The following is a 43,036-nucleotide window of genomic DNA, read 5'->3' as shown; positions in this document are numbered from 1 at the left end:
TTTTGATAATCGGGTTTCAGTGAGCAGGTTTCTCGGCAGAAATTCTCAAAGCTCGACAAAACTTGAGAAACAGTTTTGCTCACTTTTCGATTCTGCTCACAACCTAAGCGCTCACTTTCGCACCTTGTTTTGATAATCGGGTTACGAAAAGCAGGTCGTTCGACAATAATACGCTAATCGCTAAAATCACAGAACGATTTTCGCTCATAGCTCGTTATTGCTCGCGACCTAACCGCTTTTCTTCACACCTTTTTCTACCATAATTGTTCTAATAAATTTGTTTGGTCACGGTCTGGACCTACTGAGAAGATTGAAATACGTACATTACATAATTCAGAAATGCGTTCTAAGTATTTACGTGCATTATCTGGTAATTCTTCCAATGTACGGCAACCAGTGATATCTTCTTTCCATCCTGGTAATTCTTCAAAGATTGGTTTACAACGACGTAATTGATCAAGGTTAGCTGGATATTCTGTAATTTCTTCTCCATCTAATTCATATGCAGTACAAATCTTCACTGTATCAAGACCTGTAAGCACGTCGATAGAGTTAATAGATAAGTCTGTAATACCGCTAACACGACGAGAGTGACGTAAGACAACTGAGTCAAACCAACCTACACGACGTGGACGTCCTGTTGTTGTACCGTATTCACGACCAACCTCTCTAATATGATGTCCATCTTCATCAAATAATTCTGTAGGGAATGGACCGTCACCTACACGAGAAGTATATGCTTTACATACACCAATCACTTTAGATACGAAAGTTGGGCCTACACCTGTACCAACTGTTACGTTACCTGCAACAGGGTTACTTGAAGTTACGAAAGGATATGTACCGTGGTCAATATCTAACATGACACCTTGTGCACCTTCAAATAAAACTTTTTCTTCAGCTACAAATGCATCGTCTAAGATTTTAGAAGTATCCGTAACAAATTCTTTTAGACGTTGACCTGCAGCATAGTATTCATCAAAGATTTCATCGAAACGTGGGCAAGTTTCATTAAACATACCTTTGAAATATGCATTTTTAACTTCAATGTTTTCTTTTAAACGTCTTTCGAATGTTTCTTTTTCTAATAAATCAGCCATGCGGATACCAATACGTTGTGCTTTATCAACATAAGCTGGTCCGATACCTTTTTTAGTCGTACCGATTTTATTATCGCCACGACGACGTTCTTCATATTCATCTTGTGCTAAGTGATATGGAAGAATGACTTGCGCACGGTTAGAAATACGTAAGTTTGAAGTAGATACACCACGTTCATTTAAAGCGTCTAACTCTTTTAATAATGCAACTGGATCTACAACAACACCATTACCAATCACTGCTAATTTATCTTTGTAAAAAATGCCTGATGGTACTAAATGTAACTTATAAGTTTCTCCACCAAATTGAATCGTATGACCTGCGTTATTACCTCCTGAAAAGCGCGCAATAACATCTGCTTGTTCCGCTAAGAAATCTGTAATTTTACCTTTACCTTCGTCTCCCCATTGTGTCCCAACAACTACGATTGATGACATGTGAGCACCTCCAAAGTTTTCTCAATTAACCATTAAGTATTCTATCAATACGAACCTTATAATGCAAATAAAAATCGAACATTAAATTTATGACATATCACATCATTACTTAAATATTATTCTATTCAATAAATCTTTTAAAACGTTGATATCAAGCGTATTAAAGTTCTTTTTACCAAAAATCATTATACATACTTAGGCTTAAAAATCATTGCCAAAACAAAATAAAAACCGTACATTTAATTTTTCATAACTTTGAATGTACGGTAAAAAATATTTTTATGACATGTCTGCATGTGCATAATCAATGTCTGTAAATTTATTATATTGTTTCATAAAGTGTAGCTTCACAGTCCCTGTCGGACCATTACGTTGTTTAGCGATAATGATTTCAATTTCGCCATTTTCATCATTTGATTGTGGTTCGAAACCTGCGTCATCATCCTCACCCTCGCCACGATTATAATAATCATCACGATATAAGAAGGCAACGATATCAGCATCTTGCTCGATAGAACCAGATTCACGAATATCACTCATCATTGGCCGTTTATCTTGACGTTGTTCCACACCACGAGATAACTGACTTAGTGCGATAACAGGACATTCTAATTCACGCGCAATCGCTTTTAATGTACGTGAAATCTCAGATACTTCTTGTTGTCTGTTATCAGAAGCACGAGAACCACTACCTTGAATTAACTGTAAGTAGTCAATCACAATCATATCTAAACCGTGCTCTTGTTTTAAACGACGGCATTTAGAACGTAAGTCTGTAATTCGAATACCAGGTGTATCGTCGATGAAAATTTTGGTACGTGATAATTTACCGACTGCAATTGTAAATCGATTCCAGTCTTCTTCTGTCATCGTACCTGTACGTAATCGGTTAGAGTCCACATTACCAGAACTACAAATCATACGTGTTGCTAATTGGTCTGCCCCCATCTCGAGTGAGAAAATACCAACAGTATAATTACCTTCATGTGTCGCTACCTTTTGCGCAATATTAAGAGCGAAGGCAGTCTTACCTACTGAAGGACGGGCTGCTAAAATAATTAAATCATTTCGGTTGAACCCAGCTGTCATTTGATCTAAATCGCGATAACCGGTAGGGATACCAGGTGTTTGACCACTATTTTGATCGAGTTCTTCAGCTGTTTCATAAACTTGCCCTAATACATCTCTAATATCCTTAAATCCATCACTTTGTCGATTAGATGATAGTTCAAGAATGCGTCGCTCTGCATCACTTAAAATCGCATCTAATTCGAGTTCATTATCATAACCATCATTTGCAATGCTATCCGCAGTTTGAATTAATCTGCGCTTCAATGCATGATTTGAAACGATATTTGTGTAGTACTGAATATTACGTGTCGTTGGTACATTATTTGAGAGTTCCGCTAAATATTGAGGACCACCAGCCTCACTTAATGTACCTTCTTTAGTTAATTGATCCATTAACGTTACGACATCAATTTCATCACCATCTTCATTCAGATTCATCATCGCTCTGAAGATGTGTTGGTGGGCACCTCTATAAAAGGACTCAGGAAGAAGCACTTCCTGAGTCGAATTAATCAATTGTGGATCTAAAATAATTGCACCTAAGACAGATTGTTCAGCTTCATTGTTATGTGGCATTTGTTTTTGCTCATACATATTATCCATTGATTCATACACCTCTAAATCTAATCCATCTAAAGTTTCTCAAACGCAGTGCAACATTGTTCAATTAAATTTTAATTCTAAGATAAATGGTCACTTGCTTAAGTTGTTTCGCTTTCCTGTGGGAAAGAGTCTGGGACATAAATAATATAATAATGCTATTTAGCAAATTCGCAGTAGTTGACTGAACTGAGAAGGCGCTTAAATCAAGCTTTTCTCAGTTCTAGTCACCTTTGCAGGGGTGGGCGGGGCCCCAACACAAAAAATCACGAAAGTGATTTTACAAGCTAAGCAAGTTGGGGTTACGACGAATTTAAAAGAATTCTGTCCCACTCCCGCTTTCTTTTCCACTAGGAGTCTCACAACTACGCTGCGTTATTTATCTTAGAATTATTTGTTTGAGTTACTTATCTTCCCAAATTATTATAATTAGCAATTAAAATTAAAAACTTGTTTTACTTTTTCAAGTTAAATAATAACTTTATTTTTAAAATTACGATTTTGAAGCATTCCACTTAAGATAAAATAGTAAATTCTTTTTAGAAAAAGAGAAATTTTGTGATTGGCTAACGAAGCGTAGTTGAAAGACTCCCGAGGGAACAGTACAAGTTGAAGACCTTAGAATTACCCACAGATTTATCTGTGAGGTAATTCTGGCTAAAACTGTACCCTGGAAAGCGTATCAACTTAAGCGTAGTTAAAAGCCAACCAACAAAATTTCTTTCCGCTAGGAAAGGAAAACTTATTTCTCTACTGTATGAACACGGATTGTGCCTTCAACTTCTTTATCTAATTTAACAGGTACATTTGTATAACCTAATGCATGGATACCTTGAGGTAAATCCATTTTACGCTTATCAATTTTAATATCATGTTGTGTTTTAAGTGCTTCAGCAATTTGTTTCGTACTTACAGAACCAAACAATTTGCCACCTTCACCAGTTTTAGCACTTACTTCAACTTCGATTTCTTCTAATTTAGCTTTTAATGCTTTAGCGTCATCGATTTCTTTTTGTCTGTCCGCTTCAGCACGTTTATTTTGTTGTTCTAATTGTTTTAAATTACCTGGAGTTGCTTCAACAGCATAGTTATTTTTAATTAAAAAGTTATTTGCATAACCTACTGGTACATCTTTAATTTCGCCTTTTTTACCTTTACCTTTAACGTCTTGTGTGAAAATTACTTTCATGCGTCTTCACTCCTACTCATTTGTTCTGTAATTGCTTGTTGTAATTGTTCAATCGCTTCTTCAATTGATAATCCTTTCAATTGCGTTGCAGCATTCGTTAAGTGACCGCCGCCACCTAATGCTTCCATCGTTAATTGAACATTAATAGAGCCTAATGAACGTGCTGAGATACCTATTAAGTTATCTTCACGTTTAGCCACAACATAAGAAGCCTCTATACCTTCTAAACTTAACAACTCATCCGCAGCTTGTGCAACTGTAACAGGATGATAAATTTTTTCGTTAGAACCATGTGCTATCGCTATACCATTATCTTGAACTTCAACTGTTCGAATAAGCTCTGAACGATTAATATACGTATCGACATCATCTTTTAAGAAATGTTGTGTTAATATCGTATCTGCGCCGTGAGCACGTAAATAGCTTGCAGCGTCAAACGTTCTAGAACCTGTACGTAATGTGAAGTTACGTGTATCAACGATAATACCTGCATACATGACTGTAGATTCTAAACGTGTTAAACGTTGTTCAGTTGGTTGATATTCTAATAACTCTGTCACAAGTTCTGCTGTCGAACTTGCGTAAGGTTCCATATAAACTAATAACGGGTTAGAAATAAAGCTTTCTCCTCGTCTATGATGGTCAATGACCACTTTACGGTTAGCTTTATTTAAAATGTTCTCATCTAATACCATCTCTGGTTTATGTGTATCCACAACAACGATCGTAGATTTAGATGTCATCATATCCCAAGCTTCATCTGATGTGACGAATCGCTCTTTCAATTCTGGTTTCTTATCGATTTCATCCATTACACGACGTAATGTTGGATCAATATCTTCCTCATTCAAGACTACGTAAGCTTCTAAGTTATTCATTAATGCGAATCTTGATACACCTATCGCTGCACCAATCGCATCTAAATCGGGACGTTTGTGTCCCATAATAATTACTTTGTCGCCTTCGGTTAAGATATCCTTTAATGCATGAGAAATAACACGCGCTCTTACACGCGTACGTTTTTCCATCGGGTCAGTCTTACCGCCATAGAATCGTACATTTCCGTTCATATTTTTAATTGCTACTTGGTCACCACCACGACCTAATGCTAAATCTAAACCAGATTGTGATAACTCACCAAGATCAATTAAGTTCTCAGTACCTTCACCGACACCGATACTCAATGTTAATTGGGCACGGTAACCAACACTTTTTTCGCGTAGTTGGCTAAGAATTTCAAAGTTCGATTCTTCAACTTCGGCTAATATTTTTTGATTTAAATACGCTACGAACTGGTCAGAATTATAACGTTTGAAGAAGATATTATATTCTGATGCCCAACGACTAATCACTCGTGTTACCATTGAGTTGATTTCAGAACGTTGTGTATCGTTCATATTTTGCGTGATTTCATCATAGTTATCTAAGAATAATGTTGCAATAATTGGTTTTGATTCTTCATATAGTTCATTGGTATGCACTTCATCTGTGATATCAAAGAAATATAGACAATTTTCCTCTTCAGAATGACGTACATGGTAATGATATTGGCCATGTTCGATTTCGACTTCTTGTACCTTTTCCAACTGCTTTAAAATATTCGGAAAAACTTCATTGACTGGTTCTGAGATGACATTTGTTTCTAAGTGTTCAGACATGTACTGGTTAATCCATTCAATATGATCATCAGCATCAAGAACGACCATGCCAATTGGCAATCGTTTAATTGCCCTATTGCTTCCAGCCGAGATATGACCACTTAAATTATCCACATAATTATCCATTTTCAACAAGGCCTGTCTTACTAATACAATGCCAATAATAATCATCACGACTAAAATAGCTGCTGCAATGGTCGCAACTAATGGTTTAAAGATAAACCATACTACGACAAGTGCAATTGAAGTAAGTACCATTAAAATAAATGGTATGAGTAATGCCTTCTTAGTGGATTGACGGTTCATTATTCCACCTCTATTCACTTTTTAAAGTCATTTTTTAATCATTCGTTTTAAATTAATTCCTAAATCAAGTACACCAAGTAATGCAATGATATGTGTTGCTGGTGTAATAATTGTCCCCACAACCATCAGCAATATCGTTACAACATTTGGAATACGTTTTGCTTTACCAAAGAAATGAATTAAACTCAATCCTTGGATATACATCAGTAATGATAACACAACTTCGAAATTTAATACGATGCTTTGGAAAGTACTTGGCCCTGTTGCGAACATTACGCATAATAAAACAACCATATAAACCCAAAGTAATGAACGGTTAAGTTGCCAAGCAAATAATGGTTTAAAAATTGGTGTAGCTACTTTAAATTTACGAAGAATTGGAAATGTAATAATTAAGTTAATTAAGACTAAAATAAAGACTATAACGATTATAAAACTTGGAAGCTGGACTGCCATTTGACGGAACCCTTCTTCTAGAATCGTTTTATAATCTGATTCTACGCCTGTCGTTACAACCGCATTGTGCATTGCATCTTTGAAAGGCTTAATTAATGTCGTAGCGCTAGGTATCTTTTTAAACGTTTGTAATAGCATAAATGCGACTAAAGTAAATATACTTAAATATGTTGTAGCTATAAATAAGATGCGTTCTTTAGAGGCACGTTCTTTCAATAATTGGCCAATAATAAAGCTAAGTATTAAAACTAAAATCATGGCACTTAATACAAATGTATTACCCAATAATGTGGTAAGAATAACTGTGATTAGCGCTCCAATTCCAAATGATGGAATAGATTTATTCCATAAAATAATACCTGGAATCGTAGCGAATAAACATAGAATCAGCCCTAGTATTGGTAATACATACGTAACTAAAGCAACCATAACAAGTGCAATTGTTCCTATAATTGTTGCTTTAGGATGTACTTTTGAAAACACATTCGCCACTCCTATACTTTTTTGACTATAACCTCTATTTTAACCTCTAAGCAAAATTAAAACAAATTGTGAAGATTGAGTAATATACGATTCCATCATTGCGTGTTTTCTTCTATATTCTAACTTACCCGCTTCATCTATTTTCGTTTGAAGTTCGTTACTTTAAGAAAATGATATAAGTTCGGTGCCCAGTCATTGAAATTTAATAAAAAGCCATCATGACCTACATTATCTGGAACGAAGAAATGGCGATGATATTTAAAACGCTCCCCTACTGCTCTCACTTGATCATCTGGATATAATAAATCATCCGTAAAGCCCATAGTTAAAACCTTTGTATCTAATGATTGATAAACGTCATCCACATTTGTACGTCCACGGTCAACATTATGACTATCTAATACATTTAACATTGTTAGATAACAGGATAAATCATAAGTTTCTTTAAATTTATTACCTTGATGCCGTTGATAGCTTACAACTTCGTCGGGTGAAAAGCGTTGATCATAACTTTTAGATGACCGATACGTTAGAAATCCTAATTGTCGGGCAATACTAAGGCCTTCTTTGCCACCAAGATGAATTGCCTCACGTGCAATTTCGTTGAACGCACGACTATACGATGATGTCTTATCCGTAGCTGCTAGAATAACCGCCTTATCCACTTGAAATTGATGGTTGTAGAGTAGTTCCATAACTTGCATACCACCTAAACTACCACCAATTAAAATATTAATCTTGTTGAAACCAAGCGCTTGAATCCCCATTTCGATTGCTTTCACAATATCCCTCAACGTTAAATACTCCGGAAAATTAGGATCAGTTAAAGGAGAACTTGAACCAAAGGGGCTACCGATGACATTGAACGTAAGAAATTGATAATCATAAATCGGCATATAACCGCCATCTATGATTTCACGCCACCAACCAGGGGCATCATCTGTGCCATATGTTAAATGATTACCAGTTAGCGCATGGCAGACCACAACGAGTGGTTGCCCCGCATAGCCCACATGTTCATAACGCAATTGTAAGTTTTTAATCATTTCGCCTGATTCAGTTGTAAAAGGTCCTAAATTTAATGTTTCTACCGTGTAATTGGTCATGTGGTTACCTCCTTTGAATACAAAAAAATCGCCTATACTCTTCAAAGTATGAGGCGATTCGTCTCTATTACTTATCATTCGAGTATCTCGTTGGTCGTAGCACCGTGCGTATGCGTCGCCGGTTGCTGAAGTTTCTTAGGGCCGTGTCCCTCCACTTCTCTTAATAAGTTCTATTATCTCTATTCATTTACTTATTCAAATTGTAATTTGAATTTATTGTATCTAATTGTATAGCTAACTTCAATCGTTAGCTATTGGGTTCTGCCTTTTCTAAAAGAAAAAACGTAGGCCTGCAATCAGCACAATACCTACTAGAATGGTTGTAGTCAGACTACGCGTGAAAAGTGCGATAAATACCGTTGGAATCGTCACAAGAATAAACGGAATATTAAGGGTGTATCCTGCTACACCTTCCTGTTGTACGATAATGCCATCTAATATCAGTGCTGTAAATAATGTTATTGGAATAAATGATAGCCATTTAATTACCGTTTCTGAGAGTTGAATACGTGAAATCATTAAGAATGGAACTACTCGAATGATTAACGTTACAAGTCCACATAACACGATTAAGATAAACATATGCCAAGATGTTGTCATTTATCCATCACCACCCCTAATGTTGCTGCTAGCATCGATGCAATCAGAATTGCAACGTATGATGGCATAAACCAACTTAAGCTGAGCATCATCACGATAACAAATACGATAAGTACAAGGTATATGCGTAGTTTAGATGATGTGATTGACTCAAATTGTGCCATGGTTAAAAAGATAAACATTGCTGTAATCGCAAAATCGAGACCCAACATGTCTGGATTAGAGATATATTTACCAAGTAATGCACCAACAATACTGGCTAGTGCCCAAAATGCATATGCGGTTAAATTTAAGCCATGTAACCATCGATCGTTTATCTTCTCCCCTTTTAAATGCGGTGTGATAGCGACGCCAAATGTTTCATCTGTCAAAATTGAAGACAGACCTAGACGATTCCAAATACCATAGTCTTTATAATTGGGTGCTAACGTCATTGATAATAGGAAGAAACGTGAATTGACAATCAATGTTGTAAGAACAATAGCAGAAATCGGTGTGCCTGTAGCAACGAGTGCACAAATAATAAATTGTGCTGCGCCAGCATAGACAAGTAAACATAATAATAGTATTTCAATGATACTAAAATGTTGTGAAGCAGCTACAATGCCAAACGATAAACCAATCCCAACGTATCCTAACAAAGTAGGTATACATTCTTTAACGCCTTGCTTAAACGTCACATGTGATGTCATCTTTGTAACCTCCCTTTATACTTAATAGTTTAGAACAGTATTTTATTAATAATTTCAGTCTAATATACGGATGCTAGAGTGGCAACAACGTTAGACATAGGGTTGTGTGATGTTAGACTAACAGACTACTTAGAACTACTGATTTAAAGGGGTATTTAATATGTCTATTTTTTGACAACAAAGCGTATATCACACCTCTGAAAGCAGTCTAAATCCACCCTTTTCACTTCATCACTTTATTAAGAAAAAGTGAATTTTTAACATGATTGATTGTATATTCAAGACATCATAGACCACAATTCAATGTAGTTTCATTGCAGCATTCCTGCCACCTATTCACTTTGTTTATGACATTCATATTGGTTTAACACCATAAAAAGAGAGCTGAAAAAGTGTTATATAAACACCTTCTCAGCTCAGTCAGCTACTGCGAATTTGTACTGTAGCTTTAGTATATTATCGCTTATTCCGTACTCTATAAATTAACGTTATAAGCTAACTAATAATCGAATTAGTCGTTAACTGGACGGATTTCAGTTTTACCACCCATGAATGGTACTAATGCTTCAGGAATTGTAATTGAGCCATCTGCATTTTGGTAGTTTTCAACGATTGCTGCAAATGTACGACCTACTGCAAGACCACTACCATTTAATGTATGTGCTAATTCTGGTTTAGAAGCTGCATCACGTTTGAAGCGGATGTTAGCACGACGCGCTTGGAAATCAGTACAGTTTGAGCAAGAACTGATTTCTTTATAGTTGTCATAACTTGGTAACCAAACTTCTAAGTCATATGTTTTACTTGCACTGAAACCAATATCGCCAGTACATAAGATAACACGACGGTAAGGTAAACCTAATTCTTCAAGAATTGCTTCCGCATTTTGTGTCATATCTTCTAATGCATCCCAAGAATCTTCTGGTTTTTCGATACGTACCATTTCAACTTTGTCAAATTGGTGTAAACGGATTAAACCTCTTGTGTCTCTACCTGCTGATCCAGCTTCACTACGGAAACAAGCAGTTTGAGCAGTGAATTTTTCAGGTAGTACGCCTGGTTGAATGATTTCGTCTCTGTAGAAGTTTGTTAATGGTACTTCTGCAGTTGGGATTGTGTATAGACCTTCTTTTTCAACTTTGAATAAGTCTTCTTCAAATTTAGGTAACTGACCAGTACCAAACATTGTATCTGCGTTAACTAATTGAGGTGTCATCATTTCAGTGTAACCATGTTGTGTTGTATGTTTTGTAAGCATGTAGTTCATTAATGCACGTTCTAATAATGCACCATCTTTAGTTAAGTATACGAAACGCGCACCTGAAATTTTTGCAGCACGTTCAAAGTCTGCCATTTTTAATTCTTCAACTAAGTCCCAGTGTGCTTTAGGTTCGAAGTCAAACTCACGAGGTGTACCCCATTTTTTAACTTCAACATTTTCTTCATCAGAATCCCCTTGTGGTACATCTTCAGCAATTAGGTTAGGAATACGAATTAAGATATCTCTAACTTTATTATCCACTTCATTAAGTTTAGCGTCGTTTTCTTTGATTTCGTCACCAAGTTCACGCATTTCTTTAATAACGTCGTCTGCATTTTCTTTATTACGTTTCTTTTCAGCGATTTCTTCACTTACTTTGTTACGACGTGCTTTCATTTCTTCAGTCTTACCAATTAATTGACGGCGTTCATTATCTAATTCTAATACCTCGTCAACAACTTTAGGATCATCTCCACGTAATTCAATTTTGCTCTTAACTTTGTCAGCTTCTTCTCTGAATAGTCTAATGTCTAACATGTAACATTCATCCTTCCCAAATTTTTGAAAATTTTTATTTTGGATAACATGCGTCTTGTTCAATAAAAAAAGACCACATCCCCTTTACAAGGGACGTGGTCTACGCGTTGCCACCCTATTTAACAATTTGACACAATAGATGTATCGAATTGCACTTTCCTTAAAATAACGGTTTTACCGGTTGTTCACAATTGTAGGTAGATTCGCATAATCATCAATTACTTGTTCACACTCAACACAAGCTCTCTGAAATTAACTGATTATGTTACTTGTCCCACGAACAATAACTTATTAAGTTATTTTTAATATAGCAAACTCCTTTATAATTAGCAAGTAAATGCTAAATAATATTATATTTATCTTATTGTATACGCCCTCTATAAAGCCATGTAGGGACCTTATGATACGTATAATTAAATATTCTTCATAATAGTGTTGACGAAAGTCTTTCACAGGTATAATATTTTCTATTGTATTTAAAAAAGGTATAGACAAACAATCCAATTTAGAACTCAATCAACTAAGTCATCATGGATGCTATCGCTACGCATTTCATTGTCACTTGAAATTTGAGTTATATACAGTAATGGCGGTACACACATTTTTCTAACATTATACGTTCACAACGTCTTCAAGGGAGGGTTTAATTTATGGAAACATTAACAACTGTTAATATTCCGAAGAGAAAAGAAGAGACACATAAAGGTGACTATGGAAAGATTCTACTGATAGGTGGAAGTGCCAATTTAGGTGGCGCAATCATGTTAGCTGCGCGTGCATGTGTTTATAGTGGAAGTGGGTTAATTACAGTAGCTACACATCCTACAAACCATGCGGCACTCCATTCACGTTGTCCAGAGGCAATGGTAATCGATATTAACGACACTAAAATGTTAACGAAAATGATTGAAAACACAGATAGCATTTTAATTGGACCAGGGTTAGGTGTCGATTTCAAAGGTAATAACGCAATTACGTTTTTACTACAAAATATACAACCACACCAAAATTTAATTGTTGATGGTGATGCGATTACAATATTTAGTAAATTAAAACCTGATATTCCAACTTGCCGTGTCATCTTTACACCACATCAAAAAGAATGGGAACGTTTAAGTGGTATCCCTATTGAAGAGCAAACTTACGAACGTAATAGAGAAGCTGTTGATAAGTTAGGTGCTGCTGTTGTACTGAAGAAACACGGTACTGAAATATTCTTCAAAGATAAGGAATATAGACTGACAATTGGTACACCAGCAATGGCAACTGGTGGTATGGGCGATACATTAGCTGGAATGATTACTAGCTTTGTTGGCCAGTTTGATGATTTTAGAGATGCAATTACAAGCGCAACATATACACACAGTTATATTGGAGAGAAATTATCTGAATCCATGTACGTTGTGCCACCTTCACGTTTAATTAGTGAAATCCCATATGTGATGAAAGAGTTAGAAAACTAATTGAATCAAATAAAAATAAGACTCCCCTAGTGAAAGGGAAGTCTTATTTTTATTAAATGAATATATTCTATTATCGCTGATCACTATGGATTAGCCTTTAATTCTCGTCGTCTTCATCATCGTTAGATGCATTATCAATGTCTTCATTCACACGATCCATAAAATCTTGTCTAACTTCAATACGTTCATCTGTTGCATTATCCTCAGTTACTGTTTCCGTATCTTCATCCGCTTCCGTATGGAGTGCATTACCTGGTGTATCATCATCTACTACTTCTTCGCTAGGGCTTTCTGTACTTTCTGCATTTGTTTCACCATCTTCAACTTGTGCTGCCTCAGTTGCATCTTCATCTTCTGTTTTATCAATGACTTTAGCAACCGTTGAAACAAATTGATCTTCACCTAGTTTCATTAAGCGTACACCTTGTGTTGCACGACCATTTTGAGAAATATCTTCTACTTCTAAACGAATAATCACACCACTATTGGTAACAATCATTAAATCTTCTTCACCAGTAACTGTTGTGATACAAACGATGTTACCATTACGTTCTGTAATTTTCGCAGTCTTAATACCTTTACCGCCACGGTTTGATAAGCGATATTCACTTACTGGCGTACGTTTACCATAACCATTTTCAGTGACAACAAGAATTTCATCTTCACTATCAGCATGGGCAACATCTAGACCTACTACAACATCATCTTCACGTAATGAGATACCTCTTACACCTGCAGCAGTTCGACCTAATGGACGTAAACTTGTTTCTGCAAATCTGATTAATGAAGCGTGAGATGTACCAATTAAGATGTCTTGGTGACCATCTGTAAGACGGACTGCAATTAATTCGTCATCTTCTTTGAAACCAATCGCAATTTTACCATTCTTATTGATATGTGAGAAATTACTTAACGCAGAACGTTTCACAATACCGTTTTTAGTTGCAAATACTAAGTAACTATCTTCATCTTCGAGATCTCTAACCGCAATCATAGTACTGATTGTCTCATCATTATCCAATTCAATCGCATTGATGACTGGAATACCTTTAGATTGTCGAGATAATTCTGGCACTTCATAACCTTTAAGTTTGTATACACGACCTTTATTCGTGAAGAATAAAACATGGTCATGCGTACTTAACGTAACAAGTTGGCTGACGAAGTCTTCTTCCAATGTATTCATACCTTGAACACCACGTCCTCCACGATGTTGTGAACGATACGTAGAAACAGGTAATCGTTTAATATAGTTATTATGACTTAATGTAATAACAATTTGTTCTTCTGGAATAAGATCTTCATCTTCGAGATCATCTAAACCACCTAATTGAATTTCCGTACGACGTTCGTCACCGAAACGTTCTTTAATGTCTGTTAATTCATCTCGAACTAATTGAAGTAACACTTCGTCATCGGCTAAGATTGCTTCTAATTCAGAAATATAGCCGAGCAATTCGTTATATTCATTTTCAATTTTATCTCGTTCTAAACCTGTTAAACGTCTTAAACGCATATCAAGAATTGCTTGTGCTTGGCGTTCAGACAATTTAAAACGCGATTGTAATGTTTCCATTGCGACTTTATCTGTTTCTGATTCACGAATTGTCGTAATAATCTCGTCGATATGATCTAACGCAATGCGTAAACCTTCTAAGATATGTGCACGGTCTTTCGCTTTTTTCAAATTATATTCTGTACGACGGCGTACGACAGTCTTTTGATGCTCTAAGTATTCAACTAAAGCTTGTTTTAAATTGATTAATTTTGGACGTCCATTAACCAGTGCAATCATATTCACACCGAATGACGTTTGTAATGGTGTTTGTTTGTAGAGATTGTTCAAAATAACATTGGCGTTTGCATCTTTACGTACATCAATAACTACTCTAACACCTGTACGTAAACTTGTTTCATCACGTAAATCTGTAATACCTTCGATTTTCTTGTCACGAACAAGTTCTGCTATCTTTTCAATCATACGTGCTTTATTAACTTGATATGGGATTTGAGTCACTACGATACGTTGGCGACCGCCACCACGTTCTTCAATTTCTGCACGTGCACGCATTTGAATGGAGCCACGTCCTGTTTCATATGCGCGTCGGATACCACTCTTGCCTAGGATTAAACCAGCTGTTGGAAAATCAGGGCCTTGAATATCTTCCATAAGTTCTGCAATCGTAACATCTGGATTCTTACTTAAATGTAAAACACCGTTGATGACTTCAGTTAAATTGTGAGGAGGAATATTTGTTGCCATACCTACAGCAATACCTGATGCACCGTTCACTAATAAGTTAGGGAAACGAGAAGGTAAGACTTCCGGCTCTCTTTCAGTACCATCATAGTTATCTAGGAAATCAATCGTATCTTTATTAATATCACGTAATAGTTCTAACGTAATTTTAGTCATCTTCGCTTCAGTATAACGCATGGCAGCGGCACCATCGCCGTCCATTGAACCGAAGTTACCTTGACCATCAACAAGTGGATAGCGATAGCTGAATGTTTGTGCCATTCTAACCATGGCATCATAAATTGATAAGTCTCCGTGAGGGTGATATTTACCCATTACATCCCCAACGATACGTGCTGATTTTTTATATGGTTTATCAGGGGTCATACCTTGTTCATTTAAGCCATATAAGATACGACGGTGTACAGGTTTTAAACCATCACGTACATCAGGTAACGCACGTGAAACGATAACGCTCATTGCATAGTCTAAAAATGATTCGCGCATCTCGCTGGTTATATTTCGTTCATTTATTCTTGATTGAGGTAAGTCAGCCATCAAGATATCCTCCTTCTATAATCAATTCACTTAAAATAGCAAGACTGCAAGCCATTCGCTATACAGTCTTCAACATGTTCATTCGTTCACGCTAATTTAGAAATCTAGGTTTGCATATACTGCATTGTCTTCGATAAATTGTCTACGATTTTCAACGACATCACCCATTAACATTTCAAACGTTTGGTCCGCTTCAATCGCATCATCTAATTTAACTTGTAACATCATACGGTTTTCAGGATTCATTGTCGTTTCCCATAATTGATCCGCATTCATTTCTCCTAAACCTTTATAACGTGAAATTTGCCATTTAGGCGTAGGACTTAATTCTGATTTTAATTTATCAAGTTCACGATCGTTAAATACATAATATTTTTGTTTACCTTGTGCCAATTTGTACAATGGTGGTTGTGCGATATATACATATCCCGCTTCAATTAATGGTCTCATGAAACGATAGAAGAACGTTAGTAGTAGCGTTCTAATATGTGCACCATCGACATCAGCATCTGTCATAATTACAATTTTATGATAACGTGCTTTAGTGATATCGAACTCGCCACCAATACCAGTACCAAAGGCTGTAATCATTTGACGTATTTCATTGTTATTTAGAATACGGTCTAGACGTGCTTTTTCAACGTTTAAGATTTTACCTCTTAATGGCAAGATTGCTTGTGTTTTAGAGTCACGACCTTCTTTTGTAGACCCCCCGGCAGAGTCACCCTCTACTAGGAAGATTTCACTTTCTTCAGGTTTCTTACTTGAACAATCGGCAAGTTTACCTGGTAAGCTTGAAATTTCTAAAGCTGATTTACGGCGTGTTACTTCACGCGCTTTTTTAGCTGCAACACGTGCACGTGATGCCATGATTCCTTTTTCCACAACAATACGAGCAACATTTGGATGTTCGTATAAGAAACGTTCAAAATGTTCAGCAAACAATCTATCAACAATTTGACGTACTTCAGAGTTACCTAATTTCGTCTTTGTTTGTCCTTCGAATTGAGGATCACCATGTTTAATTGATACGACAGCTGTTAAACCTTCACGTGTATCTTCACCAGACAATCTTTCTTTGTCATCTTTAATGATCTTACTTTGTGTGCCGTAACTATTTAATATACGTGTTAATGCACGTTTAAAGCCATCTTCATGCGTACCACCTTCATACGTGTGAATATTGTTCGCATAAGATAATAAGTTCGTTGCATAACCACTGTTATACTGCATAGCGATTTCAATTTCTACATCATCTTTAGTTTGGTGAATATAAATCGGCTCTTCATGAATTGGCTCTTTATTTTCATTTAGTAATTCAACGTAAGATTTAATACCGCCTTCATAATGATATGTATCTTCACGTTGTTCTTCATCTTCACGTTCATCTCTTAAAGTGATTGAAATACCTTTGTTTAAAAATGCCAGCTCTCTAATACGTTTTTGAAGTGTTTCATAGTCATAAACGGTTGTTTCAGTGAATATTTCGCCATCTGCTTTAAAGCGAATCACTGTACCTGTTTTATCAGTGCTACCTACTTCTTTAAGATCAAATTGTGGTACACCTTTTTTATATGCTTGATGATAGATTGTATCGTTACGATGAACGTATACCTCTAAGTCTTCAGACAATGCGTTAACAACTGAAGAACCTACACCATGTAGACCGCCAGATACTTTATAACCGCCACCGCCGAATTTACCACCAGCATGTAGTACAGTTAAGATAACTTCAACTGCTGGACGACCCATTTTTTCTTGAATATCAACAGGAATACCTCGACCATTGTCAGTTACTTTAATCCAATTGTCTTTTTCAATAATCACTTCAATTTGATCTGCATAACCAGCAAGTGCCTCGTCGATACTGTTATCCACGATTTCCCATACTAAGTGGTGCAAACCTCTCTCTGAAGTTGAACCTATATACATACCAGGTCTTTTACGAACGGCTTCTAACCCTTCTAATACCTGTATCTGTCCAGCACCATAGTTATCTGTGTTGTTTACATCTGACAATGTATTCACCATCACTTTCTATTACTTTATAATTTCACCTTGATTGATTCGATAAAGCTTAGCATTGTTCATAATCTCATGATCTATGCCGTCTACGGATGTTGTCGTTACAAAGGTTTGTACTTTATGTTGAATCGTGCTTAGTAAATGTGTTTGTCGAGAATCATCTAATTCGCTTAACACATCATCTAGTAGTAAGATTGGATATTCTCCAACTTCAATGTTCATCAACTCTATTTCTGCTAGTTTAATGGATAATGCGGTCGTACGTTGTTGTCCTTGAGACCCGTATGTTTGCGCATCCATATCATTTACATTAAAGCCTAAATCATCTCTATGCGGGCCAAATAAACAAACGCCACGTTCCATTTCACGCTTAATATTGTCATTTAACAGTGTAATCACTTCGTCTAATAACGCTTGCGCATCTTTATCCATATCACTGAGTTTTATACTTGGTAAATAAGTCAACGATAACGTTTCTCTGTCATTAGTGATACCAGCATGAATCGGTTTAGCCAATGATTCTAATTCTTTGATGAAATGTGCTCGTCTCAACGTTACATTCAATGCATATTGCGCAAATTGTTGGTTTAAGACTTCTAACATCGTAGTGTCTTGTTTATGACCAAGTTGCAACTGCTTTAAGTAGTTATTCTTCTGTTTAAGAATACGTTGGTATTGAGCCAAGTCATTTAGATAAACTGCAGAGATTTGACCTAATTCCATATCAATGAACCGTCTTCGTATCTGTGGTGCACCTTTAACAATATTTAAGTCTTCTGGCGCAAAAAGAACCACGTTAAGATGTCCAACATACTGCGTTAGTCGACTTTGTTCTAAGTGGTTCACTTTTACTTGTTTACCTTTTTTAGTTATAAACATCGTTAATGGCATCGTTCCATGTCTATAATTTAGTACACCCTCTATTTTAGCATACTCTGAGTTAAACCGTATAAGCTCCTTGTCATTCGATGTGCGATGACTTTTAGCTAAAGCTAATGTGTAAATTGATTCAAGTAAATTCGTCTTCCCTTGTGCATTTTCTCCGATCAGAATATTCACATCAGGATGACATTCAAGCGTAACTTCTTCATAGTTACGATAATTCTCTAATTGGAGTGTTTTAAGTTTCATTGTTCACCTTGATGAATAATGATTACAGAATCAATTTCAGGGATATCAGGGAAATCAATTCGATCTTGGTTGGCTAGTTTTTTACCACGACGTGTTTCGCGTTCACCATTAATTAAAACTTCATAATCTTGTAAGAACCATTTAGCTTGGCCACCTGATTCTATAATGCCTTCAGTTTTAAGAAACTGGCCTAACGTAATATCGCCTTCAACCACTACTTCTTGAACCAAAATAATCACTCCGTTTCTTTATGTGTCATTAATATATTATACCTTTTTTAGGTTTAAATTTCATTTAAAATGGAATGTGAAACCGTTTACTTCACAATATCTTTATACATATTTAAATTTTGAAGGAAAATTGCCTATATTTTTCAAATTGAAGCGGCTTTTTTTGAATAACAAAAGGCGTTAAAAATGATTTCATTACTCATATAGCCCTATTTTTAATTTTAAGGGCCATTTTAGCTTGATGATATATTATTTAGAGTTATCCACTAGTTAATAACTTTTGTGTCTACATTGAAGGCTGAATGAGCTTAAATTAAATTAAAAAAAGGAGTTACGACAGAATTTCTTTTGAATTCGTCGTAACTCCAAATTAATAGCTTTTAAAACTAATATGTTCTAATTGGTAAAATTAATTGCGTAACAGAGTCATCTGCTTTTGGTTTAAGAATGAATGGTTTCATCGTACCAAAGAATTCTACTTCAACTTCATCATTATCGATTGCCTTCAGCGCATCCATCATATAACGAGAGTTGAATGAAATCTTCAAGTTGCCACCTTCTACATCAGTTGCTGTCACTTCTTCTTTTACAGTACCGATTTCAGGTGATGTTGATGATAATTCTACAACGTCATTACCTGTGCTCAACTTAATAACATTGTTACCACCTTCTCGTGCTAATAATGAAGCACGATCAATTGCGTGATAGAATTCACCGTTGTCTAAACCTAATTTAATTTCATAATTCTCTGGGAATAGACGTGTCGTATCTGGATAATGACCTTCTAATAAACGAGAAATAAAGTTTACATTACCAACTTTAAATAATACTTGGTTTGAAGCGAAGAAAATATCGATTTCTTCATCACTATCACTCATAATTTTATTCAATTCTGATAAAGCTTTACCTGGAATGATGACATTTTTGTTTTTTGACTCATCTTCCAACTTCAATTTTCTTACAGCTAAGCGGTGTGAATCAGTCGCAGTGCATATTAATTCATTATCTTGTATAAGCCAGTTCACACCAGTAAGTACTGGGCGTGTTTCTGAGGTGGACACTGCGAAATTTGTTTGCGCAATGATATTTTTTAAGACTTTTACTGATAATTGAATGGCGTCATCACGTGATACTTGAGGTAATAATGGATATTGATCAGGATCCAAGCCACTTAAGTTAAATTCTGAATGTCCAGATGTAATCAGTGTTTGGAATTGTTCGTTTGTTGATAATTTTACGTCTTTACCTGGTAATTTTTTAATAATATCTACGAAGAAACGACCAGGAAGCACTACTGAACCTGTTTCAGAAATAGTGACAATATCCTCACCATCAACTTGTTTAGGGATTGTAATTTCAATAGATATCTCAGAATCTGAACCAGTAAGAATGACCTCGTTGTCTTTAGCATCGATTTTGATACCTGTTAAAATCGGTAATGTTGTTCTTGGTGAGATGGCTTTTAATGTGTCATTTAATTGATTAATAAAATAATCTCTTCTAATTGTGAATTCCATCATTAATTTAAACTCCTTCCAGTCGTTTATATATAATTATATAGGTTTTAAATTCATAGTAATAGTAGTAGGGCTTGTGGATTAGTGGATATGTTAAGAAAATCCTTGTGTGCCAAAGTTATACACATGTGGATAAACTGTTGATGCTGTGTATTACTTTTTAACATTATCCACAATTACTAACAAAATCATCTTGTTCACTTGTCAGACTTATTGGCACTTCATTCAAGGTAACAGACCATTTACATTATTTCCCACTTTTAAACGTCGTAATCTGTTGTATAACAGTTTCGAATGTTTATATTATTGATTGCGAATTTCTTTTTCTAAATCTTCTACTTCTTGTTTAAAAATTGGATCTGCTTTGATATCCTTTGCGATTTTCTCGTGTGCATGAATAACCGTTGTATGATCGCGACCACCGAATTCTTCACCAATCTTAGGTAATGAGAAATCAGTAAGCTCCCTTGATAGATACATAGCGATTTGACGAGGATACGCAATTGATTTGGTACGTTTTTTCGCACTAAAATCTTCAATACGAACGTTATAGTAATGCCCAACGACTTTCTGAATATCTTGAATTGTAATTTTTTTAGATTTAGGAACTTGAATAATATCTTTAAGTGCTTCTGCTGCTAATTCAGTCGTAATCGGTCTGCCTTGAAGCTTCGAATAGGCAAGTAAACGCGTGAGTGCACCTTCTAATTCACGAATGTTTGATTGAATTTGATTAGCAATATAATTTAATGCTTCAGCTGGAATTTCTAAATTTTCTTCTTCGATTTTTTTCTGAAGAATTGCCATACGTGTTTCATAATCAGGAGGCGTAATATCAACGATTAAGCCCCATTCAAATCGAGAACGTAAACGGTCTTCTAATTTAGCGATTTCTTTAGGTGGGCGGTCACTTGAAATGACAATTTGTTTCTTATTTTGATGTAATTCATTAAATGTGTGGAAGAACTCTTCTTGCGTTTGTTCTTTATTTTGAATGAATTGAATATCGTCAATCAGTAACACGTCAATGTTTCTATATTTCTCTCTAAAAGCTTCTGGTTCATTGTTACGAATTGATTTAATGAAGTCATTTGTGAATTTTTCACTTGAAGTGTATAGCACTTTAGCATTTGGTTGATTACTGAGAACATGATGACCAATCGCATGCATAAGGTGCGTTTTACCAAGACCAACACCACCATAAATAAATAGAGGATTGTATGCTTGGGCTGGTGCTTCAGCAACCGCAAGACTTGCTGCATGTGGAAATCTGTTACCAGGTCCAATAACGAACGTATCAAATGTATTGTGTGTATTAAATTGATCTGTACCTTCATGAACATCCTCAATGATGTGACGCTGAGGTTCGCTGCTTGGTGATTTAGCTTTACGACTCTCTTCATCAAGTTCTGCTAATTGTTCAGCAGTGAAAAATTTGGGTTCAACTTCATAACCAATAACATCTTTCATAATTGTTTGAATAACTTCTTTATAGTTAGAATTTAACCATTCTGCATAAAATTCATGTATTACGAAAATGATCGCAACGTTATCACGAATTTCTTTAAGCTCCGTATCTTTCAAAAAAGTATTAAATGTCGATTTAGATATTTCTGATTCAGCAACGTCTAATACTTTTTTCCAAATTTCTTGTTCTGACATATAATAAACTCCATCTTCTTTAAATTTAAGACTTATACACAGACATTTAGACAAGTGGATAAAAATAATCACAGCATGTTAATAATTATCCACAAGTTAATAACATTCGGTGGATAACTTTATATATGCTATGATTTATTCACACTAAAAACGTATATAAAATCAATAAATAAATCCTGTTAAAATAATGAATTAGACGACTTATCCACACAATTATACTTTTTAACCAAGAGAGATGTCAAATAGGTGTGAATATGTTGTTAAATTAGGTATAAATCTGTTAATAATGGTTATATTATCCACAATTATTGAATGGTCATCTGTGTATAATTGGATAATTTTTGAAATGAAAGCACTATGTATTATAACAGCTTGGGAAATAATTTATAAAGATGTATTTAAAATGAATAATGAAAGCATTGTAGACTCGGCGTAAAATGTATAAATATTAAAAATGATTTTGTGACAAAGTTTACTAAAAAATTAGTATCTTACTGCAAATGCTGCTTGCTTTATAAATAGTAATTTGTTATATTGTAGTAGTTGCTTGAATTATGACTAGATAAAATTGAATTAAAACAAGAATTCTGATATCAGAAAGTATAATTTATCTATTAAAATAATCAGGATCACTACAAGAGCGAGTGAGCTGGATAAATATGTAGATGGAGGTGTTTTGCATGGTAAAACGTACTTATCAACCAAATAAACGTAAACATAGTAAAGTTCATGGTTTCAGAAAACGTATGAGCACTAAAAATGGCCGTAAAGTTTTAGCACGTCGTCGTCGTAAAGGCCGTAAAGTTTTATCAGCATAAGATCACTGACTTCTCAGTGGTCTTTTTTTTCGTTTCAATAGGTATAAATTGGGACACGCTATATCAGAACGAACATAAACTAGAATGGCAAAGAATAATATAAGCGAGTGATGTGAACGTGGAGAAAGCTTACCGTATAAAAAAGAATACTGATTTCCAAACCATTTATAAAAGAGGCAAATCGGTAGCAAATAGACAGTTTGTTGTTTATACCTATAATAGTAATAAAGATCATTTCCGATTAGGAATTAGCGTATCTAAAAAGTTAGGTAATGCAGTGACTCGAAACAGAATTAAACGTGCGATTAGAGAAAATTTTAAAGTTCATAAAGAAGATATCATCGCACGTGACATTATCGTTATCGCTAGGCAACCAGCTAAAGACATGTCTACACTTGAAATTCAAGGTAGCTTAGAACATGTACTTAAAATTGCGAAAGTGTTTAATAAAAGGATTAAATAAGCAGGGTAGGGGAGATGTTAAGACTACGGTCAGTCTGACGTCAGACAAACAGGAGTCTTCCCTTCATAATAATCAATCAACTTGTTAGCAATTTTAATAGAAACAAATTACAATGTTATAATGAAATTTTACTTGAATAAGGAGGCGAGGATAATCATGGATTTCGATACAATTACTAGTATTTCAACGCCAATGGGTGAAGGTGCAATTGGTATTGTCCGTTTATCTGGACCGCAAGCCGTTGAAATTGGAGATAAACTATATAAAGGAAAGAAAAAGTTAGAAGATGTAGATTCCCATACGATTAACTATGGTCATATCGTCGATCCAGAAACAAATGAAGTTGTTGAAGAAGTTATGATATCTGTGTTGAGAGCACCAAGAACATTTACCCGTGAGGATATTATTGAAATTAATTGTCACGGTGGTATTTTAACCATTAATCGTATATTAGAACTAACAATGACGTATGGCGCTAGAATGGCAGAGCCGGGTGAATATACTAAGCGTGCATTCTTAAACGGACGAATTGATTTATCTCAAGCTGAAGCTGTTATGGACTTTATTCGTTCTAAAACAGATCGTGCTTCTAAAGTTGCTATGAATCAAATTGAAGGGCGTCTCAGCGACTTAATTAAACGACAACGACAATCCATTTTAGAAATTCTCGCGCAAGTAGAAGTGAACATTGATTATCCTGAATATGACGATGTTGAAGATGCTACAACAGAGTTCTTATTAGAACAATCTAAAAAAATAAAAAATGAAATTAACCTTCTATTAGAAACTGGCACACAAGGTAAGATTATGAGAGAAGGTCTTTCAACAGTAATTGTTGGTAAACCAAATGTAGGGAAATCATCAATGTTAAATAATCTTATTCAAGATAATAAAGCGATTGTAACTGAAGTTGCAGGTACGACGCGTGACGTCTTAGAGGAATACGTTAATGTCAGAGGTGTACCTTTAAGATTGGTAGATACTGCAGGCATTCGTGACACTGAAGATATCGTTGAAAAGATTGGTGTCGAACGTTCACGAAAAGCCTTAAGCGAAGCAGATTTAATCTTATTTGTCTTAAATAATAACGAATCTTTAACACAAGAGGATCGTACTTTATATGAAGTTATCAAAAATGAAGATGCCATTGTCATTGTAAATAAAACAGATTTAGAACAACATTTAGATATTAATGAAGTCAAAGAAATGATTGGTGATACGCCACTTATTCAAACCTCTATGCTTAAACAAGAAGGCATCGATCAACTAGAATTACAAATACGTGATTTATTCTTTGGTGGCGATGTTCAAAACCAAGATATGACATATGTATCTAATTCAAGACACATTTCTCTATTGAAACAAGCTAGAAATGCAATTCAAGATGCGATTGAGGCAGCGGAATCTGGTATTCCTATGGACATGGTTCAAATTGATTTAACGCGTACATGGGAACTATTAGGTGAGATTATTGGTGAATCCGCAAGTGATGAGTTAATTGACCAATTATTTAGTCAGTTCTGTTTAGGAAAATAATGAAATTGCAAATGATAGCCATTCGGGAACGAAATAATAAACATTAAACAAATTAAGACGGTAGGAAGTCTTAGTAATAAAATATAGAAAAAGGAAATTTAAAGGAGGTCAATCAGGTGGTTCAAGAATATGATGTAATTGTCATTGGTGCTGGGCATGCAGGAATTGAAGCAGGTTTAGCATCTGCAAGACGTGGTGCCAAAACACTAATGTTAACAATTAATTTAGACAACATTGCATTTATGCCATGTAATCCCTCAGTAGGTGGTCCAGCTAAAGGTATTGTCGTTCGTGAAATTGACGCATTAGGTGGCCAAATGGCCAAAGCAATTGATAAAACGCATATCCAAATGCGTATGTTAAATACTGGTAAAGGCCCAGCTGTGCGTGCATTACGTGCGCAAGCCGATAAAGTATTGTACCAACAAGAAATGAAACGTGTGATTGAAGATGAAGATAATTTAGATATCATGCAAGGTATGGTAGACGAATTAATCATTGAAGATGATGAAGTTAAAGGTGTGCGTACTAATATTGGCACTGAATATCGTGCGCAAGCGGTTGTTATTACAACAGGTACGTTTTTACGTGGTGAAATTATTTTAGGAAATATGAAATATTCAAGTGGTCCAAACCACCAACTTCCATCTATTACGTTAGCTGATAATTTAAGAGAATTAGGCTTTGAAGTTGTACGTTTTAAAACGGGTACACCACCACGTGTAAATGCGAAAACAATCGATTATTCTAAGACAGAAATTCAACCAGGTGATGAGGTAGGTCGTGCATTTAGCTTTGAAACTACAGAATATATACTTGATCAATTACCATGTTGGTTGACGTATACAAATGATCGTACACATAAAGTCATCGATGATAACTTACACTTATCAGCCATGTATTCAGGTATGATTAAAGGGACAGGCCCACGTTATTGTCCATCAATTGAAGATAAATTTGTCCGTTTCAACGATAAACCTAGACACCAACTTTTCTTAGAGCCTGAAGGTCGTCATACGAATGAAGTATACGTCCAAGGACTTTCAACGAGCTTGCCAGAACATGTGCAACGTCAAATGTTAGAAACAATTCCTGGTCTTGAAAAGGCCGACATGATGCGTGCCGGTTATGCGATTGAATATGATGCCATTGTACCAACGCAATTATGGCCAACATTAGAAACTAAAATGATTAAAAATTTATATACAGCCGGTCAAATTAATGGTACATCAGGATATGAAGAAGCGGCTGGACAAGGTATTATGGCGGGAATCAACGCAGCGGGTAAAGTGTTAGGAACAGGCGAAAAAATCTTAAGCCGTTCAGATGCATACATCGGTGTGTTAATTGACGATTTAGTTACGAAAGGTACAAATGAACCGTATCGTTTATTAACTTCTCGTGCTGAATATAGATTGCTATTACGTCATGATAATGCCGATTTACGATTAACAGATATGGGTTATGAATTAGGTATGATTTCTGAAGAACGCTATGCACGTTTTAATGAAAAGCGCCAACAAATTCAAGATGAAGTTGAACGTTTAACTAATATTCGTATTAAACCAAATGAACATACGCAATCTGTTATTGAAGCACATGGTGGTTCACGTCTTAAAGATGGTATATTGGCGATTGATTTATTACGACGTCCAGAGATGACGTATGATACGATTTTAGAAATCTTAGAAGAAACGCATCAATTACCTGAAGCGGTTGAAGAGCAAGTTGAAATTCAAACGAAATATGAAGGTTATATCAATAAATCATTACAACAAGTTGAGAAAGTTAAACGTATGGAAGCGAAAAAAATTCCTGAAGACTTAGATTATAGTAAAGTTGATAGTTTAGCGACTGAAGCACGTGAAAAATTAGCTGAAGTTAAACCATTGAATATTGCTCAGGCATCACGAATCTCTGGTGTTAACCCAGCAGACATTTCAATCTTACTTGTTTATTTAGAACAAGGTAAATTGCAAAGGGTGAAAAATTAATGAGTGGCGTAGAATGGCTAGCTAAAGAATTAAGTGAACATGGAATTGAGTTGTCAGATAAACAAAAAGAACAATTTCAGACATATTATCATCTACTTGTTGAGTGGAATGAGAAAATGAATCTCACTAGTATTACAGATGAACATGAAGTTTATTTGAAACATTTCTATGATTCTATTACACCAAGCTTTTATTATGATTTTAATCAGCCCTTAGCCATTTGTGATGTTGGCGCGGGTGCTGGTTTCCCAAGTATTCCGTTGAAAATTGTATACCCTGAGTTGAAAGTGACGATTGTAGATTCACTAAATAAACGTATCCAATTTTTAAATCATTTAGCTGCCGAACTTGGCTTAACACAAGTTAGCTTTGTGCATGATCGAGCTGAAACATTCGGCAAAGGCGTCAATAGAGAAACATATGATGTTGTAACCGCACGTGCAGTAGCCAGACTTACAGTGCTAAGTGAATTATGTTTACCTTTAGTTAAAAAAGGTGGCCATTTCATCGCATTGAAGTCTTCTAAAGGAGAAGAAGAATTAGAAGAAGCGCAATTTGGGATTAGTATATTAGGTGGCGTCTTTAGTGATTCTTACACTTTTGATTTACCTGAAGATGCTGGAGAACGACAAATGATTATAATTGATAAACGTCGTCAAACATCTAAAAAATATCCTAGAAAACCTGGTACGCCTAATAAATCTCCTTTACTAGAAAATTAATAGCACTTACATGTTAAAATTAATTTTAAGAGGAGTGAATGGATAATGAAAAAACCTTTTTCAAAATTATTTGGATTGAAAAATAAAGATGACATCGTTGGATACATTGAAGAAGATCGCAATTCTAGCGTCGAATCCATTCAAATTGAGCGTATTGTACCTAACCGTTATCAACCAAGACAGGTGTTTGACTCAAGTAAAATTACAGAACTTGCGGAATCCATTGATGAACATGGGCTATTGCAACCGATTGTCGTGCGACCAATTGAAGAAAATATGTATGAAATCATCGCAGGTGAACGCCGTTTCAGAGCGTTACAATCCTTGCATAAAGCACAAGCCGATGTCATTATTCGTCATATGAATGATGAAGAAACTGCTGTCGTTGCTTTAATTGAGAATATTCAGCGTGAAAATTTATCTGCAGTAGAAGAAGCGGAAGCATATAAAAAGTTGCTTGAAATTGGTGGAACTACGCAAAGTGAATTAGCTAAAAGTTTAGGCAAAAGTCAGAGTTTTATTGCGAACAAGTTGCGTTTACTGAAGTTAGCACCTAAAGTCATCAGTCGTTTAAGAGAAGGTAAGATTACAGAGCGTCATGCTCGAGCAGTCTTATCTCTTAAAGAAGAAGATCAAGAACAACTCATTGAACAAGTCATCAATCAAAAGTTAAACGTTAAACAAACAGAAGCACGTGTTAAACAAAAAATTGGACCTGAAAAGGTTAAAGCCCAATCTTTCCAATTCTCCAAAGATTTAACACAAGCACGTGATGAAGTTGGAAAGAGCGTTCAAGCAATTGAACAATCTGGTATACGTGTAGAACAACGTGATAAAGATCATGATGATTATTATGAAATTAAGATAAAAATTTATAAAAGATAGTGAAAAATCTCCTTTTAGGCAGTGTCTGAAAGGAGATTTTTTTATAAAAATTTGAAAATTAGTTTTATTTCGTACGCCATTTACATTATACTGAAATAGTTTTACAATATTATTAAACGAAACGTATCGTTTAATAATTCATGAAGAAGGTTTTGTAAGTGTTTGGAATATCAATTTCTAGTGCGATACTCCATTTTATGATTGGAGGTCTTGCTGTAGCCATTGCCTCGATTATGGCTGAAAAAGTAGGCGGTAAAATGGGTGGTATCATTGCAACAATGCCGGCAGTCTACCTTGCTGCTATTATTGCATTAGCAATAGACCATCATGGCGATCAACTTGTTCAAATGTCCATTCATCTTAGTGCTGGTGCGGTAATAGGCATTATTTCATGTATCATTACTGTTTTCTTAACATCGATCTATATTAGTAAACGAGATTATAAAAAAGGCACCGCATTTGCATTTGTATGTTGGGTTGTCATTTCGCTTGCTATTTTTGCAGTAAGACATATTTCATAATATTTGGAGGCATTTTCAATGAAATTGGCAATAATTAAATTTCTAGTAGGTGGATTAGCAGTGACGCTGAGTTATATTATCTCAGTCATCTTACCATGGAAAGAATTAGGAGGCGTCTTTGCCACATTACCGGCAGTGTTCTTAGTATCTTTATTTATAACAGGTATGCAACATGGCGATGTTATTGCTAAACACGTAAGTAGAGGTGCAGTTTTTGGCATGACGGGCGTCCTTATTAGTATATTAGCAACTTGGGGAATGCTATATTATACTAATCAATGGCTACTTAGTATTGTTATTGGATTTATTGCATGGTTTGTAAGTGCAGTAATTATTTTTGAAGCGGTTGAATTTATTTCGCATTTAAGAAGGGGAAAACATGGCTGGAAGACCGAAAGATCCGACAATCAATCATAAAATTTTTAATGAATTAGATCGAATGTTGGCTACGACACATTTTAGAGACATCACCATCGATCAAATATCTGAAAACACAGGTGTGTCTAAAGCTACAATATATCGACGTTGGAAAGATAAATCTTCAATTATTGTAGATATGTTCGTGAGTAGAGCTCAAATTTTTGAAAATGAAAATAAAGATCTACACACGGGGTTGTATGAATTCTTAATTAAAATAATGGAAATTTATAAAACGAATTTAGGGCGTGCGGTTATTGAAATATTAATTAGTAATCAACAAAATGATGCACGTGAGTTGTTTATGAAAAGTTATTTTAAAAGTAACCGAAAAGTATTAAAATCGATTATCGCACAACATATCAAAGAAGAGGACCAAGATTTATTTATTGATTTAATTTTCTCACCTATTTATTTCAATATTTTAATTAAACCTGAAACTTTAGATGAAGTCTATATTAAAAAGATGCTTGATGTTATTTTAAAATCGTTTAATCAATAATGGCTTATAGCAAAGAGGAACTGCGTTTTAATAAATAGCGCAGTTCCTTTCTTAGACATCCCGTAGTCTTAAAAATGTTGATATTACAGCATGTAAAAGGATTTTGACAATGAAAAAGATGTGATTGTCAAAGAAATTTGGTAGTTTTTTATATACAGAAACGTTTCTATGGAGTTGAAGTGAGATACGATTATGCATTTCGATCTTGCTTCTATTCTAGGCAAGATTAATCTAAATGGTTTAGGAGTTATGGGTGATGGAAATCGGTCAACAAATTCGAAAATATAGAGAAAAAGAAAATTATTCCCAAGAGTACCTAGCTGAAAAATTATATGTTTCAAGACAAACGATTTCTAATTGGGAAAATGAAAGAAGTTATCCAGATATCCATAATTTATTAATGATGTGTAATTTATTTAATGTTTCATTAGATGATCTTGTCAAAGGAGACGTGAAACGTATGGAACATGAAACTATTAAAAAAGACATGGACTTTTGGACGTGGATGATGCTGATTTGGATGATATTAGCATGTGTTTTAATAGGACCACTTTTATTTTATTTGAGTTGGTGGGGCGTAGCGATTACCTATGTCATTTTTTCTGTAGGTTTATATAGTAGTACGCAAGTCGATAAAATTAAATACAAAAATGGCATGGATAATTACGATCGAATCGTAGCATTTATGAATGGTCAAGATCCTAATGAAGTTAAGACTACTAAAACACGCAATTTCATTACGAGTATCTTATCATTTATCTTTGTAGTAGGCGCATTTGTAATCATATGTTGGTTGAGTATATATGTATCATTTAAATTTTTACCATAATAAATTAGAGAGACCTAAGAAGCGGAAATGCTTCATAGGTCTCTAGTAATTAGAATTGATTATTTATTGCGTATTTTTCTTCTACCTAATAATAATACACTACCTAGACTAGCAAACATTGTAGCTATTAATGATTTATTACTATTATCATCTTCGCTACCAGTTTTAGGCAGATGTTTCGGTTGATTTGGTTGTTCAGGTGTTGGTGGCACATGATGTGTCGGTGGTACACCTGGTTTTTCAGGTGGATTACCTGGCGGGTTAACTGGAGGTTTACCCGGTGTTTTAGGTGGATGATGTGGCGGTACGTAAGGCGGTTTGCTCGGCTTTGGTGGTACTGGTGGTATAACAGTATTGTTAAATTCAGTATCATGTAGTCCGGCTGATTTACCGCCTGAACTGATATAAGTGACAGTTGCTTGTAAATCACCAGTTTCTGGATTTTCAGTAACGACCACTGTTGCTTTGATAGACATAGTATCATAAGCAATATTTGTGTCTGTTCCCACTTTTTCAGAGATTTGGTAAAGGTAAGTGCCCACTTTATTGAATTTAATTGGTAAGAAATTCACTTTACCATTCGCATCATTTGTTGCTAATTGTACTGCATGATCAGGGTTGTTTATATCAGTTAAGATGAATGTGTAATCGCCACCTTTAAGTTGACCACCTTCCAGTTTCTTAGTCACTTTGAATTCAAAGTTTACTGGTACTGGTTTGACTTTATTAACGCGTTTCTCTGATGGTTTAGGAGGTGGAACGTCATTACCACCTTTGGTTGGGTTAAAGAATTGAACAGATTGATTTGCTACGTTAGTAATGTCTTTGTTAGCTTTAGCACTATCTTTAATAACACCGACAATATCTAATTTGTAGTAACGTCCAAATGGCATTTGCGCATTATCTAGCACATGGTCTTTGACTAAAATGTCTTTCGATGTAGCTGTGATAACACCATTCTCATCTGTGATATCAAATAAGTTTGTAACGTCTTGTCCAGTAATACCGTCATAAGCATGAATGCTTTGAACAGCTACGCTTGTTTCATCATAGTCATCGGTAATGCCTAATTTATTAATTTTATTCTCTGCTGTTAAGTGCGTTGTATCTAACCAAACTTGATATACAATTTTATCCCCATGATTAAGCGTTTTAGTATTGATGTTTTCGGGTTCATTATTAGCTGTTTGATCCGCATAAGGATTCACATTCGTATCTGCATATTTATTCGCTAATTCACTATCATCGTCTAGTAATTTATGTCCTGTAAGGTCATATTTCTCCACTGATAAATCAAATTTTTCAGGTTGGAATACAGGTGTCGGCGGTGTTGGTGGAACGAATGTATTGTTAAATTCAGTATCTGCTGGCGCGAGTGACGTTGCCGTAATTACGTGTAACTCTTTAGTGACATTCACAGTTACAATTGCTTTCATAGCATCACTCTTTATATTCGGTAAGTTGCTAGGAACTTCTTCAACAGTATATGTGAAGGTTTTACCCGCATCGGCATTCGTATAAGTTGGACGTTTTCCTTCAATAAAATTGAAATTAATTTGTCCTGTTTCATTGTTTGTGCCAGTCGCGATGACTTCTCCGTCTGCATTTTTCATAGTAAATTGAAACTCTGCATTATTTAAAGGTCGACCAACTAAAGCTTTCGTAAAATGAACATCAAAGTCTAATTGCTTAGGTGCTACATAATAATTCGTGAATGCTTGATTATGATCAGAATCGGCATCATATGCATAATTCACACTTGCATTTAAGATGCCATTTTCTTCAGTTACTGTAACAGTTGCTGTAATCGTTAATGGTTCTGCATCAAAATTTGAATTTAGATTTGCTTTGTTTTCAGTAATTGTATAAGTGTAAGTACCTGGTTTTGTAAATGAAATCTTATCAAATGTGACTGAACCATCTGCTGCATTTGCTTTTGATTGCGAAGCCTCTGGAATCGCTGGTGAATTAGGTCCGGCTACTATGTTGAAAGTGAATTCGCCTTCAGCTAGCGTGTGGTCGCCTTTAACGACTTTATTTGCTTTCAACGTAACTTCAACTGGTTCGATTTTTGTGTAGTAATAAATGACTGGATGTGCTTTAGCTAACAAGTTTTGTAAACGGAAATTACTGCCACGTCCTACTTGTACACCGTTTACAGATTGATTAGGTGCGAAAAGGTTACCTACAGCACCTTCACCTGCACTTGCTGGTTGAACAAGGAATGGGATGTCATATCCGGGTATAAAAATTTGTTTACCTAAATCATTTTTATTTTTTTCGCCAGGTTTCAGTGTTGCTTCATATACTTTTACATAATTTGTTGTATCGATACCTGTATTTTTCGCTGATTCAGACATGTGATCCACTGATAATGTCCAAATTTCGATACGTGTTGTACCATCTTCTCCAATAATTTCTTTTATACGTTTAATGCCACCATTATTTGTTTCAGCATCCACATATCTTAACCCAACTTGATATGGGCGAGTCATTGGGCCAGACATATGATCAGGCTCAGCAATTTGATATAGTTTATAACCTTCAAATTCGCGTGCATTTGAAGCGGTATAGATTTGTCCATCCATGCCTTTAATCGTATAGTGTGCTAACTCTTTTTCAGTGAAATCTGGTTGATATGTTTGAGCATTTATATCGGTCTTATTTGCTTGATAAGTAGGGTTATTTTTATTAACGACTCGATAATAGGTCGTTTCAGGTACAATTTGTGGAATATAATATTGTGGGTCAGTAATTGTTGTACCTTCATTTGCTTTGTTAAACACGTCGTAAATTTGTATACCGCTACGTTGATCTTCTAAGCTACCATTCTCATCAATTGCAAATCGTGCTCTTATTGTTGAGACAGTATTTTTGAATGAGTCTAAAGTATTTAAGAAAGTGAAATTGATGTGACCATATTTCGCTTTTTGAGGCTCATGTGCAGCTACATCTCTTTCTAAAGTAGTTTCACCAATCGTTACAGTGCCAGGTGAATTAATATGTTTTGTTTCTACTACGGCATTGGTATCACCGTCTACTAATTCAATGGTTACGTCATTTGAGGCGTCATAGGGTTTTGATAAACGGTAATAATATTTTGTATGATAAGCAGCATTAAAATTTTTAAGATCTGTTATCGCAAATGTATATTGATTGGGAACAGGACTTTTTTCAAATACAACGCTTGGCGTCGGCACTGTATTTGAATCTTTAGGTTGTGGAATCACAACATCTCTATTTTTAACCGATGCGCCATTAGCATCATCCATATTAGGTGTTGCAGTTGTCGTTGTATCCTCTAAAACGCCTTCTGAAGCAATTGGTGACGTTGCAGAACGACGTGAACGATGATGTGTTTCATTCTTTTCAGATTGAGGTGAAGCGGTAATTGCTTGCGCAATCGCTTTTTCTTTAATTGAATTCGTTGTCTTACTAGTTGTTTGTGATTGAGTTTCTGTTTTTGTTGTATTTTCAGGATTGTTCAGGGGATCAGAATGAGATGGTGAAGCTGTATTACGTACGACTTCATCTGTTGAATGATTGACTTTGCTTTCAAAAGATTGAGGATTGGAAGTCGTATCCGTTTGTAACGTACTATTATGTAATTCACTCGCATGAGCTACATCCTGAAAGCCTACAAATAAAAAGGCACCTAATAAAACGGAGCCTGTTCCTATTGAAAACTTTCGAATAGAGAAACGATACTTAGTTTTAAATTGCATTTCTTGATGTCCTTTCTTAGATGAATTAAATATATCTGTTAATTTAATTATAAAATATATAAAATAAAAAACAATATTAAAACAAAAAGGTTATAATTATTAAAATACATAGCAAAAGGGAGTAGGGAGTGGGACAGAACTCTTTTTAAATTCGTCGTCACCCCAGCTTGCTTTGCTTGTAGAATTTCTTGATGAAATTCTCTTGGGGCCCCAACCCCAACTTGCTTTGCTTGTAGAATTTCTTGATGAAATTCTCTTTGCTGGGGCCCCCGCCCGCAAGGATGACTAGAACTGAAAAAAGCTTGATTTAAGCGCATTTTCAGTTCAGTCAGCTACTGCGAATTTGCAAAATAGCACCATCATATTATTTATGTCCCAGGCTCTCCCACTCCCAATCTACTTTGCAATTGACGATTAGTTGTCTTGTTTTTCTTCGTAACGTTTCAAGAGATAACCGCCACCAAGTAAGCCTACCGGCACTCCAATAAATGGTGTTGCAATACTACTTAAGATAAAGACGATAAGTACTAACATTAGGCCATTAAACCAGTTGACTTTTAAACTTAATAAATCCTCATAAGATTTACGAATTAATTCTTTAATATTCATTTAAAAACATCCTTTCTTCTTAATTATTAAATAGCGTGTTTTACAATCCGATTTGCGTGAACAAACGATATCACAGCAAAAATAAGATATACGAGTGAATACACAATCATCACAATAATAATCGGTGTTGGAGAGAATTCTCCCATTAGTTTCATAAATACTAGTGCTGCAAATAAGGCGTGTAGTAACGCGATAATTAAAGGTAAACCAAAGTTGAATAATATCTTTAAGGCCAAACCTTTCGTCATATCAGTATGTGTGAAACCGATACGTCTTAAGATACGGTAATTGTTAATTTCATCTTCAGTTTCGTCCATTTGTTTAATATAAATAATGCATCCAGCTGCGATTAGGAATGCTAGTCCTAAGAATGAAGTCACAAACATTAAAATACCGTTACTTTCATCAAGCATTTGTTTTGTATCGCTTTTCAGCGCTACAGTTGGACTCACTTTTTTAGCTAATTTTTCCGCTTTTGATATGTCTTGGTGCTGTTTAATATCGAAACCATAATGATGTAATAATTGATCTTTCAGTTTCAATTTATTGTAAACGTCTGGACTCACTTTTAATACGGGACCACCTATAGACACATTTGATGGGATGACTTCATTGTCATTTTTTTGATTTACAAGTAATGTCACTTTCTGTTGGGCTTGAAGTGTCATATCATTATCTGTATGAACACTTACCATACCTGACAGTGGACCCTGTATATTCGTAATTGTAGCATGGTTACCTTTGATTTGCGCATCTGACACAACAATGACACCAGCATTTTGTATACCGTTAGATGTTTTACTTTTTAACACATCATTTTTGAGCAGTTTCGTATTACTTCCCTCTAATGTTGTAGTGTTATATTGAATATGATGTTGTTTTAATAATTGCTCATATTTTTGAGCTGATTGCGATTTAGTAAAGTTAATGTCTTGAGGAGATGATGTTTGAATCATATAATCCGTATTGGCTTTGCTAATTGCACCAAAACATAGAATCGTTACCGTTATTGCTGAAATAATCGCGATAATTGTAAGTGACATCGCATTTTTCTTCATGCGGTGCATAATAGATGATGTAAATACAACATCTGTAATTGAAACGCGACCATGTTTTGATTTTTTCAGAGATTTAAATATGATAGATACTGAACTTCTAAAGAATAAATACGCCCCTACAACAGTTAGAAATAAAATGAGAAAAGGTGTTACTAAGGCCATCGTTAATCCTTGGAATTTGCCAAACATTTCAGTGGAGATGTAATAGCCTAAGATAATCATGACAATGCCTAGAATACCGGCAATAAGTTCAGGAACAGTAATTTTTGATTTAGTCGCTTCTGATTTTGTACTATCTTTCATCATAGACAGTATCGTTCTTCTTTTTAGAAAAAGGTAGTTCTGAAACATAATCAAGATAAATGCGAGTACAAGCATCACTATTGTTTGAATTAATGCAGGTAATTCAAATCCTATCGTCACGTCTACTTTCAGATGCATCATTTTCACTAGAATATTAAGTAAAAGTTCGGAACCAACAATGCCTACTAAAATACCTATGATACCTGTGATAATAAAGAAAGTAAGCTGTTCAATTGCTAGCATTCGTAAAATATTTTGTCGTGTTAAACCGATGAGTTGAAATAATGCAAATTCACGTGTTCGACGTTTAGTAAACAATTGGTTCGCATACATTAAAAAAATGATAATTGTAATAAATAAGAACACTGCACCTACTTTAGCACCCTCTTGTATCACTTTTGGAGAACCACCGTTATTGATACTATGCGTATACTGCAAAGTGACAAAGCTAAAGTATAAAATAATACTAAAGATTAATGAAAAGAGATATAGTGCATAATTTTTAAAATTACTTTTTAAATTTTTGAGTGTAATCTGATTAAATGTCATTTGCGACACCACCTAAGGCAGACTGTAATTGAATAATTTCATCATAAAAGTCACGTTTTGACTTATGTTCTTGGTGGATTTCTGAGTGAATATGTCCATCTTTTAACATAATGACACGCTGTGCGAAGCTTGCAGCGGATGGATCATGGGTTACCATAATAATAGTACTATCGAATTGTGCATTCATATCTTCAAGACGATTGAGTAAGTCTTGCGCACTTTTCGAATCAAGTGCGCCAGTTGGTTCATCCGCAAAGATGATCGATGGTTTATGAACGAAAGCACGTGCTGCTGCTGTACGTTGTTGTTGACCACCTGATATTTCACTTGGATATTTATTGCTTAAATCATAAATACCGAGTGCTTCCGTTACTTCTTTATAATTGTGTTCCATTTCATCTTTATTCACTTTTTGAACAGATAACGGCAACATGATATTTTCTTTTACGGTTAATGTCGGTAGCACACTGTAATCTTGGAAGATAAATCCGAGTTCTTTTTTGCGAAATTGTGCTAATTGTTTCTCCTTCAGCTTATTAATCTCATTGCCACTTACTTCAACAGTGCCTCCAGAAATACTATCAATCGAACTAATGACGTTGAGTAACGTCGTCTTTCCTGAACCAGAAGGGCCCATTATGGCGACGAATTCTCCTTTGTCCACTGAAAAGTTAATGTCGTTTAGCGCTTTATATTTTTGTTTATTTCCATATACTTTTGATAAATGATTGACGTTTAAAATTGGCATGTCCATCGCACTCCTTGCTCGTTTTATAATTTTTCTTTTGCTTGAGTTGGAATTTCTGATTGTTTGACTTCTTCATATGATGTAATAGTGTGAGATTTCTCACTTACAACTAGGTAATGATTCGTTTTTAATTTTTTAGATGCTGTATAATCAATCTTTTTAGCTTTACCGTCTTTGGTGTAACCTGTTTGGTTGTAATGGTAGATATAGAAGTCTTTTTCCTTATCAACGACTTCTACGTTTGATGGTTTTTGTGTCTTAACATAATAGTTATATGTTGGTGCTACGGGGTTCAATTTATTCCAATCATTGACTGCATGATTGTTAGGGTGTTGATTGGAATAGGCATCTAATCCAAATAATCCTCCAATTATGACAATTGCAATAGTAATGACTGCAATGACTGTATTTCTTAAGGTTTTCAATATCATCACTCCTTATTTCTATTACACTTATAATTGTAGGAAGATTGCGTCAGTACTGCCTTTATCTAACCTTACAAAGTCGCTGTTATTTCTTACGAATATGAAAGATTGACTTTATTTTTGAAAATAAAAGTGAGAAGGCACACTTAAATGTGATAACTTGAATAGTAATGTTCTAAGAGGTTTGTTACGATGAGGCTAACAATATGTTAGAGAAGACCTCATGATAGCATGCGATGTCTTTAGTAAGAACTTGAGGGTAATAACGTTACCGGATTTAAAGATGAGTGAAACGACTTTGCAATGATTTTGTGATAAAGTAAGTTATGTTTATAAAAGATGATAGGCGGGGTTTAATTGAAAAAAGAGATAATTGAATGGATTGTAGCCATTGGTGGCGCACTTTTAATTGTAGGTATTGTATTAAAGTTTATCGGCACATCATACACAGTATCAGGGTCGTCGATGTATCCAACTTTTCAAGATAGAAATAAAGTGATTGTAAGTAAAATTTCTAAAACATTGAATCACATTGATAATGGTGATGTTGTTGTCTTCCATGAAGATGCACAACGTGATTTTATTAAACGTGTGATTGGTATGCCTGGTGATAAAGTAGAGTACAAAGGTGATCAATTATATGTGAATGACAAAAAGGTATCAGAGCCGTATTTAGATTATAATAAGAAACACAAACAAGGTAAGTATTTAACTGGTACATTTAAGACAAGCCAAGTGAATGGTGCTGACGGTAAGAACAAAATCCCTAAAGATAAATATTTAGTTTTAGGTGATAACAGACAAAATAGTATAGATAGCCGTTTCGCTGAAGTTGGTTTAGTAGATAAAGATCAACTTGTGGGTAAAGTTGTATTAAGATATTGGCCATTTAATAAATGGGAAGCTGGCTTTAACCCAGGTACATTCGAGTAAATAAAAATAGCGTATAGAAGTAGTTTTGGGAGTGGGACAGAAATTAAAATAATTTCGTTGTCCCGCTCCCAACTTGCATAGCTTGTAGGATTTCTTGATGAAATGCTCATTGCTGGGGCCCCGCCCGTAAGGATGACTAGATTTGAAAAAAGTTGATTTAAGTGCATTTTGAAATCAGTCAGCTACTGCCAAAATGATAACAAGGCTGAGACATTTTATTTTGTCCCAGCCACTTTTTTATTTCAATATTAAGTGAAGCAATATTTAGGTAAATGTATAAAATGCATATGTCCAAATATTACTTTTTAGAATATATAATATTTTTGATAGAAAGTTTAAAACAATGTAGAAAACAATACAAAATAAATGATATACTTTTTGAAGATTAAAAAAATTAAAAATTGGAGGGAACACCTATGCAATGTCCAAATTGCGGAAGTACAATCGAGCCTAACGATTTATTTTGTGGCGAGTGTGGCCATAAAATAGATAAGCAGTCCCAAACGGTTAATTCTGCTGAGAAAGATATCTCAAATGCAGAGACGAATGGGCGACGAAACGATACAAGTGCATCATTAGGAGAAGAACACGTAACGACATCAAATCATAATGAACAATTATCTAGAACAAACAACACAACACAAGATAAACGTAATAATGACGAAGGCAAAGTGATAGATAACCAGCATGTATCTGAACATCATTCAACAACTCAAAAACATCAAATGCATCAGCCACAATCAAATCAACAACCTCACAACAACGCATCACATACATATCACAGTCAACAACAATATAATGATCCGTATTCAAACTATCAACAACCACAACAATCAAGCCAATTTAGTGAACAGGCAAAAGAAGTGACAGAAGAAAGTAAAGGTTTCTTCAGAAGTGCTTTCGCAGCACCTGACCAAGTTCTAAAAAGCCAACAAGCATTTAGTTTTAAATTGTTATTTTCTTTACTCGTTATTGGTTTATTAGTCATCGCATTGTTACTTGCGATTGCAATACCTTCAACAATTGGTTTATTTGCGACACCTAAGAGTCAAATTATCTTTTCGATTATTGTAGCCATCATTTTATTCTTAGCGGTTATCGTAGGTGCGACGTATGGTATCACACGTTTAGTAGTGAGACAGCCAATTCCATTTAGAAAAGTATTGTCGGATTTTATATTGATCAATAGTGTTTCAGTCGCAGTATTAGTACTTGCATTGATTTTAATATTTGCTAATTCATATGGATTTGGTGGCGCATTATTTATGCTATCCATCTTGTTAATTGTTATTTCAGGTGTGTACATGATTGCTAAATATAGTGCCAATCATCATACGCGCTTCTCAAGTTTTTATGGTGTGATTATTTACATTATTGTTTTCTTCTTATTTGTAACGATTTTTGGGGAATCTTTATTTAATCAAATCTTTGCTAACTTAATCAGTGAGTTCAATAATCTATTTGATGGGAGTTCGATCTACTAATGAAATATTGTAGTAATTGTGGGCAACCGCTTCGTGAAGGTGTGAAGGTATGTACAAATTGTGGTAAGCCTGTTCACCAATCTAAGTCGAATAGCGCTAATACACAACATGATCATAACCAAAATCATCATAACCAACGTCGACAAGACATGCATGAACAACATTCAAATCAGGGATACAACAGTTATAAACAGCAAGGTTATGACCCTAGATATGATCAACAACCACGTAAAGGCGATAATAAAAAGACGTGGATTATTATTGCTGTTATAGCTGTATTGCTCATCGCTTTAATCGTTGCATTTTCATTATTAAAAAATCAATTTTCTCCGGAAAAGCAAGCATCAAATATTGCACAAGCAATCAAGAAAGACGATGAAAAAGCATTAGCCAAAGAAGTTACAACACAAAACGATCAAAAGTTAAGTCAGGAAGAAGCACGCGCGTATTTAAATTATATTAAAACAGAAGATGATTTAAATAATGTTGGCAGCAATGTAGAACAAAGTGCGAAAGAAATTAAAGATAATCGCTTCAACAATTTGTCTGTCGATGCTAATGGGAACAATGTGTTAAATATTTCTAAGGATGGCAAGAAATTCTTATTCTTTGATAATTACACATTTAATGTTCCACAAAAATCCGTAAGCATTTATCCTAGTAGTAGTGGAGATATTACTTATGAGTATAATGGTAAAAAACGCACGACAACAGTTTCTGAAGATGAAGAAAAAACGCTTGGTACGTTCCCAATCGGTGATTATAATTTAAAAGCCACAAAAGATATTGATGGCAAGAAATTCAAAGGGGCGTTAATGATTAACATGAGTGATAGTGCTATTGCTTATGAATCATTTAAACAAAAACGTTTCACCGTTAGCGTTGATGGTGGCTATATGCTAAATAACGTAAAAATATATGCGAATGATAAAGAAATTGGAAGTGAAACATCTTCTGAGACATATGGACCATACGATCCTGATGAAGAAGTAACGGTGTATGCACAAGGCACATATGAAGGTAAAACGTTTAAATCGGATTCAGTGAATGTGACAAGTGCTGGAGACGACGATGATGATGTCACAGACGTCACAGTAACGTTTGATGATGATGAAATTGATAAATATATCGATGATAAAATGGATGCAGATAGTGACAGCGATGATTCTGATTCAAGTTCAGAAGAAGTAACGCGTGACAATGTTATTGATAAAGTAGAATCATATGAAGGTCATACGTTAGATACGGACACATACACATACAAAGAACCAGAGAAAACAGATGACGGCAAGTGGGGCTTCTCATTTACTGATAAAAATGGAGATTTAGCCGGTTCTTATACCGTTGATACGGATGATGGTTATGTAACAGAATACGATGAAGACGGGGAAGAAGTCGGTTCAGGTTATTAATAATTCAATAGCAGAGGCTGGGACAAAAATAATATAATGAAGCTATTTTGCAAATTCGCAGTAGTTGACTGAACTGAGAAGGCGCTTAAATCAAGCTTTTCTCAGTTCTAGTCATCCTTGCGGGGGTGGGACGACGAATTCAAAAAGAATTCTGTCCCACTCCCTTTCCTACGATTAGTCAAGTACTTATCATTAAAATAAGCATTACTTAACTAAACCGTTCAATTTGAATTTTTTGAATAAGGTGTTAAACTATATTTGATTATATATTTGGCTAATGAGGGGCCATTTGATAATCGTACATTTTCTGGTTCGTTACTAGAAAATGAATTGTTTTTAATAATCGATTTATACATGCGATGACGGCAGTCTTATGAGGTTTCTCATTAGGCTGCTTTCTTAGTTTGTAATAATAATCGACAATATGATTATCATAATGATGTTGTCCCCTTATAATATTCATAACCACCCAAAATAAAAGTCTTCTCGCTTTTTTATTACCACGTTTATTGATTGTATCTCTACTGTGTGTCCCACCTGATTGATATCGTTTGATATCAATACCTACAAAAGCATTAAGTTGTTTATTAGATTTAAAGCGTGTAATATCACCAATTTCTCCAATTATCATAGCGGCACTAAGCTTACCAATACCGGGTATCGAGTGAATGCTTTCGAAACAATCAAGCTGCTGTGCTAATTGAATCATGGCTTCATCCAATAGTTTGAGTCGTTGTATAGATGATTTTAATTGTTGAATAAGTAAGCGTACTTTTTCAAC

Annotated in this window: 35 protein-coding genes, 1 riboswitch and 1 other annotated feature; of the genes, 14 read left to right on the top strand and 21 right to left on the bottom strand. The window is 35.1% G+C overall.

Features of this window, described 5'->3' with window-relative positions; translation table 11 throughout:
* Positions 1 to 254: 254 nt before the first annotated feature.
* The 9 genes from KA828_RS05165 to serS all read right to left on the bottom strand — a co-directional run bounded on the left by KA828_RS05165 (position 255) and on the right by serS (position 11,497).
* Positions 255 to 1,538 carry an adenylosuccinate synthase gene (locus KA828_RS05165; protein ID WP_053030338.1) on the bottom strand — a complete coding sequence of 428 codons (1,284 nt, stop codon included), beginning with the start codon at positions 1,536 to 1,538 and terminating at the stop codon, positions 255 to 257.
* A 279-nt stretch (positions 1,539 to 1,817) separates the two neighbouring features.
* Positions 1,818 to 3,212, bottom strand: a complete 1,395-nt coding sequence (gene dnaB / locus KA828_RS05160) for a replicative DNA helicase (protein WP_053030337.1) — start codon at positions 3,210 to 3,212, stop codon at positions 1,818 to 1,820.
* A 739-nt stretch (positions 3,213 to 3,951) separates the two neighbouring features.
* Positions 3,952 to 4,398 carry a 50S ribosomal protein L9 gene (gene rplI, locus KA828_RS05155; RefSeq protein WP_016930923.1) on the bottom strand — a complete coding sequence of 149 codons (447 nt, stop codon included), beginning with the start codon at positions 4,396 to 4,398 and terminating at the stop codon, positions 3,952 to 3,954.
* A complete protein-coding gene (locus tag KA828_RS05150; RefSeq protein ID WP_053030336.1) occupies positions 4,395 to 6,362 on the bottom strand; it encodes a DHH family phosphoesterase in 1,968 nt (655 codons plus the stop codon). The genes rplI and KA828_RS05150 overlap by 4 nt, the downstream gene beginning before the upstream one ends.
* Positions 6,363 to 6,389: 27 nt before the next feature.
* A complete protein-coding gene (locus tag KA828_RS05145; RefSeq protein ID WP_241960347.1) occupies positions 6,390 to 7,316 on the bottom strand; it encodes a YybS family protein in 927 nt (308 codons plus the stop codon).
* A gap of 122 nt (positions 7,317 to 7,438) precedes the next feature.
* The gene (gene metX / locus KA828_RS05140) at positions 7,439 to 8,407 is read right to left on the bottom strand and encodes a homoserine O-acetyltransferase MetX (RefSeq protein ID WP_210125613.1); all 969 of its coding nucleotides are present in this window, start codon (positions 8,405 to 8,407) and stop codon (positions 7,439 to 7,441) included.
* A 68-nt stretch (positions 8,408 to 8,475) separates the two neighbouring features.
* A riboswitch (SAM riboswitch) is annotated at positions 8,476 to 8,577 on the bottom strand.
* A gap of 100 nt (positions 8,578 to 8,677) precedes the next feature.
* Positions 8,678 to 9,007 (bottom strand): AzlD domain-containing protein, encoded by a 330-nt coding sequence (locus KA828_RS05135; RefSeq protein WP_053030333.1) that lies wholly within the window; start codon positions 9,005 to 9,007, stop codon positions 8,678 to 8,680.
* Complete coding sequence (locus KA828_RS05130) at positions 9,004 to 9,699, bottom strand: AzlC family ABC transporter permease (protein ID WP_193839827.1); 696 nt, start codon at positions 9,697 to 9,699, stop codon at positions 9,004 to 9,006. Before KA828_RS05130 ends, KA828_RS05135 begins: the two co-directional genes overlap by 4 nt.
* 511 nt (positions 9,700 to 10,210) lie before the next feature.
* On the bottom strand, positions 10,211 to 11,497 hold the full coding sequence (gene serS / locus KA828_RS05125; RefSeq protein ID WP_193839826.1) for a serine--tRNA ligase: 1,287 nt from the start codon (positions 11,495 to 11,497) through the stop codon (positions 10,211 to 10,213).
* 86 nt (positions 11,498 to 11,583) lie between these two features.
* Positions 11,584 to 11,781, bottom strand: a binding site (T-box leader).
* A gap of 366 nt (positions 11,782 to 12,147) precedes the next feature.
* Here serS and KA828_RS05120 point away from each other — a divergent pair.
* Entirely contained in the window at positions 12,148 to 12,960 is an 813-nt protein-coding gene (locus KA828_RS05120) for an NAD(P)H-hydrate dehydratase (RefSeq protein WP_053030330.1), read from the top strand.
* 97 nt (positions 12,961 to 13,057) lie between these two features.
* On the opposite strand, the gene gyrA is transcribed toward KA828_RS05120, so the two are convergent.
* From gyrA to dnaA, 6 genes are all read right to left on the bottom strand, one after another.
* Positions 13,058 to 15,757 (bottom strand): DNA gyrase subunit A, encoded by a 2,700-nt coding sequence (gyrA, locus tag KA828_RS05115; protein WP_210125611.1) that lies wholly within the window; start codon positions 15,755 to 15,757, stop codon positions 13,058 to 13,060.
* Positions 15,758 to 15,853: 96 nt separating this feature from the next.
* A complete protein-coding gene (gyrB, locus tag KA828_RS05110) occupies positions 15,854 to 17,788 on the bottom strand; it encodes a DNA topoisomerase (ATP-hydrolyzing) subunit B (RefSeq protein ID WP_053030328.1) in 1,935 nt (644 codons plus the stop codon).
* A 9-nt stretch (positions 17,789 to 17,797) separates the two neighbouring features.
* Complete coding sequence (gene recF / locus KA828_RS05105; RefSeq protein ID WP_053030327.1) at positions 17,798 to 18,913, bottom strand: DNA replication/repair protein RecF; 1,116 nt, start codon at positions 18,911 to 18,913, stop codon at positions 17,798 to 17,800.
* Positions 18,910 to 19,152, bottom strand: coding sequence for a S4 domain-containing protein YaaA (gene yaaA / locus KA828_RS05100; RefSeq protein ID WP_174841934.1), 243 nt, complete (start codon positions 19,150 to 19,152; stop codon positions 18,910 to 18,912). Before yaaA ends, recF begins: the two co-directional genes overlap by 4 nt.
* A gap of 377 nt (positions 19,153 to 19,529) precedes the next feature.
* A complete protein-coding gene (gene dnaN / locus KA828_RS05095) occupies positions 19,530 to 20,663 on the bottom strand; it encodes a DNA polymerase III subunit beta (protein WP_210125609.1) in 1,134 nt (377 codons plus the stop codon).
* A 300-nt stretch (positions 20,664 to 20,963) separates the two neighbouring features.
* Entirely contained in the window at positions 20,964 to 22,322 is a 1,359-nt protein-coding gene (gene dnaA / locus KA828_RS05090) for a chromosomal replication initiator protein DnaA (protein ID WP_204194127.1), read from the bottom strand.
* A gap of 680 nt (positions 22,323 to 23,002) precedes the next feature.
* On the opposite strand from dnaA, the gene rpmH reads away from it, so the two are divergent.
* From rpmH to KA828_RS05040, 10 genes are all read left to right on the top strand, one after another.
* Positions 23,003 to 23,140, top strand: coding sequence for a 50S ribosomal protein L34 (rpmH, locus tag KA828_RS05085; protein ID WP_000240855.1), 138 nt, complete (start codon positions 23,003 to 23,005; stop codon positions 23,138 to 23,140).
* Positions 23,141 to 23,252: 112 nt separating this feature from the next.
* On the top strand, positions 23,253 to 23,603 hold the full coding sequence (gene rnpA, locus KA828_RS05080; RefSeq protein WP_174841452.1) for a ribonuclease P protein component: 351 nt from the start codon (positions 23,253 to 23,255) through the stop codon (positions 23,601 to 23,603).
* A 156-nt stretch (positions 23,604 to 23,759) separates the two neighbouring features.
* Positions 23,760 to 25,139: a tRNA uridine-5-carboxymethylaminomethyl(34) synthesis GTPase MnmE gene (gene mnmE, locus KA828_RS05075; RefSeq protein WP_210125608.1), complete on the top strand. Its 1,380-nt coding sequence runs from the start codon at positions 23,760 to 23,762 to the stop codon at positions 25,137 to 25,139.
* A gap of 116 nt (positions 25,140 to 25,255) precedes the next feature.
* Positions 25,256 to 27,133: a tRNA uridine-5-carboxymethylaminomethyl(34) synthesis enzyme MnmG gene (gene mnmG / locus KA828_RS05070; protein WP_107629418.1), complete on the top strand. Its 1,878-nt coding sequence runs from the start codon at positions 25,256 to 25,258 to the stop codon at positions 27,131 to 27,133.
* Positions 27,133 to 27,855, top strand: coding sequence for a 16S rRNA (guanine(527)-N(7))-methyltransferase RsmG (gene rsmG / locus KA828_RS05065; protein ID WP_210125606.1), 723 nt, complete (start codon positions 27,133 to 27,135; stop codon positions 27,853 to 27,855). The genes mnmG and rsmG overlap by 1 nt, the downstream gene beginning before the upstream one ends.
* 45 nt (positions 27,856 to 27,900) lie before the next feature.
* Entirely contained in the window at positions 27,901 to 28,740 is an 840-nt protein-coding gene (noc, locus tag KA828_RS05060; RefSeq protein WP_053030319.1) for a nucleoid occlusion protein, read from the top strand.
* Positions 28,741 to 28,898: 158 nt separating this feature from the next.
* Entirely contained in the window at positions 28,899 to 29,261 is a 363-nt protein-coding gene (locus KA828_RS05055; protein WP_210125604.1) for a DUF3147 family protein, read from the top strand.
* 18 nt (positions 29,262 to 29,279) lie between these two features.
* The gene (locus KA828_RS05050) at positions 29,280 to 29,678 is read left to right on the top strand and encodes a DUF3147 family protein (RefSeq protein ID WP_210125602.1); all 399 of its coding nucleotides are present in this window, start codon (positions 29,280 to 29,282) and stop codon (positions 29,676 to 29,678) included.
* A complete protein-coding gene (locus KA828_RS05045; RefSeq protein WP_210125600.1) occupies positions 29,641 to 30,180 on the top strand; it encodes a TetR/AcrR family transcriptional regulator in 540 nt (179 codons plus the stop codon). Before KA828_RS05050 ends, KA828_RS05045 begins: the two co-directional genes overlap by 38 nt.
* Before the next feature lie 256 nt (positions 30,181 to 30,436).
* Positions 30,437 to 31,009 (top strand): helix-turn-helix transcriptional regulator, encoded by a 573-nt coding sequence (locus KA828_RS05040; protein ID WP_210125598.1) that lies wholly within the window; start codon positions 30,437 to 30,439, stop codon positions 31,007 to 31,009.
* A gap of 59 nt (positions 31,010 to 31,068) precedes the next feature.
* On the opposite strand, the gene KA828_RS05035 is transcribed toward KA828_RS05040, so the two are convergent.
* From KA828_RS05035 to KA828_RS05015, 5 genes are all read right to left on the bottom strand, one after another.
* On the bottom strand, positions 31,069 to 34,734 hold the full coding sequence (locus KA828_RS05035; RefSeq protein WP_210125596.1) for a Spy0128 family protein: 3,666 nt from the start codon (positions 34,732 to 34,734) through the stop codon (positions 31,069 to 31,071).
* A 414-nt stretch (positions 34,735 to 35,148) separates the two neighbouring features.
* A complete protein-coding gene (locus KA828_RS05030; protein ID WP_107629423.1) occupies positions 35,149 to 35,343 on the bottom strand; it encodes a VraH family peptide resistance protein in 195 nt (64 codons plus the stop codon).
* Positions 35,344 to 35,369: 26 nt separating this feature from the next.
* Positions 35,370 to 37,253, bottom strand: a complete 1,884-nt coding sequence (locus KA828_RS05025) for an FtsX-like permease family protein (protein WP_210125594.1) — start codon at positions 37,251 to 37,253, stop codon at positions 35,370 to 35,372.
* Positions 37,243 to 38,001 (bottom strand): ABC transporter ATP-binding protein, encoded by a 759-nt coding sequence (locus KA828_RS05020; protein ID WP_210125592.1) that lies wholly within the window; start codon positions 37,999 to 38,001, stop codon positions 37,243 to 37,245. Before KA828_RS05020 ends, KA828_RS05025 begins: the two co-directional genes overlap by 11 nt.
* 23 nt (positions 38,002 to 38,024) lie before the next feature.
* Positions 38,025 to 38,432: a YxeA family protein gene (locus KA828_RS05015; protein ID WP_210125590.1), complete on the bottom strand. Its 408-nt coding sequence runs from the start codon at positions 38,430 to 38,432 to the stop codon at positions 38,025 to 38,027.
* A 351-nt stretch (positions 38,433 to 38,783) separates the two neighbouring features.
* On the opposite strand from KA828_RS05015, the gene lepB reads away from it, so the two are divergent.
* From lepB to KA828_RS05000, 3 genes are all read left to right on the top strand, one after another.
* Positions 38,784 to 39,359 (top strand): signal peptidase I, encoded by a 576-nt coding sequence (gene lepB, locus KA828_RS05010; protein WP_210125588.1) that lies wholly within the window; start codon positions 38,784 to 38,786, stop codon positions 39,357 to 39,359.
* A gap of 416 nt (positions 39,360 to 39,775) precedes the next feature.
* A complete protein-coding gene (locus KA828_RS05005; protein ID WP_210125586.1) occupies positions 39,776 to 40,843 on the top strand; it encodes a zinc-ribbon domain-containing protein in 1,068 nt (355 codons plus the stop codon).
* The gene (locus KA828_RS05000) at positions 40,843 to 42,255 is read left to right on the top strand and encodes a zinc ribbon domain-containing protein (protein ID WP_210125584.1); all 1,413 of its coding nucleotides are present in this window, start codon (positions 40,843 to 40,845) and stop codon (positions 42,253 to 42,255) included. The genes KA828_RS05005 and KA828_RS05000 overlap by 1 nt, the downstream gene beginning before the upstream one ends.
* Positions 42,256 to 42,529: 274 nt before the next feature.
* On the opposite strand, the gene KA828_RS13120 is transcribed toward KA828_RS05000, so the two are convergent.
* The coding region (locus KA828_RS13120; RefSeq protein WP_245336047.1) for a transposase at positions 42,530 to 43,036 on the bottom strand (507 nt) is incomplete at its 5' end.

This window comes from Staphylococcus sp. GDY8P85P, assembly GCF_017892405.1.
GTDB classification, from domain to species: domain Bacteria; phylum Bacillota; class Bacilli; order Staphylococcales; family Staphylococcaceae; genus Staphylococcus; species Staphylococcus borealis.
Note: the sequence above shows the minus strand (reverse complement) of the source record. Positions and strands in the feature narration are given on the sequence as shown.

What these genes read in the sequence shown, in the direction of transcription:
- KA828_RS05025 (WP_210125594.1), bottom strand. Translation starts at nt 37,253, where the DNA reads ATGACATTTAATCAGATTACACTCAAAAATTTAAAAAGTAATTTTAAA.
- serS (WP_193839826.1), bottom strand. Translation starts at nt 11,497, where the DNA reads ATGTTAGACATTAGACTATTCAGAGAAGAAGCTGACAAAGTTAAGAGC.
- dnaA (WP_204194127.1), bottom strand. Translation starts at nt 22,322, where the DNA reads ATGTCAGAACAAGAAATTTGGAAAAAAGTATTAGACGTTGCTGAATCA.
- KA828_RS05000 (WP_210125584.1), top strand. Translation starts at nt 40,843, where the DNA reads ATGAAATATTGTAGTAATTGTGGGCAACCGCTTCGTGAAGGTGTGAAG.
- KA828_RS05015 (WP_210125590.1), bottom strand. Translation starts at nt 38,432, where the DNA reads ATGATATTGAAAACCTTAAGAAATACAGTCATTGCAGTCATTACTATT.
- noc (WP_053030319.1), top strand. Translation starts at nt 27,901, where the DNA reads ATGAAAAAACCTTTTTCAAAATTATTTGGATTGAAAAATAAAGATGAC.
- KA828_RS05030 (WP_107629423.1), bottom strand. Translation starts at nt 35,343, where the DNA reads ATGAATATTAAAGAATTAATTCGTAAATCTTATGAGGATTTATTAAGT.
- KA828_RS05120 (WP_053030330.1), top strand. Translation starts at nt 12,148, where the DNA reads ATGGAAACATTAACAACTGTTAATATTCCGAAGAGAAAAGAAGAGACA.
- dnaN (WP_210125609.1), bottom strand. Translation starts at nt 20,663, where the DNA reads ATGATGGAATTCACAATTAGAAGAGATTATTTTATTAATCAATTAAAT.
- rplI (WP_016930923.1), bottom strand. Translation starts at nt 4,398, where the DNA reads ATGAAAGTAATTTTCACACAAGACGTTAAAGGTAAAGGTAAAAAAGGC.
- KA828_RS05045 (WP_210125600.1), top strand. Translation starts at nt 29,641, where the DNA reads ATGGCTGGAAGACCGAAAGATCCGACAATCAATCATAAAATTTTTAAT.
- dnaB (WP_053030337.1), bottom strand. Translation starts at nt 3,212, where the DNA reads ATGGATAATATGTATGAGCAAAAACAAATGCCACATAACAATGAAGCT.
- rpmH (WP_000240855.1), top strand. Translation starts at nt 23,003, where the DNA reads ATGGTAAAACGTACTTATCAACCAAATAAACGTAAACATAGTAAAGTT.
- mnmE (WP_210125608.1), top strand. Translation starts at nt 23,760, where the DNA reads ATGGATTTCGATACAATTACTAGTATTTCAACGCCAATGGGTGAAGGT.
- KA828_RS05020 (WP_210125592.1), bottom strand. Translation starts at nt 38,001, where the DNA reads ATGCCAATTTTAAACGTCAATCATTTATCAAAAGTATATGGAAATAAA.
- KA828_RS05150 (WP_053030336.1), bottom strand. Translation starts at nt 6,362, where the DNA reads ATGAACCGTCAATCCACTAAGAAGGCATTACTCATACCATTTATTTTA.
- gyrA (WP_210125611.1), bottom strand. Translation starts at nt 15,757, where the DNA reads ATGGCTGACTTACCTCAATCAAGAATAAATGAACGAAATATAACCAGC.
- KA828_RS05130 (WP_193839827.1), bottom strand. Translation starts at nt 9,699, where the DNA reads ATGACATCACATGTGACGTTTAAGCAAGGCGTTAAAGAATGTATACCT.
- KA828_RS05035 (WP_210125596.1), bottom strand. Translation starts at nt 34,734, where the DNA reads ATGCAATTTAAAACTAAGTATCGTTTCTCTATTCGAAAGTTTTCAATA.
- KA828_RS05135 (WP_053030333.1), bottom strand. Translation starts at nt 9,007, where the DNA reads ATGACAACATCTTGGCATATGTTTATCTTAATCGTGTTATGTGGACTT.
- metX (WP_210125613.1), bottom strand. Translation starts at nt 8,407, where the DNA reads ATGACCAATTACACGGTAGAAACATTAAATTTAGGACCTTTTACAACT.
- recF (WP_053030327.1), bottom strand. Translation starts at nt 18,913, where the DNA reads ATGAAACTTAAAACACTCCAATTAGAGAATTATCGTAACTATGAAGAA.
- KA828_RS05040 (WP_210125598.1), top strand. Translation starts at nt 30,437, where the DNA reads ATGGAAATCGGTCAACAAATTCGAAAATATAGAGAAAAAGAAAATTAT.
- KA828_RS05005 (WP_210125586.1), top strand. Translation starts at nt 39,776, where the DNA reads ATGCAATGTCCAAATTGCGGAAGTACAATCGAGCCTAACGATTTATTT.
- gyrB (WP_053030328.1), bottom strand. Translation starts at nt 17,788, where the DNA reads ATGGTGAATACATTGTCAGATGTAAACAACACAGATAACTATGGTGCT.
- rsmG (WP_210125606.1), top strand. Translation starts at nt 27,133, where the DNA reads ATGAGTGGCGTAGAATGGCTAGCTAAAGAATTAAGTGAACATGGAATT.
- KA828_RS05050 (WP_210125602.1), top strand. Translation starts at nt 29,280, where the DNA reads ATGAAATTGGCAATAATTAAATTTCTAGTAGGTGGATTAGCAGTGACG.
- KA828_RS05165 (WP_053030338.1), bottom strand. Translation starts at nt 1,538, where the DNA reads ATGTCATCAATCGTAGTTGTTGGGACACAATGGGGAGACGAAGGTAAA.